This is a genomic window from Sporosarcina sp. Y838 (assembly GCF_056786515.1).
On sequence record NZ_JBXCJD010000003.1, the window covers coordinates 230,686 to 288,356 of the forward strand.

Below are 57,671 nucleotides of genomic sequence, written 5' to 3' on the forward strand. Positions count from 1 at the left end.
ATGGGTACTTTAAATTTAGCAGTCAATCTGGACATACCTTCATAATTCCACGTTGGTAGTGGCTGTTCTACCATTGAAACACCGCCATCTTCTAAAGCTGCGATGCAATAATTCGCCGTATCTTCGTCCCATGCTTGATTGACATCGACAGTGATACGTGCTTCGTCTCCAATGGCTTGTTTAATTTGACGTACATGCTCCACATTTTTAAACGGATCGCCTTTTCCAATTTTTAATTTGAAAATATTATGGCGTTTTTGATGTAAAAATTCCTTCGCTTCTTCAATATCTTGTTCTGTATTCCCGCTAGCAAGTGTCCAAGCGATGGGCAATGAGGTATGAATTTGACCCCCGAATAATTCAAATGCGGGAATTCCTTTACTTCTTGCTGCCAAATCAATAATCGCTGCTTCTACAACAGTTTTAGCGAAGTTATTGCCTCGCACTTGTTGCGATACTTCATACATAATTTTGTCGAAGTGAATGGGATTCTTCCCAATCACTAATGGCGCAATATACGTGTCAATATTGGCTTTAATCGCTTCTGGCGTCGACTCCCCGTAAGAAGCCCCTCCGATTGTTGCCACTTCGGACCAGCCTTCACGTCCTTCTTCATCAGTAACACAGCCGACGACTATCGTTTGAGAAACAATCGTATGCATGGCCAATTGATGTGGTCGTATTGTCGGTAAATCTAGAATATAAACAGCAAAAGAACGTATTTTCATTGTGAACCAACTTTCTATATTTTACTCGATGAAATCGGCTTCTGTATTCTCTTTTAGGTCTTCAATTGTCACACCCGGCATGAGTTCTACCAGCTTTAATTGTTTATTGATGACTTCAAACACGGCCAGTTCAGTGAAAATCATATCGACACTTCTTGTCGAAGTAATAGGATAAGTACATTCTTTTACCAGTTTGCTACTACCATCTTTAGAAGTATGACTCATCGTCACAAATACCTTTTTCGCCCCAACCAATAAATCCATTGCGCCACCGACACCCATAATATTCTTTCCAGGGACAGCCCAGTTCGCAATAATCCCGGTTTGGTCGACTTGAAGTGCACCTAAAATCGCGACATCCACATGGCCACCACGAATCATCGCAAACGAATCAGAACTGTTAAAATAGGAAGCGCCTATCGCTTCTCCGACGGGTAACTTCCCAGCATTCACAAGATTCGGATCCACATCTTCCTCTGCAACATCCGTTACACCAAGCAAGCCGTTTTCTGTATGCAAATAAATATCTTCTGCTTCCATGTACTCTGCTACTAGCGTAGGGATTCCGATGCCTAAGTTGACAACACATGGCCCTTCTAGCTCCTGTGCTACTCGCTTTGCGATAAAATGTTGCATATCCGCTTTACTCATTTGTGTAGTCATTTACTAACCACTCCATCCTTCGTTAACACTTGTTGTGCTTTGATGATTACGTCGACGTAAAGAAAAGGCGTCACGATTTCTTCTGGGTTTAACTCGCCAAGTTCTACAATTTCATCCACTTCTACAATTACTTTTTTTGCAGCTGTTGCCATAAGTGGGTTAAAATTACGTGCTGTTTTATAATAAACTAGGTTCCCTAAAGTATCCGCTTTATGTGCGCGAATAAGTGCTACGTCCGCGCGGATAGCCTTTTCAAGAATATACTTCACGCCATCAATTTCGCGTTCTTCTTTTCCTTTTGCAAGATCAGTTCCAACGCCAGTCGTCGTATAATAACCACCAAGACCAGCTCCACCAGCACGTAAAGACTCTGCTAATGTACCTTGGGGGAGTAATTCCAGTTCAATCTCCCCTTTTTGGTATTTGTCACCCACATCTCGGTTACTTGTAAAATAAGAGCCGATTCCTTTTTTAATCTTGTCTTGATTCAACAAAATACCAAGCCCTTTGCCTGACTCACCAAGGTTATTACTCACAATCGTAAGATCTTTAACATCTTTTTCAGTCAAGCCATCTATTAATGAAAGAGGTGCTCCTATTAATCCGAAACCACCTACTAAAACGGTATCTCCACTTTCCACAACGGAAAGCGCATCCTGAATATTATCCATAATTTTCGACATCTATTCCACCCCTTATTGCTTCGCTAGTTTTAATGAATCACTAATTTCAAACCACGACGGAATACCAGCCGTTAAAATACAAATGTAGCCGACATCCGCCAAGTCTGCTTCGGAGGCGCCAACTTCTCGTGCTTTATCCATCCACACGACTGCCTCTTCGCCTCTCAACTGTGTAATATAATTACCAACCATATTCAAATGCTTCATACGTGTCGAAACATGTCCGTCACCAAGAAGTTTTTGTTCTATTTCCTTCGGGTCGTTTCTTTGAATAACGTTTAGAGAATCGAGTAAGAAACTAGTATCTTCATCACCTAGCCAAGTAACCATTGTTTGGAAAATCTCTTCAATCGTTTCAGGTTCTTTTGCTGGTTGCTCAACTGTACGTCCTTTTAAGTCGAGGGCATAAGAGAGGGCCTCGAGTGATACTTTCAATGCATCAGTACCTCCATATAGGTAAGAAACTAAAAAGTATTCAACTAATTCAGGGATTGTTGAACCAAAATCGATGGCGCCTTTCGTATGGTAACCCATAGAACGTGGATACAATCTTGCAGCATTCATACTAGCTAATAATACATCTTTCTCTTTACGTGATAGCGCGCCATCCTGCATGATTTCACCGCGTAAACCTGTGTAATGATCAAGTACTACCGGGCTATAATCATGCATTTTCTGAACCCATCCGGGCACTTCGTCGTATACTTGTTGAAAATAAGCCAATCCTTTACTCATCGATATACCTCCAGTTATTTCTCTAGTTTGTTGAGGAAGCCCTCTATAGGACCATTGATGTCTTCACGATTTTCAAATACCATCGTGTAATGATTACAATCGGATATAACCGTTTCAATATTTTTCGTGTATTGCTGAGTTTGTTCATAGTCTGTTAAATAAAACAGGGGCGGCATGGAACCGATATTACCTTCTGCATAAACGAGTAATACTGGACATTCAATCTGTGAACAAATCTCTTTTGGATCGAACGTATAAAAGCTATCAAAGTCAGCAACAATACGGGCTTCTTCTGATTTGTTCTCCCAGTGGTCGTCGACAGGTCCTACTTCGTATTCAACGGTACTTTGTAACACATCATTCCAAACAACGCCTAAGTTTGTGTAGATTTTTTGAATTTCCTCTACGTAATGTTCTTTCGACGTATACTCTCTACTTAGTCTGCCTAAAGAAGGTTGAACAATACCTCTTTGATGTTCAGATGCTTTCGCAGCTCCATCTAGTAAAACCACTGCTCTTGTAGATTTTAATTTACTTGCGACAATCGCTGCTATAAAAGCGCCCATGGAATAACCCATTAAAATCGGATTGTCGATTTTTAGCTCTTTGATCAAACCTAAAATATCTTCGGCATGCTTAAAGATTGATGGTTCTGTATCCATTTCATCACTATTTCCACGGCCCCGTAAATCCACTGCTATAAATCGATACGCGCCTTTAAACTTTTCTGCATAATAATGCATGTTTTTGTGCGTACCCGTTAACCCATGAATGGCAATAATCGTTCCTTTTTCTCCAGGGTAATCAGCTAATTGAATTTCTTTTCCATTAATGTTCACAGTGTAAAACTCCATCATCTAAACCTCTCCTTTTGTACGTAATGCGTACAAAGTTATGCATTGCGTACATATATGTTATTAATCATACCAGATTTATCGTAAAAGTCTAATAAAATAGCTGTCAAGATTTCCTTGACAGCTATTGAATTAGTAACTTATTCAGTTCGCATTACAAAGTTTAAAGCAGCTTCTTTGTGGTCGCCTTTATCAATCAGTTTTGTTGTAAGTGTTGAACGGACACCGCCGGCAACATCTGTTTCCAACCATTCGTCCCCTTCAAAGAACACTTGCGTGATCAATGTTTCAAATCCTTCGTGTTCGAATTTGATATGGATATGTGCCGGACGGTATGCATGGTAACCTGCAGCGAATGTAAATTCACCAGTTGGGCCATTCGTCGGAATTTGGTAAGGGATTGGAACAATTGCCTTGACCTCGAAGTCCCCATTGTCATCCGTGTAAAATTGCCCTCTCAAGTTAAAGTCTGGCGCAGTTGAATCATAGTTTGAATATAATCCATCTGCATCATCTTGCCACCACTCTACCTTTGTTCTTCCAATAGGTCCATTAACAGAACTGACATTTCCAGTAAATGTTAGTTTATCTCCCGGCTCATCATCTCTTTGTGGAATAACAACACTTGAACCTTCAAGCATTGGTGAGTCTTCTTCATAGTAAGGTCCTAATAGGGAAGGCTCAGTTCCTGGAGAATTCTTGTATTTAGCCTCTAACACATGCGTCTCTACGAAAACGTCTAGAAATAGTGGGATTTCTCCGCTTTTACCGAGGCGATCTGCCCATTTTACGAAATTCGTATATTCCTCATGATTAAATTGCTGCTCATCTAAAAAGTTTTTTAAATGTTTAACGAAACCTTCATATGCGCCTAATACTCGTGGATTTTTTTTAGATACTTCTGTCATTTTTATTTCCTCCTCAGGTTTTGTTAGTCTTTCTCATTACACCGATTATAATACGACTGATTTAAAATGGATATGTAAACGCCTTCATCTTGAGACAAAAAAACAATATCGCATTTTAGGACTTGCAGAACAGCCACTAAAGTTGTACGCTAGACGTACAGTGTTTCTTCATTCGTACAACTACATCATAACATAGGGGGTATTATGTTTGTCAACAGAAGAATTAGAGGTGTTCAAACAATCTGGTAACTACATTCAATCACTCGATAGAGGATTGCAGGTAATACAGGCTTTTTCACAGAACAACCAATCACTTACAATTAGTGACGTTTCAAAAATAACGGGACTCAGTAGACCTACAGCACGTAGAATTCTGCTTACTCTTGAGCATCTGGGTTTCGCGGAATCTAATAATAATGTGTTTTCCCTAACAGCGCGCACACTTTCGCTAGGTTATGCATATCTCTCCTCCAATAACATTTGGAGTATTGCGCATCCATTTATGAGAGACTTTGTAAATCTAACTGGCGAATCTTGCTCTGTTTCTATATTAGATGGAACCCATATTATTTACGTTGCCCGTGTGTCAACGAAAAGAATTATGTCTATAAACTTGGATGTTGGGTCTAGGTTACCGGCATATGCGACATCCATGGGCCATGTCCTTCTAGCGAACTTACCGAAAGACAAGTTGAATGAATATCTAGAGGAAATCGAATTGGATAAGTATACAAACAAAACGATAATTAATAAACAACAATTATTGGAGATATTAGAAGATGTTTATAAAAATGGTTGGGGTGGGGTCGACCAACAATTGGAAGAAGGACTACGCTCGATTGCTGTTCCAATACGAAACGCAAATGGAAAAGTAATCGCGGCCATAAATTGTTCTGCACATGCAGGACGAGTTACACAAGAAGTACAGCTAGAAAAATTTTTACCATTACTGCAAATAAGTGCTGAAAAAATCAGCGTTGCCATCAACGCAACAAATGGTTCATCCAACTTATAATGTGAGCTAAATTCGCATAAGCATACATGAAATCGATAATGTATTTCCGATTAAAAGCCATTATTTTAAATTACTAAATAAAGGACATATATACGCCAGTACACTTTTGCAATTGGACTATGTTCCCTATTAATAAAACACGCTACGCAACCAGATTTTCGGTTGTATAGCGTGTTTTATTTTTCATTTATATTATAAAAAAATTATTCTTCACAACAACATCCATATATACTGTGCTTCATCCATCGATCCCGGGAGTATCGAATCTCGTGTTGGGTACGGCAGCTTCGGTACATCCTCATCCATAAGTTTGATAACAAATGGATTCGCGTTGACTGCTTCAAGTAGTGTCTCAGATTCAATTACTTTTTCAGCTGAATCCCTTTCGACCATCCATTTCAGGAACAAATAAGGTGCATCATTCCCGGTTACCTCTTAGAAGCTTGAAGTTTGGAAATGGCTAAGTAGCAGAAGTGTTTCCATCATCATTCATACTCTCAGACAGCTCCGCAAATACAACGGAAAGTGCTTCCGCATGCTTTTTCATTGAACCGACGGAAACACCAAACATTTTTGCAATATCTGCCTGCGTATAAAATGCATCTCCTAGTGCTCCATGATCATAAGCGGTTTTAAAAACCGCCGCCGCAATAATTTCAGGCTTCCTAAAAACCACCTTCTCTTTTAACATGTATGTAATGGCAATTAGTTTGATAAATTCATGAAATTCATTCGGTACATTGTGACCTTTTAATTCGCTCACAAGAATGACCATTACTTTCTGCTGTTCTGGAAACATTTCGTTCTCCACTATATCATCCATGTTAGAAACTTCCCGGTCTATAATTGCTTTGTAAATATCGAGCATATGCATTTTAAAGAATTCGGAACTGTTATCGGCCTCGCTCGTTTCCGCCATTGATCCAATACTGTGCGCAAAACTTCCGTTCCTATCATAAAGAAACGTCATTCCGTCTAAGATTAGGATCCCATTTTCATGCATTCTATTATCTGGTAGCACAACTCCGAAAACAAGTAGATCCTTTTCAACTTTCATATCATTCATAAGCGCTATGCGATAAGTCTGATGCCCAAGTACTTCATCCACAAGGAAGTGGTCCTCTTGGGAGTCTATCACTTTTCCAAAAAGCACAAATGGATTTTCCCATGACTCAATCAGTAAACGTGTCACAGAACGGATCGGACTGTTTAGCACTTTAACCAAGTACCTATTCCACAAATCACGCCGGATCACGAACAGAAAATATTCAATAACCGATTGCTTGATTTTTCTAGGTTCCATCCTACCTCCAAGTTTGCTCATCCACTTTCTTTCATACCGTTCTAACTCCACATTATTCGCTCGGTCGTCCAGTTCGGTTGAAATGAAAGTGATTAATATCCGATTAAGCTCTTCTTCGATAAGATCCCCACTGGAAAGTTCATTTTTCAACGCACAACATTTTTTATATTTTTTCCCACTACCGCATAGGCAGGGATCGTTACGACCAACCATTTGGCACACACCCTTTTTATTCTATTGTATCAAAAATAAAAATTGAAATGTGTGAAAATATTATCTATTTGGTACTTTCTGCATTAAGTTAGCATTCTTGTTTGTTTTGTTTGTTTTAAAAACGTATTGCCATTAGTTACTAAACCATTTCCACCCCTATCGCACCACTACTTCAACAATAAAAAAACACCGAAAACCTATCGACATCTAGTCGAATGGGTTTCCGGCGTTTTTTGTTTATTGTCGATCGACAAGTCCGCTATGCAGGATCCATCTGTTCTTCATCTTATACCCACCCTTTCCTCGAAGTCCTCGTGTATGGATTATAACTCCTATTATATCAACACACAGCTTAGAAAGTTAATATTTATTTGATTATTCAGTCAATCAATTAATAACAGATTTTCATCCGATAGTCATGTTACTATTTTATGAGCCCGAATCAGATTTCACCTATGCGACTGAAATTAGTTTTTCGGATTAGTATTCATGCTTGTATTAATATATACTTGCTGACCCCGAAATAAAAAATGACCGCACCTCTTTGTATAGAGGAACGGTCCTGTGTCTCATTATATAAGCGGTTATATCAGAGCTTATTTAAATGGTATTTTCATTGCTTCAGCCATCAGTTTTGGGAAATCTGTATTTTCGATTAGTCCTGCAAATTTATGGGCTTGTGGGCCGTAAGCGTAAACAGGGATATCTGTGCCAGTATGTCCAGTGTGCGACCAACCAACTAGTGCATGCTTGGAAATGATTGAGTTAATCTGGAATGCTGGATTGCTTGCTTGTTTGATTTGTTTAATTTCAGTTTCTGATAATGTCATGCCCGTATATTCCAATACGATTTCTTTAATATTACTTTTTTCTTCATTTAATTGTGATGCCATGAAATCGCCTGTTGCTGTCACATCTTTAAGGATTTCCAAATTGACATCTGATCCTCCGTAACCGCCGACAGACATACCACCAGTGTCATGGTCACCTGCGATGACGACTAATGTTTTCTTATCTTTTTTCGCAAAATCCAGTGCAGCTTCTACTGCATTTTCAAACGCTTCAGTGTCTTTCATCGCCCATGCTGCATCATTATCATGACCAGCCCAATCGATTTGACTACCTTCAACCATTAAAAAGAAACCATCTTTATCATTACTTAAAACGTCGATAGCTGCTGATGTCATTTCTTGCAAGCTTGGCTCATCAGTCGTCTCACGGTCCAATTCGGGGGATAAACTATCCTCCGCAAAAAGACCGATTAATTTATTCGTTTTCTTTACATTCGTTAAGGATTGCTTCTCGGACACAATTTTATAACCATCTTGTTTTGCTTTATTTAATAAATCATCACTAAAATACTTTTTACCCCCGCCTAGAATAACATCAACATCACTTTGAAGGAGTTGTGGTGCAATGTCTTTTTCATTGGCGCGTGTTTTAACATGTGAACCAAACACTGCAGGTGTGGCATGAGTAATCGTTGAAGTTGCGACCAATCCCGAAGATTTCCCGCTCTTTTCAGCAGCTTGTAAAATCGTTTCGAGTTTATTGCCAGCCGGATCCATGCTAATTACCCCATTGTTCGTTTTCGCTCCGGTTGCCATTGCAGTTCCAGCCGCGGCAGAATCTGTCACTGCCGAGTTTGCGGAATATGTCCTGTGCATACCAACGAGATGTGGATCCATTACCGATTCTTCCCCTTTATACAATCGATAATTTGTCGCATACGAACTGGAGTATCCATCTGGAATCATAAAAATGATGTTCTCTACTTTTTTATTCGATTCTGGAATTTTTGCTTCAGCGGGTTGCAGTGATGTGATTCCCGCAAAACTTCCTACAGTAAAACTCCCAGCAATCGCAATGATCATCATCTTTTTCTTCAACGTTTTCTTCAATTAAACTCCTCCTTCGAAGTATCTTACAGTTTAACTTTATCTCTGGTTTGTTAACGTGGTATTAAGCTAGTGTGTCTATAGTGTTAATCTTCAATGGATTTAACTTGCTAAATTTTAGGAGTAGTCTTTGATAATAGCAAAAACAAAAAAATCAGCCTTCACACCTGGCTGACCCTTTTAGCCTATTGAAATTGCTATTTTACTTTTATCACTGTAATCTAAAATATCTCCTGGCTGACATTCTATGGCCTTACAAATCTTCTCCAATGCCGATAATCGAATTGCTTATGCCTTTCTATTTTTCAATATAGAAATATTCGCCATAATATACTCCCCAAACCGTTAAATCATTTTCTAATTTAAGAACTATGGCATCTCTTAATCGCTTTTGAAAAACAGTAGCAAAGACCGCAATCGTCATAGAAACAAAAATGACGACCAATCCGATTAAGATGCCATACAAAATACTGATTGTGATTGCACAGTATTTTATAGCCTTTAAAGCCTTTATAGATAGTTCCAAAAACGTTTCGTTTTTGTCGATATAGCTTAACAGTTTTAAAGTCTTATACAAAGCATAGAATAATGGGATCATTGCTGCATACATTCCGATTAATATAGGGTATTGCAAATTAGAATAAATACTCAAAAAAAAAGACATTCACAATTTTGTCTGATCCTCATTCTATTATTATACATTTTAGTGAATTACCCTGAGTAGTGGTACACACGGGTTCCTAAAATTTAGAAATAATAAAAATTACCAAAAAACCGCAAAACCTCTTATCCGCCTTATTATTTCTCCGGATATTCCCGGTCAAACTTCAGGTTCCTGGTTATAATAAAATACATTATCGAGTTAGAACTAGGCACCTTAGTGCTCATTCAACACTTGGGGTACATAACACTTATAATTACACAAAAATTGTTATGTAAACTAATATTAATCGTTACTTAGATAACGGTCAAAGAGTTCCTCCTCGTATTTTCGACGCATCAATGAGTTGAGGATACTCATAAACCTTGAGCAATATTAACAATTCTTCGAGTAACGAACTGAACTTCAACGGTATTTTTAATTGAATCAATTTCATAATGTGTACATTAAAAAATCATTAAGAAACAGAATTTGAAATGACTTCTTAAATAAACGAATGAAATTTCCGTTTACGCTGTTGTGTATAGTTGAAGCTGGATGAGTCGATCAACTGCAAGTTTAGTGGCATTGTATGCAATATGAACGAAGTCGAAATGAACATTGGCTTTCTTGTCGTATAATAGAAATAGAGCATTTCTCAAGTCTGTAAATGTGTGTGCGGTAACTCTCATTATACAGAACTTGGAGATATGCTCTATTTTATTGTCATTTTACAATTAGAGCCGTAAGGGCTCGTAGTTATGAAATTGATTCAATTGTATTGCAAATTATTTCCCCAAGTAGGAAGAACTTTATTTAACTGTTTGTCTTCACGGTATCCTAGTACGTACTCAGCCTGCATCACTGTATGAATTTCACGTGTTCCTTCGTAAATGACTGGCGCTTTGGAGTTACGTAAATAACGCTCTACTGGATACTCATCCGAATAACCATTTGCTCCGTGGATTTGAACCGCATCATCTGCTGCTTTATTGGCAAAATCACATGCCTGCCACTTCGCAAGTGAGGTTTCTCTCGTATTTCGTTTTCCAGCATTTTTTAGTTCACCTGCACGATAAACAAGCAAACTACTCATTTGAAATCCTGCTTCCATTTTCGCAATCATTTGTTGGACAAGTTGGTGTCTACCAATTTCCTTGCCGAAGGTTTCGCGCGAATGGCAGTAATCTGTACTGGCTTCAATGCATGCCATAATTTGTCCTACAGCTCCTGCTGCCACAGTGAAGCGTCCATTATCGAGGGCCGCCATCGCAATTTTGAACCCTTCCCCTTCCTTACCAAGCAAGTTTTCTTTTGGTACTCTTACATTTTCGAAGAATAGCTCACCTGTATTTCCAGCACGAATTCCAAGTTTTCCTTTCGTTGCCATTGAAGAAAACCCTTCCCATGTGCGTTCTACAATAAATGCTGAAATACCTTTATGTTTTTCTGATTTATCACCTGTATAAGCGAAAACTAAGAAGTTGTCTGCAAGGTCACAAAGGGAAATCCATGTTTTTTGACCATTTAAAATGTAGTAATCCCCATCTTTTTTAGCGGTAGTTTGAAGTGCAGCTACATCGGATCCAGCAGCGGGTTCAGTTAGACCAAATGCACCAATTTTCTCACCTTTTGCTTGAGGTACTAAATACTTCTGCTTCTGTTCCTCTGTTCCCCACTGTAACAACGTCAGACTATTTAAACCGATATGAACGGAAACAGCTGTACGGAAAGCTGTGTCACCACGCTCGAGTTCTTCACAAACGATGGCCAATGAGTTATAGTCCATTCCGCTTCCACCATACTCTTCTGGAACACAAACACCCATTAACCCAAGTTCTGAAAGCTTTGTATATACAGCAGGATCCGATTTCCCCGCACGATCCCAGTCCCCAATATGAGGCATGATTTCATTGTCTACAAATCCTCTTACTGTTTTACGTAGCATGTTCTGTTCTTCTGAAAATGAAAAATTCATTATATAATCTCCCCTTTTAAGTAGTTGGTTGTTTCTTACCTAATCGATTCAGTATTTCCTCATTATGTTCCCCCGGATTCGGTGGGTGATATTTCACTTGAACTGGCGTCCGTGATAATTTAAGAGGACTACCAATCATTCTAATTTGCCCTGCTGTTGGATGATTTTGCGTAATAAACATATTCCGTGATTGTAGTTGTTTGTCATTGACCACCTCATCTAGACTTTGGATGGGTCCGCTTGGAATATTATTGTTACTACATTGTTCCTGCCAATACATTGTTTCTTTCGTTAAAAAGACTTCTTGTAATAAAGGAACTAATTCATCTCTATTTTCCACACGGCTGGGGTTAGTCTTAAAACGTATGTTTTCCGCATATTCAGGTTTTCCTAGTACAACACACAATTCCTTAAATTGATTGTCGTTCCCAACTGCGATAACCATTTCGCCGTTTAACGTTTGAAAAGTCTGATATGGGACAATATTAGCATGTACATTTCCAAGGGCTGTAGGGACTTTTTTAGCCATTAAATAGTTACTTCCGATATTCACCAATGCACTGACTGCAGAATCGTATAGTGAAATATCTAATTTTTGACCCCGACCCGACTGTACTCTTTCAAGTAAAGCCGCTTGAATTCCGATGCATGCGTACAACCCCGTTAGAACGTCTACAATTGCTACGCCTGATTTTTGTGGCCCTGATTCTTTCGTACCTGTAATGCTCATTAATCCACTCATTGCTTGAATAATAAAATCATACCCCGGCATATTCCGTTCTGGGCCCGTTTCACCAAAACCCGTAATCGAACAGTATACAATGCGAGGATTGAGTTGAGTCAATGCATCATAACCTAATCCAAACCGATCCATCGTTCCAGTTTTGAAATTATTGATAATAACATCAGTCTCTCGAACGAGCTTATTGATAATTTCAACGCCTTCTTCAGACTTTAAATCTACCGTAATAGCTTTTTTATTGCGATTAGCACTCAAATAATAAGAACTTACATCATTTTTAAATGGAGGGCCCCAATTACGGGTTTCATCACTCCCACCAGGCGCTTCGACCTTTACGACTTCAGCACCTAAGTCTCCCAAAATCATCGTACAATATGGACCCGCAAGAACACGCGATAAATCGAGCACCTTAATACCGTCTAATGCTCCAGCCACCTTCGCAGTCATCCCTTTCCACTAAATAATTACTCTTCCTCAAGGACCTAACCATTAGTTTGAAGAAGGTGACTTGTCCGTTTCATTTTCTAATTGTGTTATTCCGTCCGAATTATTTTATATGTCCCTGTACCTTTTGAGATGATTTCTCCACTCTCACTTCTGATAATACCATCTACAAAAGCGGTCTTGTAACCTCTCGAAATGATTGATGCTTCCGCATAAACAGTCCCCTTTTTAACTGGCGCAGTGAAATGAACAGTTGAACTAATTGGAACACACCTTGCTTGCGTAACTGAACGAAGATGTATTTTCTGGATGAAATCCAACATAGAGGCATATACGCCGCCATGAAGGGTCCCTTTTGTATTTAAAAGATAGTTTTGCACATTTAATTTGATTTTCGTATCCTCTATTTCAATAGAGAGTATTTCTATTCCAAGATGCTGAAGATAAGGACATTCTTCAAATTCCTTTATTATTTCCCCAATCGTCATCAACATCTTTTCCCCCCTTCACATTATAGTCTCAACGAACTCTATTACTTCGACATAAATTCCGGAGAACGTTTTTCTAAAAAGGCGCTTGTTCCTTCGGTTTTATCTTCGGTTGAAAAAAGTACGGCTTGTGCAAGCTTTTCAATCATAAGACCCGCCTTCATATCCGTATCAAAGCCTGCATGAATCGCCATTTTTGCAAGTTTTACGGCTAGTGGACCTTGCGAAAGTATTTGAGCGGCTGTTTTTTCCACTGTTTCTTTTAACTGATCTCGCGGTACGGTTTCAGAAACGAGTCCTATTTTTTCCGCTTCTTCAGCTGTAATAATTCTACCGGTTAGAATTAGGTCAATTGCTTTTCCTTTACCAATTAACCGCGCCATTCGCTGGGTTCCGCCCGCACTCGGAATAATACCAAGATTCAGCTCAGGAAGACCAAACTTCGCATTTTCAGAAGCGATTCGAATATCGCACGCCATGGCCAGCTCACATCCGCCGCCAAGCGCAAAACCGTTAATCATCGCAATCGTCGGTTTGTCATACGCTTCGATATAATCGTATACTTCTTGCATTCCACCGGGTGTGAATACATCTAAAGGACCACGGTTTTTCAGCTGACTGATGTCCGCCCCTGCCGCAAATGATTTGTCTCCTTGACCCGTGAAAATAATACAATTCGTTTCTTTGTCATTTTTTAATCTCTCTAGTGCATCTTTCATTTCTCCAAGTGTTTCTTTACTTAACGTATTGCGCTGCTCAGGCAAATTTATAATAATGTAGGCGAGCTGATTTGATTTTTCCACTAAAATATTTTGATAGCTGTTCATTCCTTCACCCCGCTCTTATTTTTTCACTAACAATGCAATTGAATGGTTATGCGCGATTCTATCTTTTCCCTACGCCCACTGTCTTACGTCTCACAATTTCCTCTTCCACTAGCACACGTTTCAGTATTTTCCCTACCGTGGATTTCGGAAGCTGATCTTTGAATTCAACTGCACGAGGGATTTTGTATTTAGCTAGTTGTCCAGTGCACCATTCTATGATTTCCTGCTCAGTTACTTTGGCACCCTTTTTCTTCACAATTGTAGCTTTAACCCATTCCCCACTATATGAATCCGGGACACCAAAGACACAAACTTCCGCAATTCCCGGATGCCGATAAATCACCTCTTCCACTTCAACTGGATAAATATTAAAACCACTGGCAATAATCATTTCTTTCTTTCTACCGACAATAAAGAAATATCCATCTTCATCCATCGTGGCAATATCTCCGGTGAACAGCCAGCCATCGCGTAGTGCCAGGGAAGTTTCTTCTGGTTTTCGCCAGTATCCCTGCATTATTTGTGGACCTTTTACAATTAATTCACCCGATTGACCCGAAGGCATTTCTGTTGTCCCAGTTTCTATATCAACAATTTTGGAATCGGTATTAGGATACGGCAAACCAATACTGCCTACTTTTCTTTTTCCGATAACAGGATTTCGATGCGTCGTAGGTGACGTTTCTGACATGCCGAATCCTTCTGAAATAGAGACATCGAATTTCACTCTAAATTGATTGATAACTTCTACCGGAAGTGGCGCTGAACCGCAGCTACAGTATTTAAAGCAGCTTAAATCGTCCACTGTTAGGCCGGGATGATTTAATAAGGAAATATACATAGTGGGCACGCCTGGAAAAATGGTCGGTCGATGTTTACGTATCAGATCTACAACCTTGTCTATTTCAAACTTTTCTATCGTAATGTACGTTGAAGCAGTATAAATAGCACTATTCATACGTGCCATCCCAAACACATGAAATAACGGCGACAATCCAAGCAGACGTTCACCAGCTTCTTGAAGTTGTAAAGCATCTGCAGTATAAGTTTTATCCTGATAGACGTTGGAGGTTACGTTGAAATGCGTCAGCATAACCCCTTTGGACCTTCCCATAGTTCCTCCTGTATATTGAAGGAGCGCTAGATCTTTTTCAGGATTAATGTCCAGGTCAGGAAGTCCGTTCGTTCCTTTCTCTATCCAATCGTATAGACCGCCTTCTTGCTGCTTATCCCTGTCGGCTAAAATAATGATGAGCTGATTACTCATTCCGATTTCCTCTAACTTCTTCTGTTGTTTACGATGACCAATAAACCAGGTTGCTTCAGAATCCCGTAAAATATAATCCAATTCAGATGTCTGGTACATTGGATTTACTTGAACCACTATACCGCCTAAGCGATGGATTGCATAAAAGGAAATGATATATTCTACGCAGTTTGGAAGCATTAAGGCGATTCGATCACCTTTTCTAAACCCGTTGTGGTATAAAGAAGCCGCAAAACGGTCAGAAGCATTCTTCAATTCGAAATAAGTGAGTTCTTGATCGCCATCTATCACTGCTTTTTGATTAGAATGGCGTTCAGCAGAACGATCTAATAGGTCATATAATGAAAGTGACGGAATCTCGGTTTCATAAGGAATATTTTTCGGATAAAACGTTTTCCAAGGTTTATTCATTTTTCGACCCCCAAATCAGTCTTTTTCCAGCGGATAGGACGACGGTACTTAAGCATTTATTACATTGGAGATTCGCCCCAATTTGTCTGCAGTTTGTTTTGCTTCGGACACCATGTCCGTTATCAATTTTTTAACGGTTGGAATACCTTGAATCCGTCCCACTGATTGCCCACAAGAAAAAATCCCGGCATCAATGTCTCCTTCCTCATATACTTGCACAACTCTGCGTCCCGAAATCAACGGTAAAAGTTCCTCAAGTTCTGCTCCTCTGCTTTCTGCTTCCAAAACTTGCAGGGCTACTTCATTTCGTGCAACACGCGAGGTAGAACCAATTGTTTTCTGAATTAATGAAGTATCCTGCTCGGTTGCCTGAACCATCCACTGTTTAACGTTGTCATGCACCTGGGCTTCTTGAGTAGCCAAAAATCGTGTGCCCATCATTACACCTTCTGCCCCAAGAGCTAGCATCGCGGTCATTCCCCGTCCATCAGCAATACCTCCGCCAGCTAACACGGGAATCTTGACTGCATCAACCGTCTGCGGGACAAGAACAACATTTCCCACATCTTCCATACCTGGATGGCCACCTGCCTCAAACCCAATTACAGTGACAGCATCACATCCAACCCGTTCTGCTGTCTTGGCATATTTAACTCCTGCGACCTTGTGAATGACGATTACACCGTTATCTTTTAACACTTTCATATATACTTCTGGGCTCCGGCCTGAAGTCTCTACGATCCGAATACCTTCTTCGATCAATACGTCAATATACGCTTCATTCGGCATTTTCCTGACACTTGGAAACAGATTGATGTTAACTGCAATTGGTTTTGCTGTTAACTTTCTTGCACGTCGTATTTCTTTCCGTAAATCCTCTGCCGTCTCGAAAGTGGCAGACGTAATAATTCCAAGCCCCCCTGCCTCTGAGACAGCAGCTGCTAATGGAGCACGACCAACCCTGAACAATCCCCCACAAATTATTGGATACTCAATTTTCAGTAAATCAGTTATACGTGTTCTCAATTTCTGCTTCCCCTTCTTTCTTGGCAAGTTTAATAATAAAGCGAAATTCACTTTGCAACATCTGTATCATTTTACTTGCGGCCGAAACGAATCCGATTCCCATACTATTCGGGTCCGCTCCATTGGCCTCATAGATGTACTTAATTTTTATACGGAAGTTGAACTAGCTTCTAATCCATCATTTTCTACTATCCCTTTGTGTTGTTCATCGCCACTATTCTTGGACAGAACTGGTTTAACAAAAATTGCAAAGAGTATTCCAAAAACCAGGACGAGACCTGCCATAAATAATATGGATAAATTATAGCCCGCGATTTTATTAGCTCCCGCTAATGCGACAAGATAACCCGTGAGGAGCGGTGCTACGATACCCGCTAAGTTGCCTGATGATGTCAAAATGCTCGTCATCAGCCCACCCCTTTCAGGTAATTCATTAATCATGATGGTAGGGCCAATCGGCAATATCGCGTACGTGAGCCCTTTTGCCAGACTCATCGCAATAACAACCCAAATCGGATTCTGAAAGACAACAATGGATGCCATAAATATCGCACCAGTGATCATCGCTCCAGCAACTAGATATACCCTGGATAGACGCCAGTTTTGACTCTTCTTATATAAGTAATCAGACAGCATCGACACACCGATATAAATAACCATGGAACTAACTCCAATTATCGCAACACCATATCCCATTTGAACCGCAGACATTTGTACGACTTCCACCAAATAAATTGGCAACCAAATCGCAATCCATACGACAAGAAAGTAAGTAGAGAAATAGGCAAGTGTTGTAAATAAAGAAGTTGGAGAAGCAAGGACCAACAGAAAGTCTTTCAATTTAATTTTCTCTAGTTTAGCCTTCTTTTTATTCTGCTTCTCTTTATACACTGCAACTGGATTTTCTTTTGTGAAGAGTTGGAAAAGAATAAACCATACGATACTTGCGACACCAAGGCAGGCAAATGCAACTTTCCAGCCTAATGTGGCGATTAAAGCTACAAGAAGCGGGGCAACAACCATTGCTCCGACTGTACCGCCGGATACGACAACAGAATTTGCAAATCCTCTCTGCTTTGGCGGAAACCATTTATTCGCATGGCTGTATGCAATCGGGCTGAATGGTGCTTCGAATACACCAAGTAATACCCTGTAAAGAATGAGGATTGGCAACGCAGTAATTGCCAGAACACCAAACTGCAAAACAGCCCATGTCAGCATGAGGACGCCAAGTACTTTCTTTGCTCCATGCCTGTCCGCCAATGCAGCACCAAAAATGCCGGTAACAGGATACAGCCAGTAGTAGCTGCTACCAACTAACCCCCATGCAGCGTAAGATAAGTTAAAATCTTTCATAATTGCTACAGCTGCAAGTCCAACAATTGACTTGTCTGCAAAGTTAATAACCATCCCCAAAAATAGTAGAACAAGAACAAACCAACGCATAGAAATCCCCCTTTTCTTTCCCTTATTTTTTCACTAGTGTTTTTGGTAGTTATTCATCTCTTCGCTTCACGCTCATTTTTGAAGCAGTAAAGCAATTCCCTGTCCTCCGCCTATACAAGCAGTCACAATCGACCGTTTCGCACCACTTCTCTTCATTTCATACACAGCTTTTGCAACGAGCATACCGCCTGTAGCTGCAATTGGGTGACCGTGCGCAATTGCTCCGCCATTTACATTTAGTTTTTCATGTGGAATCTTTAATTCTAGATTGCAAGCGAGTACCTGAACGGCAAATGCTTCATTTAATTCAACAAAATCAATATCTTCCATAGTTAAGTTATTCCGCTCTAACAACTTACGAACAGCTGGAACTGGACCAATCCCCATGATGTTAGGATCTACTCCTGAAACCTGAGAATCAACGACATATGCCATAACTTCTAGTCCACGTTTTTCCGCTTCTTCAGCGGACATAACGACAACTGCCGATGCACCGTCATTTACACCTGAAGAGTTTCCAGCAGTGACTGAGCCTCTTTCTTTAAATGCGGGACGAAGCTTCATCAGTTTTTCTTTCGTCGTTCCTAAACGTGGATGCTCATCGCAGTCGAATAAGACCGTTTCTTTGCCCACTTTTACTTTAATCGGGACAATTTGTTCATCATAAAACCCTTCTTCCATCGCCTTCGCCATTCGTCTTTGGCTTTCCGCCGCATATAGATCCTGTTCTTCACGTGAAATCCCATACTTTTCAGCTAAGTTCTCCGCTGTAATCCCCATTGGAGGATCGCCAATCTTTGCTGGAGAAAGTTGTCTTTTTACAAATCCAGGAGGCTGGCGGTCGTACGGACGCGATGACGGAGCTAGCAAATGAGGAGAACGCGACATACTTTCCACACCGCCTGCCAAAAAGATCGTCCCTCTTCCTGCTCGTATCAAATCCGCCGCAAGTGCTACGCTGTTAATCGATGAACCGCACTGGCGATCAATTGTTAGTCCCGGCACTGTAACAGGAAATTCCGCCTCTAGCAGAGTCATCCGTGCAGCATTTCCTCCACCGCTTAAGCAGTTTCCTAAAATGACATCATCAATTTCTTCTGTATTAAGCTGAGCCCTTTTAACTGCTTCTTTCATCACCTCGGCCCCATATTCATAGTATGGTATTGTCGCAAGTGCCCCGCCTTGTTTGGCGATTGCTGTTCTTACAGCTGATACAATAACCGGTTCTGCCATCATCGCACCTTCTTTCATTCAGCTATTTTTCGTTACTTTAAAAGTTGCCATTCCAGTTGCAGCAAGTAGGCCATTTTCGTCGAATACATCCCCTCTGCAACTACCTTTATTTCCGTTTGTATGGATATGATAGCCTTTACAGACGAGTCTACTAATCTGTTCTTGCTTAAATATTTGAACATGTAAATCAATGGTTGCTGTAGAGCCGCCCTCTCGTTCTGACAACGCCGTTCCGAGCGCAACATCAAGCAGTGTGTAATAAAGACCACTGGAAACGTGCCCAACTTCATCCTTATGAAACGCTTGAACATTCACCGAAACCACGACTGCTCCTTCATCATCTTCTTGCCTTATCATTCCAAGATGATCAAAGAAAGTAGATTGCTGTATCTTCATATCTTTATTGTTCATTTTATTGTACCTGTAGATTTTCTATTAAAATGGCCATTCCCTGCCCACCACCGACACATAAAGACGCAATCCCGTAACGACCACCTCTTTTTTGCAGTTCATGCATTAATGTCACGACAAGCCGCGAACCCGTAGAACCTACAGGATGTCCGAGCGCAATCGCACCGCCATTCACATTTAACTTTTCTGAATCAATGTTAAGTTCGCGCTGCACAGCGAGTGCTTGGGATGCGAACGCTTCATTGATTTCAAATAATTCAATCTCCTCAATCGATAAATTTGCCTTTTCAAGTAGTTTTTGAATCGCAGGTACCGGACCAATTCCCATAATTTCGGGTGGCACTCCAACCGCGACCCAGTCAACGACTGCAACACGCGGTGTCAGCGACAGTTCCTTTGCCTTTGATTCACTCATAAGAAGAACAGCGGAAGCGCCATCATTTCGACCGCATGCATTGCCAGCGGTTACGGACCCTTCTTTCTTAAACACCGGCTTCAGTTGACCAAGTTTTTCAATCGTTGTTTCCGGTCGCGGATGCTCATCTTTATCAAAGACAACCGTTCCTTTTCTCGACTTTATTTCATACGGAACAATTTCATCATCGAATTTCCCATCTTCAATTGCTGCCGCTGCTCTTTTTTGACTTTCAATCGCAAATGCATCTTGGTCTTCTCTAGAAATCCGGTACTTTTGTGCAACATTTTCAGCAGTTATTCCCATACCCATATCTTCACCGTAAATTTCTTTAGGCTGCTGACCTGCCTCTAAATTTGCATCGACTAAATACGTTTTATCCCCGCCAAAACGGGCACCGCGCAAGTAAATAGCTGAACTGCTCATACTTTCAGTTCCGCCAGCGACCACAATAGTAGCCTGATTTGACTGAATCTGTTGAACACCAGAAGCGATGGCCTGCATTCCGGAAGCACAAAGGCGATTCACCGTAAATGCCGGTTTTTCATTTGGAATGCCTGCTCGAATTGCTGCAACGCGAGCGACATTCGACGATTCAGTCGTCTGCCGAACTTCTCCTAAAATAACCTCATCTACTTTTCCAGGTGAAAGAGATGCCTTTTCCAACAATTTTACAATGACATGTGAACCTAAAAATCCTGAGTTAATTTCTTTTAATGCGCCGCCGTACCTTCCAATCGGCGTACGCACCCCCTCGACAATGACCACACGTTCCCTCATAACATAGCCTCCCTTATGAATATTCTTTATTTAATTGGCCTGAAATAATATTCTTTTGGATTTCTGAAGTACCTTCATAAATACGAGTAATTCTTGCATCGCGATAAAATCGTTCGATTGGATAATCAGAAATGTAGCCAATACCGCCATGAATTTGCAATGCTTTATCGGCGACGCGATTATACACTTCCGATCCGTAAAGTTTTAACATTGCGGCTTCTTTAATGACTTTTTGTCCTTCATCAACCATCCAGGCGACGCGATATGTAAATGATCTCAACGCTTCGATTTCAACTGCCATCTCCGCTAGCATATGAGCGACGGCCTGGTGTTCAATAATCGGGACTTTAAATTGTACGCGTTCTTTTGCATACATAACTGATAAGTCGAGTAACTTCTGACAGGAACCTAAATTTCTTGCCGCAAGCCCTGCACGCCCATTGGTTAAGATTTTTAAGGCATTTACATATCCCTGCCCTTCTCCACTTAATACATTTTCAACGGGAACCTCGCAGTTTTCCATAATAACTTCTGCTGAATGCGAGCCACGTAAACCCATTTTCTTCTCAACTGCACCAACATAGAACCCTGGAAAATCTTTTTCAATGATAAAAGATGTAATTCCTTTCGCTCCTTTGGAAGGTTCTGTTACTGCCATCACAGTAAAAACATCCGCTTCCGTCGCATTTGTTATATAATGCTTCGTTCCATTCAATATATATTTATCGCCCTTTTTAACGGCCGTTGTTTTCAAATTCGTCGCGTTCGACCCTGCATCTGGCTCGGTTAAAGCAAAAGCACCAATCTTTCTGCCCGCAGCCATGTCAGGTAAATATTTTTTCTTTTGTTCTCCATTTCCCATCTCGACAATACCTACTGTTCCAATCCCTGTGTGAGCACCTATCAATGTAGTATAGCCGTTGTGTGTAGCACCAATTTCTTCATATAACGCACACTTCCCAACCATTCCAATTCCGAGACCACCGTACTCTTCAGGTATACTTAATCCAAACAAACCCATTTCTTTAGACATTTCTACAATATGTTCAGGGATTTCATTTTCTTCTTCAATCTGCATCGCGACCTTCTCGACTTCATTTTGAATGAAATCGCGGACATGTCGTTTTAAAACTTTTATATCCTCATCCAATTCAAAGTTCATTCCTCCGCACCCCTTTTAATCGTATTGATAAAATCCGCGTCCACTTTTTTTACCAAGCCAACCGGCTTTCACATATTTTTTCAATATCGGACAAGGACGATATTTTTCGCCGAGTGTCTCATGCAAATATTCCATGTTTCGAAGCCGTGTATCGAGCCCGACTAAATCCGCGAGGGCAAGGGGGCCCATCGGATGGTTCAATCCAAGCTTAATCGACTTATCGATGTCTTCGATTGATCCAACGCCCTCCATTACCATATTCATTGCTTCATTTCCAATTAAACAATTCATTCGGCTAACCGCAAAGCCAGGGAATTCATTAATGTTCACACATTCTTTGCCGATGGATTCGCCGAATGCAAAGCATTTTTCAATCGTTTCTTCAGACGTTTCAAGGCCGCGTATCACTTCAATAAGTTTCATTTTAGGTACCGGATTAAAAAAGTGAAGAGCTATACATTGAGCAGGACGACTTGTTTGAGCAGCGATTTCTGTCGGACTCATCGTTGACGTATTCGTCGCTAAAATCGTCTTTTTCGGTGCGTATTCATCAAGCTCCTTAAAAATTGCTATTTTTAAGTCCATCAATTCAAGGACAGCTTCTATTATTAAGTCAGCTTCATACGCCGCTTCTTTTAAGTCCGTTGTATAAACGATTGATTTTTTATTGCTGTATTTCTCAATGTACTGACGGCATACATGAAGGGATGCTTCATTCACATCGTGTACTTTAACGTCGTAACCCGCCTCGAGACAGGTGAGAGCGATTCCTCTTCCCATCGTACCGGCACCTATGATTGAAATGTTTTTCATCTATATCTCTCCCAACCGTCGTTTAATTAACTACCGCCCTCATTTTTTCAAACTCTTCTGTAAGCAACGGCAAGACTTCAAACAAATCGCCGACGATGCCATAGTCCGCAACCTTGAAAATATTTGCTTCCGGATCTTTGTTGATGGCGACAATGACCTTCGAGTTCGACATGCCCGCTAAATGCTGAATGGCTCCGGAAATACCGGCTGCGATGTACAAATCAGGCGTCACAACTTTCCCCGTCTGTCCGATCTGTAAAGAGTAATCGCAGTAGTCCGCATCACAGGCTCCGCGGGATGCACCGACCGCACCGCCAAGCACTTCAGCAAGTTCATTCAATAAGTCAAAACCTTCTTCACTTTTCACACCCCGCCCTCCGGCAATGACAACTTTTGCTTCTGTCAAATCGACGCCTGTTGAGGCTTTGCGGACGACTTCTTTAATAATTGTACGAAGGTTTGTAATGGGTACTGCGACGCTTGAAACTTCACCAGAACGTGCTTTGTCCTGTTCAAGCGGCGCGATGTTGTTCGGACGGATTGTCGCAAAGACGATGCCTTCTTTCACAGTCAGCTTTTCAAATGCTTTACCAGAATAAATTGGGCGTGTGAAAATGACTTCCTCGCCTTCTTCTTCAATTGATGTGGCATCAGAAACGAGGCCCACACCGAGTTTCGCTGCAATTTTTGGTGATAGGTCTTTACCGAGCGCTGTATGACCGAAAATGATGCCTTCCGGTTTTTCCTGGTCCAAAACGCCCATGAATGCCTGTGAATATCCGTCTGATGTGTACTGCCCTAGCTGCGCATCTTCAACCGTAATGACACGGTCCGCACCGTACTGAATCAGTTCTTCCGCGAACTTGCTGACCGATTCGCCGATTAATACACCGATCGTTTCTCCACCATCCGCAATTTTCTTACCAGCAGCAATTGCCTCAAATGACACGTTTCTTAGTTGTCCATCACGAGCCTCACCTAATACAAGTACTTTTTTTCCCATCAATAAAACCTCCTGTTATGCTTTGTCGTTAAATAACTTTCGCTTCGTTATGGAGCAACTTCACAAGTTCTTCCACTTGAGCAGAAATTTCTCCATCAAGCAAACGACCAGCGTTTTTTTGCGGTGGAAGATAAATTTCAAGCGTTTTTGTTTTCGCTCGTACATCCTTTTCTTCTAGATCTAAATCGTCAATTTCAACTTCTTCTAATGGCTTTTTCTTTGCTTTCATGATTCCAGGAAGCGAAGGATAACGCGGTTCGTTTAATCCTTGCTGACATGTAACAAGTACAGGTAGAGATGTCTGAATACTTTCTGAATCCCCTTCGACATCGCGCATAATAGAGACATCATTGCCGTTCACTTCAATTTTTGTAATTGTCGTAACGTACGGAATGTCGAGTCCTTCCGCAACGCGCGGCCCAACCTGACCACTTCCTCCATCAATTGCCACGTTGCCCGCAAAGATGATATCAGCGTTTTTATCTTTTAAATACTCCGTTACTATTTTCGCAGTTGTAAACTGATCGCCTTCATCCAGATCATCTTCTGTGTTTATTAGAACAGCTTTATCGGCCCCCATCGCGAGCGCTGTCCGTAGCTTCTTTTCTGCTTCATCGCTTCCTACAGACACGACTGTCACTTCGCCTCCATGCTTGTCGCGAAGACGAATGGCTTCTTCTACGCCGTATTCGTCATACGGGTTAATGATGAATTCGGCGCCGTCTTCTTGGACTTGTCCATTTGCGATTGAAATTTTCTCTTCCGTATCAAATGTTCTTTTCAGCAATACGAAAATTTTCATGTCAGTACCCCCACTCTGATTCCTTTTTCATCGTATTCATAAAAACCTTTTCCTGTCTTTTTACCGAGCTCGCCTTTTTCTACTTTTTCAGCTACAATACGGGCCGGCTTATCTTTTTCATCTCCACTTTCGTTATATCGTTGCATCCGCACAAAATAATTTACATCAATTCCCGTTAAATCCATTAACGCAAACGGGCCAATCGGGTGATTTAGTGCTTTTTTACAGACCAGATCAATTTCTTCATGTGTGGCGTAACCGTTTTCATAAAGGAATAGTGCTTCATCCATTAATTTACCGAGAATACGGTTAGCGATGAAGCCCGAAATTTCTTTCTTAAGCAATACCGGTGTTTTACGGATGCTTTCCACAAATGCCATGCTTTTCGCTGCTGTTTCTTCAGACGTATGAGGTCCTTTAACCACTTCAACCAACTCCATGACAAGAACTGGATTAAAGAAGTGAATATTACAAACATTTTCCGGATGGCTAACTACATCGGCTAGTTTTGAACTAACAATCGTTGAACTATTCGTCGCTAATATCGTATCATTCGCAACAATTTTATTGAGCTTTGCAAAAAGTTCACGTTTTGCATCCAGTTTTTCAACAATTGCTTCAATCACTATATTTGCATTTGACAAGTCTTCAATAGAAGCCGTAAAAGATAGGCGGTCAAATGCGTTGTCTACTTCTTCCCGCGTATATCTCCCTTTTTCAACGCGACTATCCATCTGCCCTTTGAGAAATACCTTTGCTTTATCAAGACTCTCCTGTTCAATATCTTGTAACGTGACCGGATAGCCCGCAAGCGCACATACCATCGCGATTTGTGAACCCATCGCACCTGAACCGACTACAGCTACGCAATTAATTTTATTATTTTCCACTATGCTCAATCCCTCTCCTGTAAAGATAGTAATGGTGAAAATGCAATGATAGATATACTATTTTTCCTAGATTTTATTTTTCATTAAATATATTGTGGTTTACGTTTTTCGAAGAATGCATTTACTCCTTCTTTGAAGTCTTCCGTTTCAAAACACATACCTTGTGCAAATCCTTCTAATTCAAGCGTTTCACTAATTTCTGCTAAGATGCTTCTATTTGTTAATTTCTTTGTTAAGCCCATTGCAATAGCTGGTCCCTCAGCCAATGTAGCGGCTAAAGAAAGTGCTTCTTCTAACAGTAAATCATTTGGAACAATACGATTTATAACACCCATTTTTTGCGCTTGGTCAGCAGTCATTTTTCCGCCTGCAAGCATCAGTTCTAAAGCACGATGACGTCCTATTAATCTTGGAAGAAAATAGATAGAACCAAGATCAGGTATCAAACCAACTTTTATAAAGCTCTGAATGAAAGAGGTTGAGTGAGTCGCCACGATTATGTCACAAGCCAATGCAAGACTGGATCCTGCCCCAGCAGCTATTCCATTAACTGCAGCAATAACAGGTTTTTCTAAATTGAGGATAGAATGAATCATTTCATGTCCCGCTTGCAATCTTCTTCTTCCTGATACTGCATCTACCGTTTTTAAAGCGCTTAGATCACCTCCGGCAGAAAAAGCTTTACCTTCGCCAGTTAATATAATGACTTTTACTTCATCATTATCTTTAATACTAGTAAAAAAGCTTCTTAACTCTTCTCTCATTTCTTGACCAAGTGCGTTTCTAATTTCTGGTCGATTTAATGTAACAACACAAACTTTATTTTCAAATTCCACTTTAATATTTTCATACGTATCATCTAACATTTGTAATTCCTCCCGTCCATTTCGGTTCGCCTTATTTTTTCCCGTTCATCTCTAAACCTCTCTTCTCTAGTTCTTCTTTAATAAGCAGTCTTTTTAAAAGCTTACCGACTGTGTTTCTCGGGAGTTCCTCCATCACTTCAAATTCTTTTGGTACTTTGTATGGCGTTAACTTTGTATAGCAGTAGCCTTTTATTTCATCGATATCGATTGTGACTCCTTCTTTTGGAACAATAAATGCTTTAATCGTTTCTTCTAAATCAGTGTGAGGAATGCTCGCCACCGCTGCTTCTTGAATATCTGGATGTTCGTATAAGACACTTTCCACTTCTTGTGGATAGATATTAAAACCGCCGACAATAATCATTTCTTTTTTTCTGCCGACGATATAAAAATAGCCTTCTTCATCCATCATCGCCAGGTCGCCTGTATACAGCCAGCCATTATGCAACGTCAACTTCGTTTCTTCCTCGCTGTTCCAGTAACCTTTCATGATTTGCGGTCCTTTAATGAGTAGTTCGCCCACACTATTTGGCCCCAGTTCTGTATCGGTGTCGTCAATGATCATACAATCTGTACCCAGTAACGGAATTCCGACGCTGCCTACTTTTCGTTTAGCGAATGACGGATTGCGATGTGTTGTTGGAGATGTTTCTGACATACCGAACCCTTCAGCAATCACAGCACCTGTCAATTCTTCAAATCGCTTAATGACTTCAATAGGGAGTGGAGCGGAGCCGCACGAACAATGATTTAAGCACCTTAAATCGAATTTTTCGATAGCTGGGTAATTGATAAACGCATTGTACATTTTAGGCACGCCCGGAAAGTATGTTGGCCGATACTTTTTCACACTATCAAGAACATGCTGAATTTCAAATTTAGCAATCAAAAGAATTGTTGCGCCAATATAAATACCAAGATTCATTGCACTCGTCATTGCATACACATGATAAAGCGGAGTTGCCGTTAGAATAACTTCTTTTCCCTCTAGCATGCTTTCACCATACATTCCAAAGCTTTGAACGACGTTGGAAGTAAGATTATAATGAGTTAGCATAGCCCCTTTCATTACTCCACTGGTCCCTCCTGTATATTGAATAACAGCGACATCCTCATGCGGATTAATTTTTTCAGGTCCACTGATCGCCTTTCCATTTTCAATAAGTGATTGAAGAGATATGAATCCACTCTCGTCATCCTCAATCGAGAAGCACTGTTCGAACGAATACACCTCTTTTATTTCTTCAACGGTACGCTTAGCAGTCTTGTCAAACACAATATATTGCGTGTTCGAATCGATCACAATCTGCATTAACTCCCGCGATGTATACATTGGATTCACTTGGACAACTATGAGGCCCAGCGCCTGCGCAGCATAGTAACTCACAATATAAAGAGGGTGATTGGCCATCATCAGGCCAATCCGATCCCCTTTTTTCAATCCAATCTCTTTCCACTTTCCAGCAAGTTTGTCCACTTGTGTCTTTAGAGCTGTGTAATCTGTCGGTTCGTCTTCAAATACAATCGCCGTATGGTTAGGAAACCGCTTAACGGTATTTTCAAGAAACGCGTAAATGGAGCTTTCCGGTAGTTTAATAGATAGTGTTCCCTCTTTGTACCACTGCTTCCATGGTTTATTTACTGTTCTTTCCACCATCTGCACCCCCATTTAGATAATTACCCTTCTAACACTTTCCGTGCAATAATGAGGCGTTGAATTTCATTTGTACCTTCGTAAATTTTTGTTATTCGTGCATCACGATAAAATCTTTCAATCGGATAATCAGCTACGTATCCCATACCACCATGAATTTGAACGGCTTTATCTGCAACTCTATTAAATACATCAGAAGCAAATAGTTTTGCCATGGACGCTTCTTTAATCACTGTTTTTCCATCATCAATCATATGTGCCGCCTTCAATGTAAGCATCCGAGCCGCTTCAGTCTCTGTTGCCATATCCGCAAGCATCCATTGAATCGCCTGGTTATCCGCAATCGGCTTGCCGAACTGCTTTCTTTCTTTTGCATAGGATGCAGAAAGTTCAATCAATTTATCGCATGAGCCTACCGCACGGGCGGCCAACCCAACACGACCTTCTCCGAGAATTTTCAAAGCGGACAAATAACCCATCCCCACTTCTCCGATGACATTTACATCCGGTACTTCACAATCTTCAAAAATGAGCTGGGCAGTATACGAACCTCGAAGACCCATTTTTTTATCTATTTTACCAATCGTGAAACCAGGAAAATCTTTTTCAATTAAGAAAGCAGTTATACCGCCTTTTGCACCTTTTTCTTTATCGGTTAAAGCAAAAACGGTAAAAACATCCGCGACTGGAGCATTCGTAATAAAATGTTTCGTTCCGTTCACAATCCATTTATCACCACGTTTTACTGCTCTCGTTTCTAAATTTGTTGCGTCAGATCCAGCCCCTGGTTCCGAAAGTGCAAATGCCGCGATTTTTTCTCCGGCTGCCATCCCTGGCAAATACTTTTCTTTTAAATAAGGGGAGGCCAGTTTCACTAGCCCTGTACTTCCAATTCCGGTATGTGCACTTATTAAGCTTACAAAACCATTATGTGTTCGCCCAAGCTGTTCAAGGATAACAGCCTTGCCAACTGTATTTAATCCGATTCCACCGTACTCTTCAGGAATACTTATACCAAACAATCCAAGTTCTTTCGCCTGTTCTATTAAGTGCTGTGGAATTTTATCTTCCTCTTCTATTTGCTGTGCGTACGGCTCTACTTCTCTCTCTACATAGTTTCGAACCATTTGTTTCATTTGCTCAATCTCTGGTTTCAATTGTGTGAACATGTTAATTTCCTCCCTTTTATGGTCAATCTCACTAACTAATATATAGATACTTGCAATTTACATGCCAAACTTAAAGATGCCTTATTCTCTGGTTTTAGTACCTTTACACGTATCCCACAACATTTCCGATTCACTTTTGAATCAAATAGTTGCTTAATCTCACTTACATAAGCGATTCAATTTTGAATTATCGATCCATTTTTGATTATTTAGTTAATTAAAAAACAAAAAACCTGTGAAAATACAGGTTTAATGGTTGTTCTCTTTATTTTTCAATAGTAAATAAACGGTTTTCAATGCAGTTATCGATGTCCTGTGTACAAGAGCTTCGTTTATTAAATAGCCTATTAACTCGTCCGCTTCTGATACTTTTCCCTTTCGAATATCTTGAAGCATCGATGTCTCGTGCTTTCTTGCAAATTCGGCATTTTGAAAAGCAATGTGGATGTCATCTTCAGTTAACGGATAGCCACACATTGCGGCTATCTGAATTGTTTCCAATCCAATCATCCATGCGACCTCCCTTAAATGAGGATCGTCAAGTATTTGTCCTATTGTCCTATCCGTCGCAGCTGATAAGGGGTTAAATAGTAAGCTAAACAAATATTTCTTCCATTTTCTCAACATAATTTGCCGAGAACAATCAGCTGGTATTTTTGCTTCATTTAATAAGGTTGAGAATTTTTCCACAGTGCCTTCCCTCTCCTTGCCGAGCGCGCCGAGAACTATTTTATACCTCCCGCTTTGTTTAATAACGCCCGGTGATTTGACTGAAGCCTGCACATAGACTGCCGCTGATAATACGCGTTCCTCTCCAAATATCTCGACAAGTTTTTCCTCGTTATTCACGCCATTTTGAAGCGTCATGACATACGCAGATTCCAGTATTACTTCTTTTAGCCTTTCAGCAGTTTCCTTCGTATCGCCTGATTTAACGCAAAATAATATCAATTCACAGTCGGCAAGAGCTTCAATTTTCTCAGTGAATGTCTGATAGATGGTTACTTCTTCATTTCATCTTACGATTACTAATCCATTTTTGTTCATTTCCTCCAAGTGAGCTCCACGCGCAATGTACTTAACATCATGTCCCGCTTCAGTTAAAAAACTACCGAAAAAAGAACCGACTGCCCCACTTCCCATAACTCCAATATTCATAGGGAACTCCCCTTTCCTTTCAATAGAACATTGTATTTTTTCAGTTTCCTAACAATGGTTGGTTGGCTCGTGTCAAGAGCCTTTGCTAAGTCATATGTTGTCGCATATTTTTCAGCTGCCCGCTTCAGAAGATTTTCCTCAGCTGCTTCCACCGCTTTTTTCAATGTCATTGTTTCATCGATTTCAATAGACTGCGAATTGCTTTTTATTTTGTACTCAGCTGGAAGATGTTCGATTTCAAGCCGATCTACGCTATTGAGCAGAACAATTTGTTCTAGCAAATTGGAAAGCTCTCTTATATTACCAGGCCAATTATGTCGATAGAAAAAAGAAATGAGTTCAGCATTCAACTCTTTTTTCATGCCATACTTTTCATTAATATCTTTCAAAAATAACTTTATTAATTCATGTATCTCCTCTTTACGTTCCCGTAAAGGCGGGATAACAATCGGAACCACGTTTAAACGGTAATATAAATCTTCACGGAACTTCCCTTCTTGAACCATTTCTTTTAAATTCCGATTAGTTGCTGCAAGCAACCGGACATCAACTTTTTTAGTCGACGTGCCACCAACCCGCTGTATTTCTCTTTCTTGAATGACCCTCAGCAATTTCACTTGCAAGTCTAACGGCATTTCACCAATTTCATCTAAAAACAAAAATCCTTTATCCGCCATTTCAAACATTCCAGGTTTCCCATTTTTACTTGCACCTGTAAAAGCACCTCCAGCATAACCAAACAGTTCTGACTCCAATAGGTTCGAGGGAATTGCACCACAATTCACTTTAATATATTTACCACTTCTACTGCGCTCGCTTTCATTGTAAATATATTTGGCCAGCACATCTTTACCCACACCTGTTTCTCCAAGAATCAGAACTGTTGCGGAGACATTAGCGATACGCTTTGCTGTGTCATAGATAATCCGCATCTGCTCATTTTCCACAACCGTCTTCCCATCTATTAAAGACTCACTTCTTCTAAGTCTTTCAATTTCCTTCTGGTAGCTTTTATTTAATTCGTTCGCTTTTCGAAGAGCACTTTGCAAGCCATTTAAATCGGATAAGTCACGTACATTCGTAACAATGCTTTCTACTTCGCCTTGTTCATTGAAAATCGGGTTGCCGGTAAGAAGCGTTTCCTTACCCGAATAATTGAGTTGCATAAGCGACACACTTCTCTTTTTTTCCATGACTTTATGCGTAACCGAATCCTCAAGAATTCCCCGCTTAATTAAATCGTCTACTTTCTTATTTAAATAATATTCTTTCGGTATGCCCGTAATTCTTTCAATTGCTGAATTCGTTCGCAATGTGACGCCGTCTATATCTGTAATATAAATGCCATCATACGAACTCTCGATGACCGCGTCAAGATGACGATTTATACGTTGCAACTCCTCCAGTTCGCTCGACTTATTTTCAAGTTCTCGCGAAGTAATTCCAACATAGACAATTCCATCCGTATTCAATTGTTCTTTTAAAAATACATATCCTTTATTGTTCAAACTGGCCTGAATTAATTTCCCTCCCTGGTTTGCATGCCATCCGTCGAAGATTTCTTTGACAGATTTATTTAAAACGTCTTTTTTCATATCGACTAGAAGATGCTCATTCATATGAATCACTTCATTATTTAAAGATGTTTCAAGATATAGAAAAGGCATTTTATCCTCCTGGTTCAAAACAAGCACCCCTTTTCCATAATGTTACTGTTATTTTCACAATAATGCAAAATGACAACTACCACTATGCTTTATCCGTGAATCGATTCTTCCGCCCTTAGTTGTTTTATAAATAACTTAAAACGGTAACCAAAAATAATAGCGGCAACCAGTGCTAGGAACGACAAAAAGCCATAAACGAATACATACTGGTAGTATCCTGATAGCCCATCATCAAAATAGGACAATAACTTTCCTGAAAGTGTAACGCCAATACCACCACCCATATACTGAATCAATTGAAGTGTACCAATTCCGCTAGACAACTGTTCTATGGGTAATATTTTCGTTAAGATAGTTGGCAAGCTTGTCGTAATACAAACAAAGCCGCTACTTGAGATACCAAAAATAATAATGATAAATAAAATAGAAGCATTTCCGAATAAACTTGCCATCCCCCCTGCAAGGACCATAAGAATCGTTCCCGTAAGAGCTACCCATTCAGCACCTATCCAATCGACTGCTCTACCCGCTAGTATGGATATCACAACGGCTGTAAGTGCGCCAGGAAATAAAGTAAGACCTATTAGAGCAGAACTCTCCATGTTAAAAAAACTGACAAGTGTTAATGGCAATAAAAACAAAATAGAAAAGTTACAGAAAAAGATGAGAAAGCCTATGCTAGTAATCGATAAAAAGGACATGTCGTTTAATATGCCCCCAAAACATAAATAGCACCGCGATTAATAAAGGACTCCATAACCATGAATAAATAATTGTCCCTATAAAAAGAACAATTCCTACGAAGAAAATAAACATGCCGATGTAGTCAAACACTTCTTTTCTTCTCTTTTCAAGCGGAAGCAATAGAAAGTAAAAGGGTAATCCAATTAGCGACAATAACGAAATACTAAACAAATATCTCCACCCAAAAAACTGGGTCAATATACCACCCATAAGAGGGCCTATTCCAAAGCCTAGTGTAACAGCGGCTGCAACCAGTCCAAGTCTTTTTCCTCTTTGATTGAAAGGGATATATCTCGTAGTCACAATAATGCTAAGTGCAGAAATAGAAGAAGCACCAAATGCTTGAACGATACGCGCTAGTATAAGTCCCGTATAGGAGAATGCTGTCATTCCAATAATAGAACCTGTGCAAAGAAATAATATACCGATAGATAATAGCCATTTAATTGGAATTGATTCGGAAAGTTTACTATACAATATTGCACTCAATGCAAAAATAATAGAATAACTACTTACAACCATCGAAGCGGATTGTGCATTCACCTTAAAAAAGTCAATAATAACAGGAATAGCGACATTGAACATTGAAGTGTTCATAACTGTAATTAGCGTGTTTAAAAATACCGCAAAATATAATAGTGTTTCATGCCTCATTAATACGTCTGGTTCAATAAAAGTATTCTGCAGTTTTATAGGATCCATTTTGAATTTCTCTCCCCCTCTGTCCATTTCCCTGCTCCTATATCTAATGCAATTATCGTGCCTATAAAAAAAGCTCTTTACTTAAACTTCTTTGGTTAGTATATTGCTTCACTAATGTTGCATTAATTGAAACCGAAAATAAAAAGTTCCCCAAATATTCAAAGATGCAATGAACCCATAAGAAAAAAGTCCTTTATAATGGTATATACAGGTAGTTCCTGTACAAATCCACTAAAAAGGACTCACGCATGGACAAGAAAACACTAAAAACTACATTTGGTAAATGGGTTGGACCCACTAATTTTGATAAACTGAGAAAAATTGTCGATTTATACAGACAGGATCATTATACAAAAAAGTTACGATGCAATCTTTCGTACTGCTGATGCTTTATTCTCATTTAAGTGGGAAGAGTTCCGGAAAACCAAATCGGGTATAAGATACATCTACGCCTCGTATTTAACGAAGATGGTTCACAATATCCCGAAAAGGAAATCATGACAATTGCCAAGGGAAATGACCGAAATCAGCTTGAAGTTCTTATCGATGAAAAGGAAGCCATGTATGTCTTTGACCGTGAATATGTAGACTATAAACGCTTAGATACCTTTACCGATGACGGCTTCTAATTTGTTTGTAGAATCAGAAAAAATGCTATTATACAGGTCTTAGAAGATTTTTCACTTCTGGAAGTAGGCCCGGTATTGGCCGATAAGGAACTAGTGAGTACTAATAAGGCAAGACAAAAAGGATAAACTTAAAAAGATCAGCCATTCACGCAGATGGCTGATCTGTTGTATTGCTATATAGGGAACGATAAAATAACGTCAACTAGTGGATGCACGATAAGTTAGATTTTCACTGTATAAAAATGCTTCACTAATTCACGGTTTTTAGCTTTAAAAATGTCATTATGTGAAGAGACCATTCCTTGTCCATAAGCATCTGGCATAATATATTGCTTCGCCTTATTCACTGCATTTGCTGCGTCTTGAAACGCCCCTGCGATTAAATGGAGCTTCCCTTCGTGATTCAATATATCTCCCGCTGCATACAGTCCTGAGACTGATGTTTCACTCATAGGATTACCTGAAACACTGTATTCATCTGCCATTTCAATATTTAATCCACTATTTGAGGTCAACTCTTTATCCCGATCATAGCCATGATTAATAATTACTTCGTCAACAGACAGCTGAATCTTATTGCCATATTCTCCGCTAACTAACTCTACTTTCTCAATGGTTTCATGGTCACTCGCTGCAATGAGTTTTTGGATCGATGTATTCAATAAGCACTCGACAGAACTATTAAATAGCCGCGATACTTCTGCCTCATGCCCTTTCAACATGTCTTTCCGGTAGGTTAAATAGACTTTTTTCGCAATCGGTTCCAATTCATTCGCCCAGTCAACAGCCGCATTGCCGCCACCTGATATCAATACGGTTTTCCCCTTAAAACGTGCAAGAGATTTTACCGTATAGTGCAAATTTGAAACCTCAAAACGTTCAGCACCTTCAATTTCCAATTTTGTTGGTTTCAAGATTCCTCCACCAACAGCTAAAATGACTGTTTTAGATAAATGCTTTTGGTTCGTTGATGTCTGAATAACAAAGTTGCCTACATCATTTTTGTTAATCGACGTCACTTTTCCACCTAATACAAGATCGGGCTCAAAAGTTAATCCTTGCTGAACTACTTGTTTAATCAGTTGTTCTCCTGAAACAGGTGTAAGTCCCCCTATATCCCAAATCATTTTTTCCGGATAGACATGCACTTTCCCGCCTAAATAAGGTTGGAATTCGATGATTTTTGTTTTCATTTCCCTTAAACCACTATAAAAAGCGGAAAAAAGTCCTGCTGGGCCACCGCCAATAATCGTTACATCATACAGCTGTTCTGAATTCATCATCAAAGCCCCTTTTATAGTTAATTATTATTACTTCGTTCAACGATCATGTCTACAAACAAGTCAATTTGCTCATAAATTGCAATCGGATCATACCTGTAATACGTATCAAAATCATTGTAAAACACTTGATTATTCTTCATTGCGTCCAATCCTTGCCAAATCGACGACTCCTTCAAGTTATTTAAAGCCTCTCCTTTTTTCTCAGGATCGTAAGTCGTCAAAAACATATAGTCTGCAGCGTACTCAGGTAATACTTCCATTGACAGCTGAAGTATTTGTTCTTCATTTTTATGTGGCACGTTAAGTTCTAACGCATTATATAGGGCTTATCCCCCGCGTCCTGCATTATCTCCAAAGATCCATAGTTCACCTTTATCCGTTAATTCATAAATACCAAATGTTGCATCCGCATCTATGATCGTTGAAAGTTTTTCTCTTCCCTCTATTGCTTTCTGATCAAATTTGGTGATGAAGTTCTCTGCTTCCTCATGATTACCCGTAATATCACCAAATAATTTGATCGTTTCTTGAATATTAGTTGCCGTTCCATATGGAATATGGAGCGTTGGTGCAATTTCTGAAAGTTGTTCGTAATTTTCATCATACATAACAACAATTAAATCCGGTTCCAGCTCCAACACTTTTTCAACATTTACCGGCTGACCAATCTCGACAGCATCCTTTAGTAAATCCTTGATGAATGGATTGTCGAAGGCAGTTGGCTCGACACCTACTACATTCCCTCCGACAGAAAGCAACTCTCCACCATAAAAGTCAGTCACAATTCGCAATGGTTTTTCTGGGATTTTAATCGGTCCTTTAACTGTGTCAAACGTCCGATTCTCCACGATTTGTTGCTCTACATCTGTTTCTTTTATTTCCTTCTCTGTCGATTTATCTTGTTCGGCACTTCCAGCGGAGCATGCACCCAGTATCAAAATGAGGCACAGTGATAATGTGATTCTCATGATCTCATTTAATTGTTGAAGCATTTCTCACATCCCCCTTTATTGATAACGATTTTCATTCTCAATGATAAAATAAAAAAATTTATTCAACTAGATGATTATATTCTCCTCTAAACGAATTTTATTTAGTAAGCGATTCCACAACGCCATCAATAATTTGAGTGTTAGCGATTGGTCCTGAGTATAACCAGCTAGTCTCAGCGTCATATTCATAAATATGGTCATTTTTCACCGCGGGTATGTTTTTCCATACTGGATCCTGTAACATTTCTGCGCCATTTCCTTTATCACTATTGATCAAGAAGATATGATCTGCATCTAATTCAGCTAATCGTTCCAAGGAAATCTCCGACCAATTTCCTGTAGCGCTGCTTGAAATTTCTTTGACTACATTTGGAGTTGAAAGTCCAAGATCACCGTATAAAACAGCTCCACTAGATACATTATCACTAACTATAAAGAATGTATTATTAACGAGCCAAATGGCAGCAGCTGATTCCTTACCAATTGAGTCCTGTATGATTTCTTTTGAATCCGTAGCTTTTTTTTCATATTCTTCTAATACCTGTTTTGCCTCATCCGTTTTCTCGAAAATCTCGCCTACTTTTAATAGTTTATCGCGCCAATCACTGTTATTCTCTACTTCAAGCACATATGTAGGCGCAATTTTTGAATACTGCTCGTATTTCCCCCCTTCCACAGCTTCCGCAGAACTCATAACGAGTAAATCCGGTGAAAAGCTGGTCACGACTTCAAATGGAAGGTCATGCGGAATTGTCGGTACGTCTTTTAAATAATCTTGTAAATAATTTTGAATCGATGCGCCGTCATTCACTGTCCACTGCGCAAGAGGCGTTATTCCGAGTGCTACTAAATTATCTTCTAAATAAGAAGCAATAATACGCTCAGGTTTTGCAGGAATCGTCACTTCATGCCCCATTGCATCTGTTAGTATACGTTCCGATGAAAGTTCTTCAGTTACCTGTTCTGTTTCGTTATCTTTGGTTTTTACACCATTTTCACTAGTATCGCCACAACCTGCCAAAGACAGTGATAGTACTAAAAAACTAGACATGATTACAGTTCTTTTTTTATTAGTTAACATCGATTCATACTCCTACTATTCGTTTTTTGTCAAAAAATAATAATCTTAAAGGGAACAAGAACTTCATAATTTCTTTACAGATGATGGCTCGGTTATATCAATCTTTCAAGCGCGATAGGAGGTAAAGGAAGTACGGCGCCCCAATCACAGCGACGACAATCCCAGCTGGAATTTCTGATGGCTGCAGTATAAAGCGACCAAGCGTATCCGCAACAAGGACCAACAACCCCCCAGTTAATGCTGCAGCTGGGATTAAATATTGATGTCTAGATCCAACTAGTTGACGGGCCAAGTGAGGACCAATCAGCCCTACAAAACCGATACCACCACTAACTGACACGCTAGCTCCCGCTAAGCCGACTGCTGCAGCAAGTAATATACGCCGCTCCTTCTCAATCGATGCACCTAAGCCAGTAGCTGTTAAGTCCCCTAAATTCAGCACGTTCAATACACGTGCTTTCATAAATACATATGGAATTAAAACGAGGTTCCATGGCAACAGAGCCAATACAAACTTCCAATTTGACACCCAAATACTGCCCGCCAACCAAGTAGCAACAAATTGATAATTCTCTGGATCTAAGCGTAGTGTTAAAACAATCATGACCGAACTAATACCCGCTGCAACTGCCACACCCGTGAGCAGTAACCGCATAGGTGAAATTCCCTCATGTCGTTTATAGGCTAACGAATAAATGATCACTGCTGTTATGCCTGCACCTAAAAACGCTAAGACAGGTAGTATAAAGACAGGTGTTGCAGTAGTTGATGGATAAAAAGATATAAATAACATGACAGCTAGGCCTGCACCTGCGTTGATTCCTAATATGCCTGGATCGGCCAAAGCATTGCGCGATATCCCTTGTAACACACAGCCCGATACCGCCAGCCCCATCCCTACCAATACCGCAATAACTATACGGGGTAATCGAAACTCAAATAGAATTAGGTGTTGTTTATCCGTTCCGAATCCAAATAGCGTGCGAATCACTTCAAGCGGTGTCAATCTTATAAATCCCGTATTCATGCTAATCATGAACGCAACAACAATGAGCAGCCCAAGAACACCGATGATTATCAGATTTTTAGTATTGGCCCTTTGTTGATTATTCGCCTTATTAATCTTTTCGTTCATAGTTCTTTTCCTCCTTTTCGAGCAAGATACAGGAAGAATGGTACTCCAATTAAAGCAATCAATGCGCCAATTGGGGTTTCATATGGAGGATTTATCATTCGTGCTCCGAGATCAGCTAAAACAACTAAAAGACCACCAAGCACAATGGAACAAGGAATAATCCAACGATAATCATGACCCACTAGAAAACGAGTAAGATGAGGAACGAATAAACCAACAAAACCAACGGCTCCCACTACAGAAACAGCAATTCCAGCTAGGATTAGCACGATAATCATCCCAGCAAGTTTAATGGTCTTTGTTCGTTGACCTAGCCCAATCGCCACTTCTTCTCCAAGACTTAAGAGTGTGATTGAACGTGAAAGAATCAGTGCACCGATCATCGCAATGATAATCCATGGGGACATGATTTGAAGATGAACCCATTTCGTACCCGATACACCGCCAGCATACCAAAAGGCTAAATCTTGACCAATACGAAAATAAAGTGCAACGCCTTCGCTAAGTGCTCCAAACAATGCACTTACTGCCGCTCCAGCAAGGACAAGTCGCATCGGAGTCAACCCGCCTCGTGACATCGAACCGACTCCGTACACGATTCCAACGCCTACACCAGCACCTAAAAAGGAAAACATGATTAAGTACAGATATGGCAGGCCGGGTGCAAAAGCAAAACAGAGTGCGAGCATAAATGCAGCACCGGCATTCAGACCCAAAAGACCGGAATCCGCTAGTGGATTTCGAGTCATCCCCTGCATTAGTGCACCAGCTACAGCAAAACATGATCCAACGATTGCTGCACCAAGAACGCGCGGCAGACGTATTTCTCGGATAATTTGATGCTGTGTTAAATCAGGGTTAAATTGAAACACAGCCGTCCAAACAGTCGCTAATTTAATGTCCGCAGCTCCAAATGAAATGGAAAGGCCAATCGCAATTAGTAATGCAACAATACCTCCGCACAAAACAACTACCGCCACAACGGGATGTGAGTGTTTCTTGATTTCTATTAGTTTTTCTATCTCGGCAGAAGCCTCCGCTGAAGTAGACATACATTTCCTCCCCACAACAAACTTCCAAACGGTATACCTTATTGAGAAAAAAGGTTACCGTTCCTTCTGACACAATTGATACGATAGACAAATTGGATTTTCACTAAATGGACAAGTTGTAATCCTAGCGTCTATGTTAAATACTAGCTGTAAATTAGAGCAAGTCATCACTTCTTCTGGTGTCCCCTCCTTCATCAATGTGCCATCTTTCATGGCAATCAGATAATCAGAAAAACGGGATGCATGGTTCAAATCGTGAAGCACCATGACAATCGTCCGACCTTCCTCCTTATTAAGTCGCTGTAAGAGAAGTAGAATATCCAGTTGATGTGCTAAATCTAAATATGTAGTTGGCTCGTCGAGAATTAAAATTTCAGTGTCCTGCGCAAGCGCCATCGCAATCCACACGCGTTGCCTTTGTCCACCTGATAATGCTTCAACAGGTCGATCCTTAAACTCATTTAACCCGGTTACTTCAATTGCCCAATAAATATACTCATAATCTTCTTTTTTTAATGAACCGAATCCATTTTGATGTGGGAAACGGCCGTAGGAAACCAATTCAAATACAGTAAGCCCACCTGGTGCATTCGCCGATTGCGGCAAAATCGCCATCTTCTTAGCAACTTCTCTCGTTTCTAACTGATGGATTGCACGTCCGTCAAGATAGACGCCACCGCTTTTTGTTTTCAGCACGCGCGATATAGCTTTTAATAATGTAGATTTCCCACAACCATTGGGCCCAATAATCGTAGTTATCTTTTTTTCAGGAATAGAGACACTTAAATCATCTATTATTAGTGTGTTTGAGTAACCAATCGCAACTTGATTTACTGTAATCGCTGACATGTACTGTACTTCCTCTCCTACTAATAATCGTATCGATTGATTAAGGTTTCGTTCCTTCTATTATATTTCTTAGTATCTACTTTTAACTGATAACGATTATCAATCTCATTTATATACTAGGTTCTTTTTAGAAGACTGTCAACAGTTTGTTGAAGTTACTTACTCGTTATTTTTAGTCACTCGACAGACGTTTTGTATTTTCACTAATAAAAATAAGGATATCAATGCCGTATTGGCATAGATATCCTTATTAAATATATAAGTTTGCCATGTTGCGAAATGAAAATACTATTTCAACATTCACTGGCACTCATAATGATTTTTTATTAGTTAGCTTATCTTTCAACTCGCCAATCTTATCTCGTGCCTGCCCTTTATACTTGTCAACTTTGTCACTATCCATTGCAGCACCGATCTTGTCTTTCACTTCACCAAGTTTATCCTGCGCTTGCCCTTTATACTTGTCAACCTTGTCACTATCCATTGCTGTATCGACTTTATCTTTGGCTTTGTTAACAGCACCTTTTACTTTGTCGGAAAAATTGTTGAACATACTAAAACCTCCACTGTCTTGATTATTTAACTATATACGTGACGTCCATTTTAGTAAATTCTAAAGGAACTACGCTAAAAATCAAGTCATAATAAGTATGTTTCTAAAAAATGATACCTGGAATATGCCAAGTTTAGTTGACTAGAAACACGCTCTGTTCAATTTGTTTCATTTCATAGAAGTAACCTTTTTTATCCATCAATTCTTCGAATGTTCCAGCCTCGACTATGGTTCCATGGTCCATCACAATGATTTGATCCATCTTCTCTAATCCTGTTAAGCGATGGCTAACGACAATAACAGTATCCTCTTTTGCTTTTTCAAATAAATAGCCCATGATATGTGCCTCGGTTAATGCATCAATGGATGAGGTTGGCTCATCTAATAGCCATAAAGGTGATTTTATGAGCAGAGCCCTAGAAATAGCGAGACGCTGTTTTTCTCCACCCGAAAGATTCTCTCCTTTTTCTAAGACTTTATCATCTAAAGAAAAGTGTCCAAGCTTCACCTGTTCCAACATGTCTTCCATTTCAGTGTCACTTAATCCATCACCGGCAAGCAGTAAGTTATCTCGTATGGTTCCATAGAAAAAATGATTTTCTTGTAAGACTACATTTGTATTTTCCCAAATAGACTCTTGTGATAAATGATCAATCGATTCAGTGTTATAACGAATCTGACCTTGGTCTACATTATAAAATTTTAAAAGCAACTGCAATAACGTTGATTTTCCAGAACCACTTGGACCGACTATGGCTGTTTTCGAACCAGCTGGAAATGTTGTAGTTACATTTGTTAACGTATTACGTGTTTCATCTGGAAAAGCAAATGTTACATCCTTCACTTCAATCGAAGGAACCCCTTGAATAGAACGATTTTCAAAAACTTCTTGTGGTTTCTCTTGAACAAAGTTTTTACCAACAACTGCGGTAAGTCTTGACGCAGCTTGCCGACTCTCTTCTAAATAACTTGGGAAAGCTGCCATAGAAGTTGTATTCTCAAATACTGTCAATGAAACCATGACAAACATCGCAAGGTAAATCCCATTTAGTTGACCATCTGCCACTAAATATGCGCCAACACCTAGAACAACCAATGATATGAGAAGCGATAGAAATTTGTTAGCAGCCTGGCTGAATAAGTTATGAATACTTTCACGTTCTTGTTCATCTAAGTAGGCATGTACAGATTGATGCAGTTCGCCTTCTTTTTCTTTTAGTTGCTGGTGTATTTTTAAATCACGAAATCCATAAAGAAATTCTGTCACTTTGGTAGACAATTCTCCGCGTCTTTGTCTCACCAGTCGATCCACTTTTCGTTGCGTTAATGCAAAAATTGATGGAACGACAAAGGTAGTTACCAGAAGACCGATGAATATGACCAAAGCTACTTCTATTGAAAACAGCCCTGTAAAAAAGATTGTACATAAAAATACTAAAAGTAAAACAACCGGTGGGTAAAACACGCGCAAAAAGAAATTTTGTAATGCCTCCACATCACCCACGACTCTAGCAAGAAGATCTCCGCTTCGATATTTGCGGAATATCGTTGGAGCTAATGGTTCTAACCGCTCGTAAAAGGAAACACGCATATTACTTAACATCGTAAACGTCCCTCGATGAGAAAAATAACGTTCTCCGTAGCGACTTATTGCTGATATTATTCCTAAAATTTTAACCGACACAACAATAATCATTAACGTATAAATTGACGGTGTTAAAGCCGCCTTGGAGATCAAATACCCACTGGATGCAAATAAACTAACAGCTGTTATCCCAGATATAAACCCACAGATAATAGAATAGAAAATATCCTTTTTTTCTACGAATAATATCTTGATAACAAATCCTAAGTTATTCAATTTGTCATCCCTCCCTGTTGAACAGACACCATATTACGATACGTTTCCACCGATTCAAGCAGTTCCTCATGTGTGCCAGTGGCCAAGAGTTCTCCGTTTTCCAAGAAAATAATCTTGTCGGCATTTTTAATCGTATGGAGTCTGTGAGCCACTGTAATGACAGCTGAAGCTTTAGAAAGTTCCTTAATAGAAGCTTGCAAAATCTTCTCAGTCCGAAGGTCGAGGCCAGTTGTCGGCTCATCAAACAGAATGACAGATGGACTTTTCAGGAATGCTCTAGCAATGGCAATTCGTTGTTTTTCTCCACCTGAAAGGTCTCTTCCTCCTTCACCAATAGGTGTATCATAGCCGTGTTCAAGTGAAGCCACCAACTCGGAAATTCCAGCCTTTTCAGCAGCTTGTACGATTTCTACTCGAGTCGCATCCAAACTTCCGCCTAGAGCAATATTTTCCGCAATTGTTCCCGAAAACAAATAAGGGTTTTGTGAAATATAACTTAATCGATCAAACCAATCTTTCTCTTTGAAGTTTGACCTTGGTTTCCCGTTGATAAGCATTTCTCCCTCTGAAACTGAAACAAGTCCAGCAATCACATTTAATAGGGTTGATTTCCCCGCACCTGTTTTACCGACAATGGCTACTTGTTCATTTGGAACAATTTCTAGCTGAATGTTTTTTAATGTAAATGCATCTTCTCCATAAGTAAATCCTGCACCACGCAATTCAATTATCAGTGGTACTACTCTTTCCAAGCTTTCCGCTCCCCATAAAACAGGTTTCTCTGTTTCAGTTAGTTCATCAGCTAGCTTTTTAGCCGCCCCCATACTTCCCCTACCCATATGAAAAGCACTGCCTAAGTCTTTCAGTTTTGTGTAAAACTCTGGAGCCAATACCAACATAAAAAATGCGGTTAAAAATGCTAAATCCTGAAAAACGATTAAACGAAGGGCAAGTTCTAGGGCAATGATTCCCATACTCAGCATCGAAATGAATTCCAATACTAACGAATTTTGAAATGCAATTTTAAGTACTTCCATCGTAGCATCACGAAAATCAATACTGCTTTTTCGAATCGTTTCTTTTTGTTCTTTCGAACGACCAAGTAATTTAAGGGTTGTCAATCCCTGTAACGTATCGAGAAACCCTCCCGAAAAAGCAGCCATTTTATCCAATTGCTCTTCGGATTTGTCCTTTGTTTTGAAACCGATAATCATCATAAAAATCGGAATAAAGGGTGCGGTGATCATAATAATCAGTCCAGTGGCAATATGTTGTGTGAAGATGACCACTAGAATGATTAGTGGAATGATAGTAGCTTGTATTACTTGAGGAATATAATCGCTAAAGTAACTATCAATTTCATCCACAGTATCCATCATTACACTTACTTTTTTACCGGACTGTCCTTGAAGTGATGATTGCGCTGTACTATTAGAGAATTTATTTAAAAGGTTTTTTCGAAGATTCCCTTTAACCTGTGAAGCCATTTTCACTCCAGTTCTCCCACTCAAATATTGAAGGATTGTTCTTGCGAAAAACGCGAAGAACAATCCTATCAATAGCGGTATAACATCAGAGAATGTTGCATCTTTTAAAAAGATACGATCTACAACAGAGACTAATAAATAACCCTGTCCTACAATTGCAACACTTGTTGTGACAGCAAAAATGACCAAGAGAACCAGCTTTCTTTTCTGTTCTAATGCTAATTCTTTGAGTCCAACCATTGCTTATACCTCCTGAAAAATGAGCTGATTTAGAGTAGTTTCTAAGTAGACAAACTGGAAATCAGAATCCACTACTCCTAAACCTTTAACTTTATTTTTCTTTTGTAACAGATCCATCTTTTGGAGCAGCCCAGAATACAACTACGACCGCCGCGAAAATCACGATAAATGGAGCGACAAAGATTAGAAAGTCATTTAGCATTCATCTCACTCCTTTTTCTTCGTTCCTTTGACATAATCTTTATCAAATAAGAAGAGTTTTAATAATAGGTAAATTGAAGGTACTAGCAATATCAATCCTAAAATGAACACTACAATTAGTGAAATGGCCATTGCATCATTTGTAAAACCTTCGTGAATCGTTAGATATGGATACAGCAAGTATGGATAAAGGGAAATTCCATATGCATAAAATGCTAGAGCAAACTGTCCTACTAATAGGCCAACTGCCAATCCATAGTTTTTTCGCTTCCACGTAAGCCATACTGTCCCAATCCATAATAGGAACGATAATCCAAACATCCACCATAAATCTAAAATACGTTCAAAATGGTCCGGATTGTGAGAACTTAATTCGTAAATGATCCCTACTGCAGCAATGATTAAAGGGAAAGCCCAGAGCATTGCATATTTGCGCATTAAGTTTGTTGCTCCTGTATCTTCTGCTTTGTTTGAATACCAGGTAAGGAAAACAGCTGAGATATACAGGACTGCAACGATCGATAAAACGACAATAGACCATGTTAAAGGACTCGTAAATAATGCTCCGTAGTCTAAAACAGGATTACCATCAATCATGGAGATAAATCCACCTTCAGAAATGGTAAGAACTATGGATAATGCTGCCGGGACCAATACGCCTGCAATTCCATACATGAAGGCATATCCTTTATGACCTTTTGATCCGTACAGTTCAAATGCATAATACGAACCACGAATAATCATTAAGATTAACGCAATACTCGCTGGAACAAGAAGGACCGTTCCATAATAGAAAGCTGTTTTCGGGAAAAATCCAACAATCCCAACAAAGAAGAATACGAAAAATACATTCGTAACCTCCCAAACTGGAGATAGGTATCGCTGGATAATTTTTGAAACCACATGTTGTTTCCCAGTGATTATACTGAAAGCATTAAAAAATCCTGCCCCAAAATCAATTGATCCCAAGATGACATAACCAAATAGAAATGTCCAAAGTACTGAAATCCCTATTATTTCTAAACTCATGTTGTTTCACCGCCTTGTGCAGCTTCTTGTTGTTCAAGTTCTAGCTCAACTGGATTATTTATAAACATCCGACGAAGTACGACAATGGTTCCAATTCCTAAAAACAAATACAATATCCCAAAGAGAATTACCATTAATCCAACATAATCACTAGACGTAGCTGCTTCTTCGATTGTCATTATTCCACGTAGAATCCATGGTTGTCGACCAACTTCAGCCATCCACCAGCCAGCTTCAATTGCAAGGAAGGAAAGAGGACCTCCAAGAACAATGAGCCAACGATACCATTTAGATTTTACGAATGACCATGCCCGTTTGATCCCTATCCAATAGACAAGAGAAAGAACTACCATGAATCCCCCAATCGTAACCATTAAATCGAAAAAGTAATGGATAATAAGTGGTGGCGTTTCTTCCTTAGGAAATTGGTCTAATCCGATTACTTCTGAATTCGGATTTCCATGTGCTAAGATACTGAGTCCATAGGGTATCTTGAGCTCATATTTCACTTTTCCTTCATCATCCAAAACTCCATACATTAGGAGTGGTGCGCCTTCTTCCGTGTCAAAATGCCATTCGGCTGCAGCTAATTTTTCTGGTTGGTACTCTGCTAAATATTTACCTGAAAAATCACCGATTAAAGCTGCCGCAATGGAAAACACAAGTCCTATTTTCATGGTCAAATAAAGTGCTTTTTTATGATAAACATGTGTTGAACCTTTTATCAATTTGTAAGCCGCTATGGCTGCCAGCATAAATGCAGCTGTCATATACGACGTTGCAAGAACATGGGACACTTTCGTCGGCATCGACGGGGTAAACATTGCTGCAATTGGATTTGGATTTACCAGTTGCCCGTTCACAATATCAAAACCTTGTGGAGTATTCATAAATGCATTTACTATGGTAATAAATAGCCCTGAAGCGGCCGCACCAAGAACAACGGGAATGAGAAGCATAAAGTGTTTACGTTTATCTTTAAATCGATCTCCCGTGTATGCATAAATCCCTAAAAAGATGGCTTCAAAGAAGAAGGCAAATACTTCTAAAAATAGAGGCAGTGCTATAATATTTCCTGCCAGTTCCATGAAGTTTGGCCAGAGTAATGAAAGTTGTAATCCAATCGCTGTTCCGGTTACAACACCTACAGCAACAGTGACAGCAAACCCACGTGCCCAACGTTTAGCCATCAAGATATAATGATCGTCTTTTTTCTTAATACCCACCCAATGTGCAATCATAATCAGGAGTGGAACCCCTACCCCTATCGTTGCGTAAATAATGTGAAATGAAAGGGTAAGTAGTGTTAGTACACGACTACCAAATACTGGATCATCAAATAACAATTTCAATCCGCCTCCTTTTGCTCAATATCTTTTCACAAGCTCAGCTTTGTATATATTATAAAACTTGATTAACGATAATACATTTTCATGTTGTAATCTAATTTTAACTGCAATTGAATGCTAGTAGGTGTATATCTTGTGACAGTAACGACGATAATGTGAACGCGGTCGTTCCTGACGTTTATAAGTGTATGGAGGCAGAGCCATTTTGAGTTAGATAATATAGAAGTAAAATGATCATTAACTGAACCAACTAACTGTTACCCCGCACTGTAATTAAATATAAAAAAACCGAATCTCGAGTCTTTTTTCAAAGAGTCCGAAATTCGGTTGATTGTTTAATTTTCAGCACCTAAAGTACGTCTTCCTTCTTTCCCCAAAAACCCATCTTGTATAATCAATTCTATAGATCTTTTAGATCGCGTGATGATTTAATAAAGAATGACATAATCAGCCCCACAATTGCAAGTATCAATCCGAAAATAAAAGCAGTTTGAACGCCCGCGGTTAAAGATTCACTAACTGCCGACGAACTAGCTGGATCTGATAGTTTATTCAAATAGTTGGTTTGTGAAGCTGACATAATTGTAATTGCAACGGCCGTACCAATTGCACCCGATACTTGTTGCAATGTGTTCATCAAAGCAGTTCCATCTGGATATAGGTCTCTTGGAAGTTGGTTCAGTCCATTCGTTTGGGCTGGCATCATCACTAAAGAAACACCTATAAATAAAAATGAATGCAAGAAAACAACAAGTAATATAGACGTTGTTGTCGTTAAGTTCGACAAGCTCCACAACATAATTACCATAATAATAAATCCAGGTGTAACGAGTCCCCTTGGTCCGTATTTATCAAAAAGGCGACCCGTTATCGGAGACATGATTCCATTTATAATTCCCCCCGGTAACAGGACAAGTCCCGCCGTAACCGCAGCTAACCCAAGGCCCGTCTGCAAGTATAAAGGTAAGAGAATCATTGAAGACAAAATGACCATGAAAGTAACAAAGACACTCAAGACACCCAGAGTAAACATCGGATATTTAAATGCACGCAGGTCTAACATCGGCGTCTTCATAGTAAGTTGTCTTATGGAGAATAGAATTAGCGCTATAATACCAATTACAATGGTCGCAACAACGATGGAACTTCCCCACCCTTTATCTCCCGCGGCACTAAAACCATAAACAATGCCCCCAAAACCAATGGTCGATAAAATAATCGACAGAATATCAATTTCAGGTTTCGTAAGCGTAGAAACATTTTGCATATAAATAATTCCAGCGAGTAGTGCAAGCGCTAGAAACGGTAGAGTGACCCAGAAAATCCAATTCCAACTTAATTTTTCAATGATTAAACCTGAAAGTGCTGGCCCAATCGCAGGTGCAACCATCATCACCAATCCCATTAGCCCCATGATTGTTCCCCTTTTATGGATTGGGAAAATCAGCAATATCGTATTAAACATAAGCGGTATTAATATCCCCGTCCCGATAGCTTGAATCACACGCCCTACAATCAAGACACTGAAAACTGGGGCCGATCCGGCAACAATCGTTCCAATAATAGAAAATACCAATGACGCAATAAACAGTTGTCGTGTACTAAACCATTGAATTAAAAGAGCTGATATAGGAATTAATATCGCTAAGGTCAATAGATAACCCGTTGTTAGCCATTGAACAGTAGGAGGAGGTACATCAAATTCCTTCATTAAACCCCCGAGTGCCATATTGAGAGCTGTTTCACTAAATAATCCAATAAACCCAGCAATTAAAAATGATAGCAAAATGGGGGTTGACTTAATAACTTGATTTTGTTGCTGTGCATTTGTTGACATAAAATATTCCTCCAATTAAAAACTAAATCAACCTTGTTTTATTCCATTCTGCTTTGAATGATTAACCGCCTCAATTGCTAATTCTTCTTTGCTATGAACTCAAAACTCATGATTGCTTAAACAGTTTACCATTTTCTGCTGTCTATTGGCGATTTATTTGAAGGGGATAGATTGATGTATTCGCTTAATCGTCTCAATGTGTAAGGCTTCGTGGTAAAAGCTAAACAAAAACACCTCACCAACTGTGTAAAACGTAATACCTAACCGGTTTGTAAATGGTGTTGGCAACTTTTCAAGTAAGCGTCCTTGAAGAAAATCCTGAATTCTTGTTTTTTGTTTCGCTAAAACTTCGGCAATCTCTGTAAATGATGGCGGCGCTTCTTTCCATTCTGCGGGTTTCGTTCCAGCGCCAAAAAGTTTCTCATAATCTTTCGGAATGTTCATCTCTTCACCTAAAAGTCCAAAGACAAGCTTTTCCTGTACAAATGCAATGTGCCCAAAGTTCCAACGAATAGTGTTGTTAAAACCTTTTGGCATCAAATCCGAAATTTCTTCCGGCATTATCTTCATCGTTTGCTCGGTTATTCCTCGCACTGTTGCCATATGCTTAAAAATGGTTTGTTCCAAGATAAATCCCCTCCCTTTTTAATGATCTTTGTATTGCTATATCGCTGTCTTAGCGTTCTCCTCCAGCTAAAAGGATTATTTTTTAAAAATGGAACCAGTATCTAAAGCAATTCGGAATAGTGTTAGAACATGGTTCCATTGATTTCTTTCATAGCGTACGTAAAATTTATCTTCCGACAGGGTCTATGGGTTCCTTCCCCATTAAAACAGCTATTAAATTTTCTGCAGCTCGCATCGCCATTGCCTCTTCCGTTCTCGCAGTAGCAGATCCTATGTGAGGGATTGTCACGACATTCGACATTTGAAGTAATGGGTTATGTGGATCCACGGGCTCTTTTTCGAAAACATCCAATCCGGCTCCATGAATAACTCCGTTTTGCAATGCATGAATAAGCGCTTGTTCATCGACGGTCTGACCGCGAGATACATTTATAAAAACTGCTGATTTCTTCATCAATTTAAATTCCTCTTCACCAATGATTTGGTAAGTTTCAGGCGTAAGGGGTGTCACCAACACGATATAATCGGCACGTGTTAAAAGTGACGTCAAATTACAATACTCCGCGCCATACTTCTCTTCAGCGTCTGGTTTTCTGTTCCGATTATTATAAATGACATCCATATTAAATCCGAATTTTGCTCTTCTCGCAATTGCTTCTCCGATTCGTCCCATACCAATGATACCTAAAGTGGTACTATGTACATCTATACCATAAATTTCGCGATAATTTGTCGTCGGCTTCCAGCTTCCGCCTTTGACGAATCGATCCAATTCAGTAATACGTCTAGCTGTTGATAAAATAAGGCCAAATGCTAAATCTGCAACCGTCTCATCCAAAACATGAGGCGTATTGGTTCCAATTATATTTCGTTTATTCATGGCTTCTACATCAAAATTATTGTAACCAACAGATACATTACTAATGACTTTTAAATGAGGGGCGTGATTCAGCAGCTCTTCATCAATCCTTCCTACCATACTGCTACCTCCAGTATATAATCCTTCAACATCAGCAATTTCCTTTAGCAGGATATCCCTCGGAGTTCGCCCATCGCCCTGCCATTGTCGAATATCACAATACTCAGCCATAAGATCTTTCACATGTTGAGGTATAGCATATGTTGAATAAACTTTTGGTTTCATTTTGCATTCCTCCTACTAATCAATAGCTTCTAACTCCAGTGTGGCATATTTTACAAATACTAGCACGTAAAATATGATTATGTTTTTTGAAAATGTCATTTTTAGAGGGCTTTACAATGAGGTACCACCGTAACAGACACAATGACAAACAATTCACACACCTGAATAAACAAAAACAAGACATTCGCCAATTTGTCTAGTCTCCATTCTATTATTATGAAATTGTCAATCATGCTATACAAAAAAACCGGCTATTGGAATCAATCCAGCCGGCTTGCTTTCAGTCAGTGCGTAATATATATGCTTTCATAAGTGCATAAAGCGGAAGTTCATATAATTGTTTATCATATAATTTGAAAACACCTTTTTCCACTAGTCTTTGGATGATTTCTTCTCTTTTCTGGTCCATCTGTGTTTCCTCTATCATTCTCATGCTGATATTACCTCCTTGACGTTGAATCCACGTAATCTATACCACAAAATACTATTTTTTAAACATACAGCTACTTTGTGAAAATAGGAATATGGATGAGTTCCGTTGATTGGTACGCAAAGTGCGAATTTTGATAAAAAATCCTCTAAGTGGAATAAAAAAGGTACGAGTTTCCAACACAATTCAAAATCGTGTTAGAAACTCGTACCGTTCACTTTTTCACCTTATTTTTTGTTTCCTCATCCATTGCGTTGCGACCCACTTTTCACCAGATATAACTGGTGCTCCAGCATGTAAAGTTAACTCGTTTAAATCTTCATCACTATAGAAATACTCAAAGTAAACCGCCATACCCTTTTTTGGCGTTACTGAAAGATTCAGTTTAGGGAAGGTAGTTTCTCCACCTTGTTCTACATCATTTAAGTACATAATGAGCGTACTAATTCTATTGTTTTTTGCCGCTTGACTTGTGGATGAAAAAAAATCATGATGCGCTTTATATTCTTGACCAGGCGTATACTGAAGAATTTGCATACCTTCTCCGTGTTCAATAGGTATATTCATAATAGTAGAGACTCTTTTTTCAACCTTAGCTACAATTTCATTTTCACTTTCTTGAAAAAACATACTACTACTGGTTCTCAGTTCATTTACGTCATGTGTTGACCCGATTTTTGAACGTTGCAGTTTGTCCTTAGACAATCTGATTAGTTCATCGCATTCTTCGTTACTTAAAACATTGCCTAAAATCACTATCAATGGCTCTTCTATTCTAGTGATGATGTCAATCTCTCTGTCTGTTATTATTTTACTTCCATCGTGACCAAATATCGATTGTTCCTTATTCTCCGTTATCATCTTCAAACGACCCCTTAAACAATCTGATTTTCAAAACGAGTGCGTTTATTAGTAATGATTATTCGTGTTAACGGTCTTCTCTCAATAAAAGTACAGAATATTCAAGAGTATGCTTTAATGCCTTCTACTCCGAACACTTTATTTTATCACACAATTTTAGCATATCGCAAATTTGTAAAAATAGCTTTATATAAGGCTGTGTCCATAACTCTTTGACGGATTAGACCCATCGTTGGCACCCGGAACAGGCACTCCTTCTCCCGGCGGATTGTACTATGATGAAGTTGATGAATTATTAGAAGGTATTGCAAAAAGAGGAAATGTCATCGGTTTTGATTTAGTCGAAGTCTCTCCTCCATATGACCCAACTGGAATTACCAGGCAAGTAGGAGCAAGACTCATTCTAGATTTCATCAGTTTCATTTTAAAAGACATACAATTCTTGTGATGAAACCATCTATATCTCGTTGTAAAAATTTTCAAGTAGCCAAACTGCATCATTTCAACTGATCTCGAATACATTGATTATGGTGATAACTATAAGGGGAGTGAATGGCCGATTCCGACATTTGTAACGCAATCATTAAATGAGATTCGATTTTGGTCACGGATTATGAAAGAACATGCTTTCTTTTTAAGTCTTGGATTTAATGCAAGTGATACACAACTCATTCAAGAAGCAAAGCAATACATTGTACTGTTTGAACGCATCGAAGAGCAGATCAGCGATTACAATGAAACGACAGATCCTGATGTCATTAGACAACTAAACATTCAAGTCTACCAAGCGGCAGCTTCTATTTGGGCTTATAAACGAAAAGTACTTGGATTGATATTAAGTTGCCAAATTACCTCCAACAATTTCCCTTTACTAGTTGACCATACGAGCCGAGAAGCTGCCTATTTCGCTAAACGATTGAAGGAATTAAACGAAGGTAAGCTGAAACCTTTACCAGAGGCAATTATTAAAGAAAATGTGTTTTTCTTGAAAATAATGGCGGATCATTCAAAATTCATCGGACACCTGCTAGATCCTTCGGAAAGAAAACTTGTCGATCAAGCACGAGGGTTCAGCCATGATTTCGACCAACTTCTTTACCAAGCACAGGATTTAGATCACATGCGCCCTCAGTCAGAAACACAACCACTTTTAGAACAATTTTTAGACCAAAATCGTGTTTCTGTCGTATCGTTACGCGATTTCAAAAAAACAGCACGTGATTTAATTGAAGCCTGTAAAATAAAGAGCAATATACCCGCCCTTCTTGCCGACCATGTATACCGTGAAGCGGATCACTTCCTTCAAATTATTGATGCATTCGATGAGCATCTTACGACACAACAAGCTTAACGCCTTACTATGTATTAAATAATGCTTGTTACACAATCTAACAATCGACTTCAATTCAACTACCCCCACCGATGACTTCTGTATAGGTGGGGGTAGTTATCGTTCCAATGAATAGCCAGCAATTAATGGCATACTAAGTTATTCCTTCCTTAGTCGAATAGTTGAGTAATTTATCTTAAACAAAAAAACTGTCAACCAAATTCGTTCGGTTGACAGTTTTTCATTAAATAAAGTTACACTATGTTAACAACAATCTCTTCCTCTACGAGATCGACACGGACTTTTTCAACATGCTCTTCCAAAATAATATCTGTCAATGGATCCTCGATTTTATCTTGAATGACTCTGCGAAGTGGTCTGGCTCCGAATCGTTTATCGTAGCCTAGTTTGACCAATGCTTGTTTTACTTCTTGGGAAATCGTGATATCAATATTATTTTCTTCGATTGTTACTTGTAAATCAACAAGCATTAATTCCACGATTTCAAGTAGATTTTCCTCTGTTAATTCGTTAAATGAAACAATTGCATCGAAACGATTGAGAAATTCAGGTTTGAAATAATCGCCTAACATTTCTAGCATCGTAACGGATTCGTGTACCGTTTTATTGAAACCGACGCTCACTTTTTTGTCGCCTGTTCCAGCGTTACTTGTCATAATAATAACCGTATCTTTGAAACTGACTGTCCGACCATGTGAATCTGTTAAGCGGCCATCCTCCATAATCTGAAGGAACATATTTTGAACGTCTGGATGCGCTTTTTCAATTTCGTCTAGGAGTAAAATTGAATACGGATTCCGGCGTATTTGTTCTGTTAATTGACCAGCGTCTTCATGCCCAACATAACCTGGAGGGGAGCCAATAATTTTAGACACCGCATGTTTCTCCATATATTCACTCATGTCGAGACGTATTAACGTGTCACGTGAACCAAATAATTCTTCTGCTAGGACTTTTGTGATTTCTGTTTTACCAACACCCGTTGGACCGACAAATAAGAAGGAGCCAATGGGACGGTTTTTCGATTTAAGTCCCGCACGGCTACGACGGATCGCTTTTGCAATTTTATCAACCGCTTCTTCTTGACCGATGACTTTTTTATTGAGATTTTCCTGAAGACCTTTCATTTTCACCTGTTCTGCCGCTTGTAGTTTTGTCACAGGTATTCCTGTTTTCTCTTCGACAATTAACTCAATATCTGCAACAGAAACTTCTATTTTTTTAGCTTCCCCATTTTGTTTCGCTTCTTCCAATTGTTTACGTAATTGAATTTCTTCATAACGTAAATTTGCCGCTTTTTCATAGTCTTCCAATTCTGCTGCTTGTTCTTTTTCTTGAATGATTTCGCCCAGACGCACTCCAAGTGAATCTGAATCCGAATTAGGGATGACGTGTGCAAGGTTTAAACGTGACCCGACTTCATCCATCAAATCAATCGCTTTGTCCGGTAAAAAGCGGTCTTGAATATAACGTTGTGATAAGGTGACAAATGCTTGAATCGCTTCATCTGTATAGTGTACTTCATGGAAGTTTTCGTAACGTCCTTTTATTCCACTTAAGATTTTAATCGTATCTTCTGCCGATGGTTCCTTGACGATAATCGGTTGGAACCGACGTTCAAGTGCGGCATCTTTTTCGATTTGACGATATTCTTTCAATGTCGTTGCCCCGATGAGTTGCAAGCCTCCCCGTGCTAAGGCTGGCTTCAAAATATTACCGGCATCCATTTGCGATCCTTCTGTTGAACCCGCACCAACGAGCAGGTGAATTTCATCGATGAATAAAATAACATCTGTCCGGGCTTGAAGTTCTTCAATGAGTTGTTTCATCCGCTCTTCAAACTGACCACGAATGCCTGTATTGGTAACAAGTGAAGCAACATCTAGTAAGTACACTTCTTTATTCTTTAGTTTCACCGGTACATCGCCTTCATGGATTTTTACTGCGAGCCCTTCGGCGATTGCTGTTTTACCAACTCCAGGCTCACCAATTAGCACTGGGTTGTTTTTATTTCTTCTATTTAACGTTTCAATGACGCGTTTCACTTCTTGATCGCGTCCGATGACTGGATCAATCAGTCCATTTCTTGCATCATTTGATATATTTTTACCAAGTTGGTCTAACAAACCGTTACCGTGACCTTCTTGTGTTTGCTTTGTTTGAGTTCTTGCCTGTTGGCCGCCGTTAGCTTGGGAAAAGGGATTCGCATTATTGCTAAATGACGGCATCTTACCTGCTTGTAATTGACCTTGAATTTCTTGAAAGCATGGATGACACATATTAATGTGCATACCTTGCTGATTTACTTGAAATCTCAAACTCATCGTCGCTTCGTTTTTATCACAATGTTGACATTTCATATTCTATTCCTCCCTCAATTTTTCATTTATCTATCGTTCCTGACTTTGACCATATTTGATCTATGGACTTATTATACACTGACCTTTTTTGACTTTCAAGAAACTTGCTTGCATATCCTTGAATATTTTTAATGAAGACTACTCGTAAAATCAGCTTAGCCACATGATCTTAAAATAAAAAAACTGTCAACCAAATCCATTACCGTGGACTTGAATGACAGTTTTTTATTAGATAAACAAACTAAGCAGTAGTACAACACCAAGACCAACGACCGAGGTCGTGAATAATAACAGGCCCCAGGTTTTAAACGTATCTTTAATGGATAAGTTAAAGTACTCTTTAAACAACCAGAAGGATGCGTCATTTACGTGAGTAATTGTATTACTTCCTGCCGCTGTTGCTAAAACCATTAATACAGGATTCACATCAAATGTATGAATTAGCGGACCCACAATACCTGCAGCAGTAATTGCAGAAACAACACCCGTCCCCGTAGCAATACGTAACATTGCAGTAATGACCCAGGCCATAATTAATGGCGATACACTTGTATTTTCCATCATTCCTGCGATGAAGTCACCAATACCTGTATCCAAAATGATCTGTTTGAAAGCTCCACCAGCACCAACAATGAAGATAATCATCGCAATACCTTCAATAGCACCTGAGAACGAATTCATAACTTCCGGCATTGTTCTACCTCTGCGTATGCCGAATACATAAATGGCAACCAATACAGCGAGAATCATGCTAATTTCGGCACTACCAAGGAAATTAATAATTTGATAGAACATCGTTCCTTCTTCTATAAAGAAATCCAAAATCGTTGCCGATGTAATGATGATTGCTGGCAATAACGGTACAATTATACTTACAGCAAATCCAGGCATTTCATCTTCAGCAAATTCTTTCGGCTTCTTCAACATCGGTGGTACAGGACGATCCAAATTACGTAGCATTCTAGGTAAAATAATACCTGCTGCAATTACTGATGGAATGACTACGATCAGTCCCAATATGTAAACCATCCCCATGTCTGCACCATAAGCCTCAACAAGTGCAGTTGGACCAGGTTGTGGTGGGAATATACTATGCGCCATTGTAGCCGAGGCAACCATCGTGATACCTAAGCGTAAATATGGAATTTTCGCTTCAATTGCAATACTGATGACAAGTGGTGCCAATATGATAAACGCCACTTCATAAAATACTGAGACACCAAAAATGGCACCAACAATTAAAATTGCCCATTCAACATTCTTTACGCCAAACTTGTTCAATAAGGTAGAAGCTACCCGTTGAGCAGCACCGGAATCCACCATTAATTTACCAAGCACAGCACCCATTCCGATAATGATTGCCAAACTTCCGAGCGTTCCTCCAAAACCTGTCTTTATCGATACGACGACCATATCTAATGTTAACCCGTTTAAAATACCTACCAATATCGCAACAATCAAAAGGGCAAGTACACTATTCAGTTTTACCACGATGTTCAAGTAAAGAAGCAACGCTACCCCAAGAGCTACCCAAATAAGCGGTAAATAAGTTATAATCCAATCCATCTTTATTCTCCCCCCA

At 39.6% G+C, this 57,671-nt stretch carries 52 protein-coding genes and 4 pseudogenes (1 of these 56 running past the window's edge); 4 read left to right on the forward strand and 52 right to left on the reverse strand.

Features of this window, described 5'->3' with window-relative positions; genetic code table 11:
* The 6 genes from AC1TO4_RS05855 to AC1TO4_RS05880 form a co-directional block, all read right to left on the reverse strand.
* A protein-coding gene (locus tag AC1TO4_RS05855; RefSeq protein ID WP_482104550.1) for a muconate cycloisomerase family protein crosses the window boundary here: on the reverse strand, positions 1–728 show its 5' portion. It extends 388 nt beyond the left edge of the window; the window shows 728 of its 1,116 coding nt (coding positions 1–728); the start codon lies at positions 726–728; its stop codon lies beyond the left edge, outside the window.
* 21 nt (positions 729–749) lie between these two features.
* The gene (locus AC1TO4_RS05860; RefSeq protein WP_482102004.1) at positions 750–1,391 is read right to left on the reverse strand and encodes a 3-oxoacid CoA-transferase subunit B; all 642 of its coding nucleotides are present in this window, start codon (positions 1,389–1,391) and stop codon (positions 750–752) included.
* Positions 1,388–2,074, reverse strand: coding sequence for a CoA transferase subunit A (locus AC1TO4_RS05865; protein ID WP_482102005.1), 687 nt, complete (start codon positions 2,072–2,074; stop codon positions 1,388–1,390). The genes AC1TO4_RS05860 and AC1TO4_RS05865 overlap by 4 nt, the downstream gene beginning before the upstream one ends.
* A gap of 12 nt (positions 2,075–2,086) precedes the next feature.
* On the reverse strand, positions 2,087–2,809 hold the full coding sequence (locus tag AC1TO4_RS05870) for a carboxymuconolactone decarboxylase family protein (RefSeq protein WP_482104551.1): 723 nt from the start codon (positions 2,807–2,809) through the stop codon (positions 2,087–2,089).
* 14 nt (positions 2,810–2,823) lie between these two features.
* The gene (locus AC1TO4_RS05875; RefSeq protein WP_482104552.1) at positions 2,824–3,666 is read right to left on the reverse strand and encodes an alpha/beta fold hydrolase; all 843 of its coding nucleotides are present in this window, start codon (positions 3,664–3,666) and stop codon (positions 2,824–2,826) included.
* Positions 3,667–3,803: 137 nt separating this feature from the next.
* Positions 3,804–4,571, reverse strand: coding sequence for a dioxygenase family protein (locus AC1TO4_RS05880; RefSeq protein WP_482104553.1), 768 nt, complete (start codon positions 4,569–4,571; stop codon positions 3,804–3,806).
* A gap of 208 nt (positions 4,572–4,779) precedes the next feature.
* On the opposite strand from AC1TO4_RS05880, the gene AC1TO4_RS05885 reads away from it, so the two are divergent.
* Positions 4,780–5,586 carry an IclR family transcriptional regulator domain-containing protein gene (locus AC1TO4_RS05885; RefSeq protein WP_482104554.1) on the forward strand — a complete coding sequence of 269 codons (807 nt, stop codon included), beginning with the start codon at positions 4,780–4,782 and terminating at the stop codon, positions 5,584–5,586.
* A gap of 210 nt (positions 5,587–5,796) precedes the next feature.
* Here AC1TO4_RS05885 and AC1TO4_RS05890 read toward each other — a convergent pair whose 3' ends face one another.
* From AC1TO4_RS05890 to AC1TO4_RS06020, 27 genes and pseudogenes are all read right to left on the reverse strand, one after another.
* Positions 5,797–5,994, reverse strand: a complete 198-nt coding sequence (locus AC1TO4_RS05890) for a hypothetical protein (protein WP_482102010.1) — start codon at positions 5,992–5,994, stop codon at positions 5,797–5,799.
* A gap of 52 nt (positions 5,995–6,046) precedes the next feature.
* Positions 6,047–7,102 carry an SEC-C metal-binding domain-containing protein gene (locus tag AC1TO4_RS05895; protein WP_482104555.1) on the reverse strand — a complete coding sequence of 352 codons (1,056 nt, stop codon included), beginning with the start codon at positions 7,100–7,102 and terminating at the stop codon, positions 6,047–6,049.
* A gap of 596 nt (positions 7,103–7,698) precedes the next feature.
* Positions 7,699–9,003, reverse strand: coding sequence for an alkaline phosphatase (locus tag AC1TO4_RS05900; RefSeq protein ID WP_482104556.1), 1,305 nt, complete (start codon positions 9,001–9,003; stop codon positions 7,699–7,701).
* A gap of 177 nt (positions 9,004–9,180) precedes the next feature.
* Positions 9,181–9,285 (reverse strand): helix-turn-helix domain-containing protein, encoded by a 105-nt coding sequence (locus tag AC1TO4_RS05905; protein ID WP_482104655.1) that lies wholly within the window; start codon positions 9,283–9,285, stop codon positions 9,181–9,183.
* A 13-nt stretch (positions 9,286–9,298) separates the two neighbouring features.
* Positions 9,299–9,643, reverse strand: a pseudogene (locus AC1TO4_RS05910) (DUF2975 domain-containing protein); the annotation flags it as partial.
* A 769-nt stretch (positions 9,644–10,412) separates the two neighbouring features.
* A complete protein-coding gene (locus AC1TO4_RS05915) occupies positions 10,413–11,618 on the reverse strand; it encodes an acyl-CoA dehydrogenase family protein (protein WP_482104557.1) in 1,206 nt (401 codons plus the stop codon).
* Between the two features lie 16 nt (positions 11,619–11,634).
* The gene (locus AC1TO4_RS05920) at positions 11,635–12,795 is read right to left on the reverse strand and encodes a CaiB/BaiF CoA transferase family protein (RefSeq protein WP_482104558.1); all 1,161 of its coding nucleotides are present in this window, start codon (positions 12,793–12,795) and stop codon (positions 11,635–11,637) included.
* A gap of 98 nt (positions 12,796–12,893) precedes the next feature.
* Complete coding sequence (locus AC1TO4_RS05925) at positions 12,894–13,298, reverse strand: PaaI family thioesterase (protein WP_482104559.1); 405 nt, start codon at positions 13,296–13,298, stop codon at positions 12,894–12,896.
* Positions 13,299–13,336: 38 nt separating this feature from the next.
* Positions 13,337–14,119 (reverse strand): enoyl-CoA hydratase/isomerase family protein, encoded by a 783-nt coding sequence (locus AC1TO4_RS05930; protein WP_482104560.1) that lies wholly within the window; start codon positions 14,117–14,119, stop codon positions 13,337–13,339.
* Between the two features lie 58 nt (positions 14,120–14,177).
* Entirely contained in the window at positions 14,178–15,797 is a 1,620-nt protein-coding gene (locus AC1TO4_RS05935) for a long-chain-fatty-acid--CoA ligase (RefSeq protein WP_482104561.1), read from the reverse strand.
* Between the two features lie 48 nt (positions 15,798–15,845).
* Positions 15,846–16,823 carry an NAD(P)H-dependent flavin oxidoreductase gene (locus AC1TO4_RS05940; RefSeq protein ID WP_482104562.1) on the reverse strand — a complete coding sequence of 326 codons (978 nt, stop codon included), beginning with the start codon at positions 16,821–16,823 and terminating at the stop codon, positions 15,846–15,848.
* Positions 16,824–16,970: 147 nt separating this feature from the next.
* Positions 16,971–18,269: an MFS transporter gene (locus tag AC1TO4_RS05945; protein WP_482104563.1), complete on the reverse strand. Its 1,299-nt coding sequence runs from the start codon at positions 18,267–18,269 to the stop codon at positions 16,971–16,973.
* Positions 18,270–18,341: 72 nt separating this feature from the next.
* Positions 18,342–19,505, reverse strand: coding sequence for a thiolase family protein (locus tag AC1TO4_RS05950; RefSeq protein ID WP_482104656.1), 1,164 nt, complete (start codon positions 19,503–19,505; stop codon positions 18,342–18,344).
* 15 nt (positions 19,506–19,520) lie between these two features.
* Positions 19,521–19,913: a PaaI family thioesterase gene (locus AC1TO4_RS05955; protein ID WP_482104564.1), complete on the reverse strand. Its 393-nt coding sequence runs from the start codon at positions 19,911–19,913 to the stop codon at positions 19,521–19,523.
* 1 nt (position 19,914) lies between these two features.
* On the reverse strand, positions 19,915–21,108 hold the full coding sequence (locus AC1TO4_RS05960) for a thiolase family protein (RefSeq protein WP_482104565.1): 1,194 nt from the start codon (positions 21,106–21,108) through the stop codon (positions 19,915–19,917).
* Positions 21,109–21,121: 13 nt separating this feature from the next.
* A complete protein-coding gene (locus AC1TO4_RS05965; RefSeq protein ID WP_482104566.1) occupies positions 21,122–22,270 on the reverse strand; it encodes an acyl-CoA dehydrogenase family protein in 1,149 nt (382 codons plus the stop codon).
* Positions 22,271–22,285: 15 nt separating this feature from the next.
* The gene (locus AC1TO4_RS05970) at positions 22,286–23,083 is read right to left on the reverse strand and encodes a 3-hydroxyacyl-CoA dehydrogenase family protein (protein ID WP_482104567.1); all 798 of its coding nucleotides are present in this window, start codon (positions 23,081–23,083) and stop codon (positions 22,286–22,288) included.
* Between the two features lie 22 nt (positions 23,084–23,105).
* Entirely contained in the window at positions 23,106–24,086 is a 981-nt protein-coding gene (locus AC1TO4_RS05975) for an electron transfer flavoprotein subunit alpha/FixB family protein (protein ID WP_482104568.1), read from the reverse strand.
* Between the two features lie 28 nt (positions 24,087–24,114).
* A complete protein-coding gene (locus AC1TO4_RS05980) occupies positions 24,115–24,888 on the reverse strand; it encodes an electron transfer flavoprotein subunit beta/FixA family protein (RefSeq protein WP_482104569.1) in 774 nt (257 codons plus the stop codon).
* Positions 24,885–25,778 (reverse strand): 3-hydroxyacyl-CoA dehydrogenase family protein, encoded by an 894-nt coding sequence (locus AC1TO4_RS05985; protein WP_482104570.1) that lies wholly within the window; start codon positions 25,776–25,778, stop codon positions 24,885–24,887. Before AC1TO4_RS05985 ends, AC1TO4_RS05980 begins: the two co-directional genes overlap by 4 nt.
* A gap of 83 nt (positions 25,779–25,861) precedes the next feature.
* Positions 25,862–26,644, reverse strand: coding sequence for an enoyl-CoA hydratase/isomerase family protein (locus AC1TO4_RS05990; RefSeq protein WP_482104571.1), 783 nt, complete (start codon positions 26,642–26,644; stop codon positions 25,862–25,864).
* A gap of 31 nt (positions 26,645–26,675) precedes the next feature.
* The gene (locus tag AC1TO4_RS05995) at positions 26,676–28,298 is read right to left on the reverse strand and encodes a long-chain-fatty-acid--CoA ligase (RefSeq protein WP_482104572.1); all 1,623 of its coding nucleotides are present in this window, start codon (positions 28,296–28,298) and stop codon (positions 26,676–26,678) included.
* A 23-nt stretch (positions 28,299–28,321) separates the two neighbouring features.
* Positions 28,322–29,467 carry an acyl-CoA dehydrogenase family protein gene (locus AC1TO4_RS06000; RefSeq protein ID WP_482104573.1) on the reverse strand — a complete coding sequence of 382 codons (1,146 nt, stop codon included), beginning with the start codon at positions 29,465–29,467 and terminating at the stop codon, positions 28,322–28,324.
* 249 nt (positions 29,468–29,716) lie between these two features.
* Positions 29,717–30,625 (reverse strand): annotated as a pseudogene (locus AC1TO4_RS06005) (ketopantoate reductase family protein).
* A complete protein-coding gene (locus AC1TO4_RS06010) occupies positions 30,622–32,292 on the reverse strand; it encodes a sigma-54 interaction domain-containing protein (RefSeq protein ID WP_482104574.1) in 1,671 nt (556 codons plus the stop codon). Before AC1TO4_RS06010 ends, AC1TO4_RS06005 begins: the two are co-directional and overlap by 4 nt.
* Before the next feature lie 89 nt (positions 32,293–32,381).
* Positions 32,382–32,993, reverse strand: coding sequence for an MFS transporter (locus tag AC1TO4_RS06015; RefSeq protein WP_482104575.1), 612 nt, complete (start codon positions 32,991–32,993; stop codon positions 32,382–32,384).
* Positions 32,971–33,765 carry an MFS transporter gene (locus tag AC1TO4_RS06020; protein ID WP_482104576.1) on the reverse strand — a complete coding sequence of 265 codons (795 nt, stop codon included), beginning with the start codon at positions 33,763–33,765 and terminating at the stop codon, positions 32,971–32,973. The genes AC1TO4_RS06015 and AC1TO4_RS06020 overlap by 23 nt, the downstream gene beginning before the upstream one ends.
* A 470-nt stretch (positions 33,766–34,235) precedes the next feature.
* Here AC1TO4_RS06020 and AC1TO4_RS06025 point away from each other — a divergent pair, with 470 nt between their 5' ends.
* Positions 34,236–34,367, forward strand: a complete 132-nt coding sequence (locus tag AC1TO4_RS06025; protein ID WP_482104577.1) for a hypothetical protein — start codon at positions 34,236–34,238, stop codon at positions 34,365–34,367.
* Positions 34,368–34,588: 221 nt separating this feature from the next.
* Here AC1TO4_RS06025 and AC1TO4_RS06030 read toward each other — a convergent pair whose 3' ends face one another.
* From AC1TO4_RS06030 to AC1TO4_RS06110, 17 genes and pseudogenes are all read right to left on the reverse strand, one after another.
* Positions 34,589–35,647 (reverse strand): NAD(P)/FAD-dependent oxidoreductase, encoded by a 1,059-nt coding sequence (locus AC1TO4_RS06030; protein ID WP_482104578.1) that lies wholly within the window; start codon positions 35,645–35,647, stop codon positions 34,589–34,591.
* 20 nt (positions 35,648–35,667) lie between these two features.
* Positions 35,668–36,642 (reverse strand): annotated as a pseudogene (locus AC1TO4_RS06035) (ABC transporter substrate-binding protein).
* A 97-nt stretch (positions 36,643–36,739) separates the two neighbouring features.
* Positions 36,740–37,723: an iron-hydroxamate ABC transporter substrate-binding protein gene (locus AC1TO4_RS06040; protein WP_482104579.1), complete on the reverse strand. Its 984-nt coding sequence runs from the start codon at positions 37,721–37,723 to the stop codon at positions 36,740–36,742.
* Between the two features lie 97 nt (positions 37,724–37,820).
* Complete coding sequence (locus AC1TO4_RS06045; RefSeq protein ID WP_482104580.1) at positions 37,821–38,858, reverse strand: FecCD family ABC transporter permease; 1,038 nt, start codon at positions 38,856–38,858, stop codon at positions 37,821–37,823.
* On the reverse strand, positions 38,855–39,910 hold the full coding sequence (locus AC1TO4_RS06050; protein ID WP_482104581.1) for a FecCD family ABC transporter permease: 1,056 nt from the start codon (positions 39,908–39,910) through the stop codon (positions 38,855–38,857). The genes AC1TO4_RS06045 and AC1TO4_RS06050 overlap by 4 nt, the downstream gene beginning before the upstream one ends.
* Positions 39,911–39,964: 54 nt before the next feature.
* On the reverse strand, positions 39,965–40,759 hold the full coding sequence (locus tag AC1TO4_RS06055) for an ABC transporter ATP-binding protein (RefSeq protein WP_482104582.1): 795 nt from the start codon (positions 40,757–40,759) through the stop codon (positions 39,965–39,967).
* 310 nt (positions 40,760–41,069) lie between these two features.
* Positions 41,070–41,312 carry a hypothetical protein gene (locus tag AC1TO4_RS06060; RefSeq protein ID WP_482104583.1) on the reverse strand — a complete coding sequence of 81 codons (243 nt, stop codon included), beginning with the start codon at positions 41,310–41,312 and terminating at the stop codon, positions 41,070–41,072.
* Positions 41,313–41,445: 133 nt separating this feature from the next.
* Positions 41,446–43,173 carry a thiol reductant ABC exporter subunit CydC gene (gene cydC / locus AC1TO4_RS06065; RefSeq protein ID WP_482104584.1) on the reverse strand — a complete coding sequence of 576 codons (1,728 nt, stop codon included), beginning with the start codon at positions 43,171–43,173 and terminating at the stop codon, positions 41,446–41,448.
* Positions 43,170–44,900 carry a thiol reductant ABC exporter subunit CydD gene (gene cydD, locus AC1TO4_RS06070; RefSeq protein ID WP_482104585.1) on the reverse strand — a complete coding sequence of 577 codons (1,731 nt, stop codon included), beginning with the start codon at positions 44,898–44,900 and terminating at the stop codon, positions 43,170–43,172. The genes cydC and cydD overlap by 4 nt, the downstream gene beginning before the upstream one ends.
* Before the next feature lie 91 nt (positions 44,901–44,991).
* On the reverse strand, positions 44,992–45,102 hold the full coding sequence (gene cydS / locus AC1TO4_RS06075; protein ID WP_482104586.1) for a cytochrome bd oxidase small subunit CydS family protein: 111 nt from the start codon (positions 45,100–45,102) through the stop codon (positions 44,992–44,994).
* Positions 45,103–45,107: 5 nt separating this feature from the next.
* Positions 45,108–46,130: a cytochrome d ubiquinol oxidase subunit II gene (locus tag AC1TO4_RS06080; RefSeq protein WP_482104587.1), complete on the reverse strand. Its 1,023-nt coding sequence runs from the start codon at positions 46,128–46,130 to the stop codon at positions 45,108–45,110.
* Positions 46,127–47,476: a cytochrome ubiquinol oxidase subunit I gene (locus AC1TO4_RS06085; protein WP_482104588.1), complete on the reverse strand. Its 1,350-nt coding sequence runs from the start codon at positions 47,474–47,476 to the stop codon at positions 46,127–46,129. Before AC1TO4_RS06085 ends, AC1TO4_RS06080 begins: the two co-directional genes overlap by 4 nt.
* A gap of 403 nt (positions 47,477–47,879) precedes the next feature.
* On the reverse strand, positions 47,880–49,316 hold the full coding sequence (locus AC1TO4_RS06090; protein ID WP_482104589.1) for a DHA2 family efflux MFS transporter permease subunit: 1,437 nt from the start codon (positions 49,314–49,316) through the stop codon (positions 47,880–47,882).
* A gap of 153 nt (positions 49,317–49,469) precedes the next feature.
* Complete coding sequence (locus AC1TO4_RS06095) at positions 49,470–49,943, reverse strand: DinB family protein (RefSeq protein WP_482104590.1); 474 nt, start codon at positions 49,941–49,943, stop codon at positions 49,470–49,472.
* Positions 49,944–50,109: 166 nt separating this feature from the next.
* The gene (locus AC1TO4_RS06100; RefSeq protein WP_482104591.1) at positions 50,110–51,087 is read right to left on the reverse strand and encodes a 2-hydroxyacid dehydrogenase; all 978 of its coding nucleotides are present in this window, start codon (positions 51,085–51,087) and stop codon (positions 50,110–50,112) included.
* A 280-nt stretch (positions 51,088–51,367) separates the two neighbouring features.
* The gene (fbpA, locus tag AC1TO4_RS06105; RefSeq protein WP_482104592.1) at positions 51,368–51,520 is read right to left on the reverse strand and encodes a Fur-regulated basic protein FbpA; all 153 of its coding nucleotides are present in this window, start codon (positions 51,518–51,520) and stop codon (positions 51,368–51,370) included.
* A gap of 219 nt (positions 51,521–51,739) precedes the next feature.
* Positions 51,740–52,378: a 2OG-Fe(II) oxygenase gene (locus AC1TO4_RS06110; RefSeq protein ID WP_482102920.1), complete on the reverse strand. Its 639-nt coding sequence runs from the start codon at positions 52,376–52,378 to the stop codon at positions 51,740–51,742.
* Between the two features lie 226 nt (positions 52,379–52,604).
* Between AC1TO4_RS06110 and AC1TO4_RS06115 the strand changes: the two are divergent.
* Positions 52,605–52,826 (forward strand): annotated as a pseudogene (locus tag AC1TO4_RS06115) (arginase family protein); the annotation flags it as partial.
* A gap of 72 nt (positions 52,827–52,898) precedes the next feature.
* Positions 52,899–53,729: a DUF2935 domain-containing protein gene (locus AC1TO4_RS06120; protein WP_482104657.1), complete on the forward strand. Its 831-nt coding sequence runs from the start codon at positions 52,899–52,901 to the stop codon at positions 53,727–53,729.
* A 233-nt stretch (positions 53,730–53,962) separates the two neighbouring features.
* Here AC1TO4_RS06120 and AC1TO4_RS06125 read toward each other — a convergent pair whose 3' ends face one another.
* Both AC1TO4_RS06125 and AC1TO4_RS06130 read right to left on the reverse strand, forming a co-directional pair.
* A complete protein-coding gene (locus AC1TO4_RS06125) occupies positions 53,963–56,089 on the reverse strand; it encodes an ATP-dependent Clp protease ATP-binding subunit (RefSeq protein ID WP_482104593.1) in 2,127 nt (708 codons plus the stop codon).
* A gap of 228 nt (positions 56,090–56,317) precedes the next feature.
* Complete coding sequence (locus tag AC1TO4_RS06130) at positions 56,318–57,655, reverse strand: gluconate:H+ symporter (RefSeq protein WP_482102915.1); 1,338 nt, start codon at positions 57,653–57,655, stop codon at positions 56,318–56,320.
* Positions 57,656–57,671 lie beyond the last annotated feature (16 nt).

Excerpts from the sequence above, each read along its gene's own strand:
- AC1TO4_RS05860 (WP_482102004.1), bottom strand. The coding sequence starts at position 1,391 with ATGACTACACAAATGAGTAAAGCGGATATGCAACATTTTATCGCAAAG.
- AC1TO4_RS05865 (WP_482102005.1), bottom strand. The coding sequence starts at position 2,074 with ATGTCGAAAATTATGGATAATATTCAGGATGCGCTTTCCGTTGTGGAA.
- AC1TO4_RS05870 (WP_482104551.1), bottom strand. The coding sequence starts at position 2,809 with ATGAGTAAAGGATTGGCTTATTTTCAACAAGTATACGACGAAGTGCCC.
- AC1TO4_RS05875 (WP_482104552.1), bottom strand. The coding sequence starts at position 3,666 with ATGATGGAGTTTTACACTGTGAACATTAATGGAAAAGAAATTCAATTA.
- AC1TO4_RS05880 (WP_482104553.1), bottom strand. The coding sequence starts at position 4,571 with ATGACAGAAGTATCTAAAAAAAATCCACGAGTATTAGGCGCATATGAA.
- AC1TO4_RS05895 (WP_482104555.1), bottom strand. The coding sequence starts at position 7,102 with ATGGTTGGTCGTAACGATCCCTGCCTATGCGGTAGTGGGAAAAAATAT.
- AC1TO4_RS05915 (WP_482104557.1), bottom strand. The coding sequence starts at position 11,618 with ATGAATTTTTCATTTTCAGAAGAACAGAACATGCTACGTAAAACAGTA.
- AC1TO4_RS05925 (WP_482104559.1), bottom strand. The coding sequence starts at position 13,298 with ATGTTGATGACGATTGGGGAAATAATAAAGGAATTTGAAGAATGTCCT.
- AC1TO4_RS05930 (WP_482104560.1), bottom strand. The coding sequence starts at position 14,119 with ATGAACAGCTATCAAAATATTTTAGTGGAAAAATCAAATCAGCTCGCC.
- AC1TO4_RS05935 (WP_482104561.1), bottom strand. The coding sequence starts at position 15,797 with ATGAATAAACCTTGGAAAACGTTTTATCCGAAAAATATTCCTTATGAA.
- AC1TO4_RS05945 (WP_482104563.1), bottom strand. The coding sequence starts at position 18,269 with ATGCGTTGGTTTGTTCTTGTTCTACTATTTTTGGGGATGGTTATTAAC.
- AC1TO4_RS05950 (WP_482104656.1), bottom strand. The coding sequence starts at position 19,505 with ATGATGGCAGAACCGGTTATTGTATCAGCTGTAAGAACAGCAATCGCC.
- AC1TO4_RS05955 (WP_482104564.1), bottom strand. The coding sequence starts at position 19,913 with ATGAACAATAAAGATATGAAGATACAGCAATCTACTTTCTTTGATCAT.
- AC1TO4_RS05960 (WP_482104565.1), bottom strand. The coding sequence starts at position 21,108 with ATGAGGGAACGTGTGGTCATTGTCGAGGGGGTGCGTACGCCGATTGGA.
- AC1TO4_RS05965 (WP_482104566.1), bottom strand. The coding sequence starts at position 22,270 with ATGAACTTTGAATTGGATGAGGATATAAAAGTTTTAAAACGACATGTC.
- AC1TO4_RS05970 (WP_482104567.1), bottom strand. The coding sequence starts at position 23,083 with ATGAAAAACATTTCAATCATAGGTGCCGGTACGATGGGAAGAGGAATC.
- AC1TO4_RS05975 (WP_482104568.1), bottom strand. The coding sequence starts at position 24,086 with ATGGGAAAAAAAGTACTTGTATTAGGTGAGGCTCGTGATGGACAACTA.
- AC1TO4_RS05980 (WP_482104569.1), bottom strand. The coding sequence starts at position 24,888 with ATGAAAATTTTCGTATTGCTGAAAAGAACATTTGATACGGAAGAGAAA.
- AC1TO4_RS05990 (WP_482104571.1), bottom strand. The coding sequence starts at position 26,644 with ATGTTAGATGATACGTATGAAAATATTAAAGTGGAATTTGAAAATAAA.
- AC1TO4_RS06000 (WP_482104573.1), bottom strand. The coding sequence starts at position 29,467 with ATGTTCACACAATTGAAACCAGAGATTGAGCAAATGAAACAAATGGTT.
- AC1TO4_RS06010 (WP_482104574.1), bottom strand. The coding sequence starts at position 32,292 with ATGCCTTTTCTATATCTTGAAACATCTTTAAATAATGAAGTGATTCAT.
- AC1TO4_RS06015 (WP_482104575.1), bottom strand. The coding sequence starts at position 32,993 with ATGTCCTTTTTATCGATTACTAGCATAGGCTTTCTCATCTTTTTCTGT.
- AC1TO4_RS06020 (WP_482104576.1), bottom strand. The coding sequence starts at position 33,765 with ATGGACAGAGGGGGAGAGAAATTCAAAATGGATCCTATAAAACTGCAG.
- AC1TO4_RS06025 (WP_482104577.1), top strand. The coding sequence starts at position 34,236 with ATGACAATTGCCAAGGGAAATGACCGAAATCAGCTTGAAGTTCTTATC.
- AC1TO4_RS06030 (WP_482104578.1), bottom strand. The coding sequence starts at position 35,647 with ATGAATTCAGAACAGCTGTATGATGTAACGATTATTGGCGGTGGCCCA.
- AC1TO4_RS06040 (WP_482104579.1), bottom strand. The coding sequence starts at position 37,723 with ATGTTAACTAATAAAAAAAGAACTGTAATCATGTCTAGTTTTTTAGTA.
- AC1TO4_RS06045 (WP_482104580.1), bottom strand. The coding sequence starts at position 38,858 with ATGAACGAAAAGATTAATAAGGCGAATAATCAACAAAGGGCCAATACT.
- AC1TO4_RS06050 (WP_482104581.1), bottom strand. The coding sequence starts at position 39,910 with ATGTCTACTTCAGCGGAGGCTTCTGCCGAGATAGAAAAACTAATAGAA.
- AC1TO4_RS06055 (WP_482104582.1), bottom strand. The coding sequence starts at position 40,759 with ATGTCAGCGATTACAGTAAATCAAGTTGCGATTGGTTACTCAAACACA.
- AC1TO4_RS06060 (WP_482104583.1), bottom strand. The coding sequence starts at position 41,312 with ATGTTCAACAATTTTTCCGACAAAGTAAAAGGTGCTGTTAACAAAGCC.
- cydD (WP_482104585.1), bottom strand. The coding sequence starts at position 44,900 with ATGGTTGGACTCAAAGAATTAGCATTAGAACAGAAAAGAAAGCTGGTT.
- cydS (WP_482104586.1), bottom strand. The coding sequence starts at position 45,102 with ATGCTAAATGACTTTCTAATCTTTGTCGCTCCATTTATCGTGATTTTC.
- AC1TO4_RS06080 (WP_482104587.1), bottom strand. The coding sequence starts at position 46,130 with ATGAGTTTAGAAATAATAGGGATTTCAGTACTTTGGACATTTCTATTT.
- AC1TO4_RS06090 (WP_482104589.1), bottom strand. The coding sequence starts at position 49,316 with ATGTCAACAAATGCACAGCAACAAAATCAAGTTATTAAGTCAACCCCC.
- AC1TO4_RS06100 (WP_482104591.1), bottom strand. The coding sequence starts at position 51,087 with ATGAAACCAAAAGTTTATTCAACATATGCTATACCTCAACATGTGAAA.
- fbpA (WP_482104592.1), bottom strand. The coding sequence starts at position 51,520 with ATGAGAATGATAGAGGAAACACAGATGGACCAGAAAAGAGAAGAAATC.
- AC1TO4_RS06110 (WP_482102920.1), bottom strand. The coding sequence starts at position 52,378 with ATGATAACGGAGAATAAGGAACAATCGATATTTGGTCACGATGGAAGT.
- AC1TO4_RS06125 (WP_482104593.1), bottom strand. The coding sequence starts at position 56,089 with ATGAAATGTCAACATTGTGATAAAAACGAAGCGACGATGAGTTTGAGA.
- AC1TO4_RS06130 (WP_482102915.1), bottom strand. The coding sequence starts at position 57,655 with ATGGATTGGATTATAACTTATTTACCGCTTATTTGGGTAGCTCTTGGG.